We start from the raw sequence: 57671 nt of genomic DNA, 5'->3' as shown, positions 1-57671 counted from the left end.
ATTATCTAATACATTAACATTAGATTTTGGTTTTGACGGAAGAACTTACAAAGGATACCACTATACAGTTGTAAATGACTTATTAGGCGGAGGTGAATATTTTGACAATACTATTGCAGACTTAAAACCAAACGGTAGAAACCTTACTTCAACTTACCCTACAGATGTTCAATGGAATGTTTTTCAAAAGAAAAACTATGATAAAATTGCTTTCAACAGCACCGGGAATGTAAAATGGTACGGAGTATTTACTCAATTAGAGTACTCTAAAGATAATTTAACTGCTTTTGTACAAGGAGCTATCTCACAACAAGGATACAAAAGAGAAGATAATTTTGTATACAAATCAACTGATCCATTAGCCTCTACTCCTTACAAAAACATTTTAGGTGGAAACGCAAAAGGTGGTGTAAACTACAACCTTGACGAAAAAAATAATGTATACGTAAATGCTGGTTACTACTCAAAACAGCCTTTCTTTAACTCTATTTATCCTAACAACAGATCTACTGTAAACCCTAACCTTACTAATGAAAAAATTACAGGATTTGAAGCTGGTTATGCTTTCCGTTCACGTAAATTCAACGGTACAGTAAATCTTTACAACACAACGTGGAATGACAGATACTTAAAAGGTAATGCACTTCCTGCAACACCAACTATTCCAGCTGGTTCAACTTATACAGAATATGTTGGTCTAAACGAGGTTCACTCTGGAATTGAATTTGAAGGTAGCTCAAACGTTACTGACAGATTAAGAATTACAGGTATGTTCTCTTACGGAATCTGGGAATACAAAGGAAATGCTACTGTAAACGCTTACAACCAGGCAGACAACACACCAGTTGCAGGATACACTGCAGCAACTGTATACATGGACAAAGTAAAAGTAGGTGACGCAGCACAATTGACTGCTTCTTTAGGAGCTTCTTACGAAGTTCTAACTAGAGTGACAATTGATGCTAACTACAATTATAATGACCATTTATATGCTGGATTAAGCCCTGTAAACTTTACATCTCCAACAAATAAAGGAGCTTTAGAATTACCTTCTTATGGATTAATGGATGCTGGTTTCTCATACAAAATGTTAACTGGTAAGAACAAAGACAAATCAGTAAACTTTAGATTAAACGTAAATAACGTTTTGAATAAAATTTACATCGCTGAGTCTAGAACTAACATCTTCGCTGATGACAACGTAAGTTCAACAAATGCTGCTTTAGGAACTTATGCTTCTAACAACAGACTTTACAATGGAGTAGCTGATGCTAACCAAGTATTCTTCGGATTTGGAAGAACATGGAACTTTACACTACGTTACGATTTCTAAAATTTAGAATCTAAATAAATAATAAAAACGGCATTGACTTTTAGTCTGATGCCGTTTTTTTTATACCCTTTTTTGCTATATTTGTTTTAACAAAAAAATTAATTTATGTACCATTTTCTACAAAAATTCCATTCTGGCTGGGCTTATTTAGCACTTTTGCTTTTATTAGTTGCCGTTGTAAATGCTATCATTAGCTTGACTTCAAAAAAAGATTTTACCGCTAAAGATCGTAAAATTGCCTTGTTTGCCTTAATCGGAACGCATACCCAATTATTAGTTGGTTTAATTCTTTATTTTGTTTCTCCATTAGGAAAAGCAGCGTTTGGACAAATGTCTAACGCAGAACTGAGACTAACTTCATTAGAACACCCATTAATCAATCTTATAGCCATCGCCTTAATTACTATTGGATGGTCAAAACATAAAAAATTAATCAATAGCGAAGCGAAGTTTAAAACTTTTGCAATCTATTACGGAATCGGATTATTACTTATCTTAAGTAGAATTCCATGGAACCTTTGGTTCTAAAAACCAATTAAAGCCCTAAAATAATAGGGCTTTTTTTATCTCGGCATATTATTTGTACAAACTCCCCAAGTCTGAAAAAAAATAAAAAATGAGAAATAAAAAACAAATTATACTCACCACACTTACCATAACTTTTTTAAGCTGCTTTACTTATATTATAAGTCAAACAAAACCAGTAACAGAACCTAAAATTACTCAGGATACCGTAAAAACCGCAAGACCCGATATACTTGCTCTCCCAATTGATTCTGTATTTACAGACAAAGGTTTAAAATTAAAGCCTTATAAAAAAAATGCGCATGCCTCCTATTACGCTGACCGGTTTAATGGAAAAAAAACAGCCAGCGGAATTAAATTCAATAATAATAAATATACCGCAGCTCACAAAAAACTACCATTTGGCACAAGAATAAAAGTGACCAATGAAGCTAACGGAAAATTTGTCATCGTAAAAGTTACAGATCGTGGTCCGTTTGTAAAAACCAGAGAAATAGATCTATCCAAAAGAGCTTTTATGGAAATCTCAAAAAACAAAGGAAGCGGCGCTATGAAAGTGACGATTGAAACTATAGTAGAATAATAACATATTCGATAATCAAACCCGACAGATTTTTAAAACCTGTCGGGTTTACCATATCTGGAAATTCCAAACAATCAAAAACTACGGCCAAAAGTTTAAACAAACTTTCTAATGCTCATTATAATTCCGGTATGAATTCCTTCATGATAGTTATTAAAATCCAAAGCTCCTGCTATATTTTTGAGTGTAAAGCCCAAGCTCGTAGTATATTCATTGTAAGTAACAAAAATATTATTCGCAAAATCTTTTTCTGTTTGGCTTAGAGTTGACAAAAGTAATGCTCTAATTTCATCAACTTCAGCTTGTGAAACATCAGCTTCAGGCTTAGTTCCTTTTCTGTATTTGGCTATAAATGCTTCTGAAGCCATCGTTGGCAAACCTGATAATTTGTAGATTAAAACTTGTTGTGAAGAGATACAATGCCCAATATTCCAAATCAGATTATTATTAAATCCTGGTGGAATTTTATTTAATTGTTCTAAGGAATGATGGTCTAAAATCTTCAAAAGAATTTCTCTTATGGTTTTCTGTACTTCAAAAACTGAATTCATAATTTTTATTTTTTTCTAAAATTAGGCATTTTTCAGTTTTAAATGAATTTTCTTTGTAGTCTCTTAAATTTAAAAACATGAATAAAATATACTACTTAGCTTCTTGTGATACATGTCGAAAAATTATTAAAAGCTTGCCGAAAGACAATAATTTGGTTTTTCACGACATCAAACAAAATCCTATTACTGAAGCAGAATTAGAGGAAATGTACCAGCTTGCAGGTAGTTACGAAGCTTTATTTAGTAAAAAAGCACAACTATACAAATCAATGGACTTAAAGAATCAATCTTTGACTGAAGCTGATTTTAAAAAGTACATTTTAGAACATTATACTTTTTTAAGCCGTCCGGTTTTTATTATTGATGGTAAAATTTATATTGGCAACACACAACCTGTGACATTGCAAGTTGTAAAAGCTTTAGAAAAATAAAGTTCTGAAGCGCACGGGTTTGCGTTAGGGATAGAAGCGGAAATCCTTTTTTTGAGCTTTTTCTGCTCAAAAAAAGATTGGGAGCGGATAGCCCGACCGAAGGGAACGCCCTAATTAAAGTTTTGACTCTAAAAAAGTTAGCCACAAATTACACAAATTTTTACGAATTTTATTTTTTTACAATCTGAATTCTGAAAATCTACTCGAAGTAGCTTGGAAATAATTTGTATAAATTCGTGAAATTCGTGGCAAAAAAATCTTACACAAAGCTGACTTTAACAGATTAGCGATTTAAAACTCAAGACTGCAAAGTTTTATTTATCTTTGCGCCTTTATACTCAATTATATGATACAATCTATGACAGGGTTTGGCAAAGCTTCTTTGCAATTGCCTACAAAAAAAATTACCGTTGAAGTAAAATCCTTAAATAGTAAAGGTTTAGATTTAAACGTAAGAATGCCGTCGCTTTATCGTGAAATGGAATTAGGTTTAAGAACTCAGATCTCTACAAAACTTGAAAGAGGTAAAATTGATTTCGGAATTTATATCGAAAGTACTTCTGAACAAACTTCGACTAAAGTAAATGTTCCTGTTGTAAAAAACTACATCGCACAGCTTAAGGAGGTCTATCCTGATGCTGACGAAACTGAATTAATGAAAATGGCCGTTCGTATGCCTGATACGCTAAAAACAGAACGTGAGGAAATCGATGAAAACGACTGGGAACAAATTCAGGTTATCATTGAGGAAGCACTACAAAACATCCTGACTTTTAGAAAAGACGAAGGTGAATCTCTTGAAAAAGAATTCAACTTGAGAATTGGAAATATCCGTCAATATATGAATGATGCTCTGGCGCTTGATCCGGAACGTATTCAGGCTATCAAAGATCGTTTGCAAACTGCGATTTCTGAATTGAAAGTCAATGTTGATGAGAATCGTTTTGAACAGGAATTAATTTATTATCTAGAGAAACTGGATATTACAGAGGAAAAAGTGCGTTTGACAAATCATTTAGATTATTTCTTAGAAACTATAAAAGGTACTGAAGCTAATGGTCGTAAATTAGGCTTTATTACTCAGGAAATGGGTCGCGAGATCAATACAATGGGTTCAAAATCGAATCATGCTCAAATGCAGAAATTGGTCGTGATGATGAAGGATGAATTAGAAAAAATTAAAGAGCAGGTTTTGAATGTTTTGTAAAAGCCGCAGACTCTAAGCAATAAGCAGAAAACACCCCAACCAAAGCTTAAGCATATTGCTTAAAGCCAAAAGCATAAAGAATGAATAAAGGAAAGTTAATTGTTTTTTCAGCCCCTTCAGGATCAGGAAAAACAACTATAGTAAAGCATTTACTTGGGAAAGAAGATTTAAATTTAGAATTTTCGATCTCAGCGGCTTCCCGCGAACCCCGCGGAGAAGAAGAACACGGAAAAGATTATTATTTTATTTCGCTGGAAGAATTCAAAAAGCACATTAAAGCCGAAGATTTCCTGGAATGGGAAGAAGTGTATCGTGATAATTTTTACGGTACTTTAAAAGCCGAAATTGAACGTATCTGGGCTTTAGGCAAAAATGTGATTTTTGACATTGATGTTGCCGGCGGATTGCGTATCAAGCATAAATTTCCGGAACAGACTTTAGCTGTTTTTGTAAAACCACCAAGTGTAGATGAACTTAAACGACGTTTAAAAGAACGTTCTACTGAAAGTGATGACAAGATTAATATGCGAATTGCAAAGGCTTCGGTTGAATTGGCAACTGCTCCTCAATTTGATACCATCATCAAAAATTACGATTTGGATACTGCTAAAGAAGAAGCCTATCAATTGGTAAAAGATTTTGTAAACAAGTAATTATTACACAGAGCTACACAAAGAAAAAAAACACAAAGTCACACAAAGAAAATTAAATTTTTTGCGAATCTCTGTGGGCAACTTTGTGAATCTCCGTGAAACAAAACAACTATGAAAATAGGTCTCTATTTCGGAACGTATAATCCCATTCATGTTGGTCATTTAATTATTGCCAATCATATGGCGGAGTTTGCGGACCTGGATCAGATTTGGATGGTGGTTACGCCTCACAATCCGTTAAAGAAGAAATCAACTTTGTTAGACGATCATCAGCGTTTGCAAATGGTTTATCTGGCAACGGAGGATTACGCAAAAATTAAACCTTCAGATATTGAGTTCAAATTACCTCAACCTAATTATACGGTAAATACGCTGATTCATTTGCATGAAAAGTATCCCACTCATGACTTTTCATTGATTATGGGCGAAGACAATCTAAAAACATTTCATAAATGGAAAAACTATGAAGTTATTTTAGATCATTATGACATTTATGTGTATCCCAGAATTTCTGAAGAAGCCGAAAATTTTGAATTAAAATCACACCCAAAGGTTCATATTATTGATGCTCCGATTGTAGAGATTTCTTCAACTTTTATCAGAAACAGCATTAAAGAAGGCAAAAACATTCAACCGCTTTTGCCGCCTAAAGTCTGGGAATATATCGATCACAATAATTTTTATAAGAAGTAAATGTCCTTTTCTGCATCGCTTTTTTTTCCTGAAAGAGCCAAACAATTTGACTTTATGTTGTCTGAAAAGTTTAATTGGTTTTCTATACTCACAATTATATTATATCCGCTTCTATTAATTTTTATAGAGAAATCATTTGGATGCGAAATATCAAGTTATGCATATTACGTACTTATACTTCCGTTTATCACTTATATCATTGGAGGTGCCATTCGGTTAAATGAATATGAGAACTTAAATGGCATTTTATTGGATTTATTTCTTTTGGAGATAATTTTCTTGCTATTCATACAGAACAATACGATTATAGCAAAATAGAAAACCTCATTGTTTACGGCAACTCCTACTCTGGTCAAAGAAATGAAAACACACGATCCGGCCCTATGTACAGCAATGGAATAAACAACTTAATTTCTTTTATTTATGATGGTGAAAAAATTTCCAGAAATTTCAAGTTAGATTCAGAAGCACATGTTGACGAATTACAATTAGCCTTATTACATATTATTACTAGTGAAAAAATTCCGTATAAAAGAAAGTATTTAAATTTTATAAATAAAAAATACTGCTCATTCATGAAATTTGAATTATTTATTACGAAATTAATCAAAGAAAAAAGAATCGAATGTACAGAAGGATTGCTTTTAATAGGATATCATTCTGATCAGGAAGCAAAAGAATTAAGAGCAAAATATTGTTTATAGATCAATAGGAGCAGTATCAAAAAAAAAAAGCCTGAATTTAAAATTCAGACTTTTTTAGTTTTATAACGTAACGCTTATTTGATTTTTAACCCTAGATCTGATATCACTCAAAGATTGCTCTGTTAGAAGTTTTCCGTCTCTGAAAACTTCTTTCAATTCCCCTTGTTTTTCTTCTTCCCAGGAAACATTATCTGTTAAATGATATACACCATCAACTAAATCAATTTTCATCAATCCTTTGGCTGATTTTTTAGTTCCGTCATCTGTAATTGGATCTTTGAAGATCGCCCTTCCTTCTCCATCCACTTCTCCATAAGTTGCTTTCATAGCAAAACCAAAAGTATCTCTGGTATTGTATTGGTACGTGAATGAACCAATTCCTAAAACAACATTTGTAGAAGCAAACCCTTTTTCTTTTAGTCTTTCACAAATCTGAACAGATCGAGCTACAGTAATACTATCGCCGTAAATGGCTCCAATTTGAGGAATAAGTTCTTTGTATCCTTTTGCATTCGTTGTACCTCCAAAAACATCCCAAAGCAGTTCTATTACACCTTTCTTCTCTTCTTCTGTTTTTCCGTTTGGATTTCCGCAGATAATATCTACCGGATCACCGCTATCAGGACGAATGACTACTTTGCCTTCTCTGGCAACAATATCTTCTTTTAATCGTGGTAAATAATCGGTTAAAACTTTCCATAAATCCCAGGTATCAGAAACGATAGATACAATTCCTTTTGGATACACTTCAGTAACTAATCTTTTGAAAGTTTCGCATTCTCCTTCAGTAGTTCCCATACACATTACAGAATGCTCTGTTGCGGCAACTGAACCTGCAATTAACTCTTTATCAGAATTGGCATTGTAATACTCTTCGAAGAAATCAATTACCGGAATGGTATCTGAACCTGTGAAGCTTAATAAATGTCCTGCTGCAGAAGTGATAGCCGCTTCGATTCCGCCCATTCCACGCATGGAGAAATCGTGCGCCTGCCAATCTACAAATTCAGGAACAGAGGATGTTTCATCAGCATATTTGTCTAAAACTTTTCTGTATTCTCTCGCAATTGTAGCGGAGTTACATGGCAACCAAACTACTGCTGAAAGTAGGGTTTCGAAATAATTCGTCAACCAGAAAAACTCCGGAAGCGTATTGTACATCGTAAACATGGGTACTCTCAACGGAACACTTGCTCCTTCTGGCAGGGCTTTGAACACCATCGGAATATATCCTAAATCGTGTAAATCTTCGATATGTTTGGTACCTACCTGATTTTCGCCTAAATAATTATTGATTCGGCGTGCATATTTTTTCACTACCTCTTCTTTTGGCTGTTTGAAAAAAGCTGCATCAAAATCATGAATAATGTATTTTTTGATGAAATATTGTAATCCAAAAAATACGACCTCATCAAGACCTTCGATTCTTGATTTTCTTGGTGTCCAGTTCGAATATACCAAAGTGGTTTTATCCGGGTATTGTCTTCTGTGGTCAACTTTGTAACCGTCTGTTAATAATAGTGGGTTCATAATATTAATTTATACTTTTTGATAATCGTTCTGCTAAATCTTTTATATCATTGGTTCTCACCAAATTTTCAATCCATTTTACAGGAATATTTTCTATTCCGTAATAAATACCCGCCAAACCTCCGGCAATCGCTGCTGTTGTATCTGTATCTTCACCCAGATTAACGGCTTTTAAAACAGTTTCTTCATAAGTATCCGAATTCAAAAAACACCAAAAACTCGCTTCCAGACTGTGCAGCACATAACCAGATGATGCAATTTCGTTTTCAGGATATCCGGAAATATCATTTTGTAAAATTCTATCAAATAACTGAATTTCCTTTGGATTATATTCCTTGTCTTTCAAAAAATCTGACAGGAGATTTTGCATTTCTGTGTATGCCTCTTTTTTATTTTTTCCTTTCAAAATTTCAAAACAATAAATCACATAAATGAAACAAGCAAATACAGAACGGAAATGAGCATGAGTAATCGATGAAACCGCTTTGACTTTTTGATAAATTACGTCAATATCTTTTTCCTTCTGAAGATAGAAAACCAAAGGCAAAATACGCATTAACGAACCATTTCCGTTGTCTTTTTCTTCAAAACCACCGCATAATTCCGGTTCATGACCTTTTGCGATATTATGGATCGCATTTCTTGTAGCAATTCCAATATCAAAAACTTTTCCGTGTGGTGTCCATAATTCTGTACTGTACCATTTTACAAAGTTTCTGCCTATGTCAAATAAATCATAATCTTTGCATAAACTCTCAGCTAAACAAAAAACAAGTGAACTATCATCACTCCAAGTTCCTAAAGGCTGATAATGTGTTCCATAACCAATCATTTCAGAAACAGGATTTTGTTTTAAGGAATTCCTGGAATAAAATTCTACGGGAACTCCCAAAGCATCGCCAATAGCTAAGCCAAATAAACCAGATTCTATTTTATTGTTCATCATTCTAATTATTTTAAACCTACTTGAATATCTCCAAAAACTAATATTCGTTTCATCTATTCACTTGATTATTTAAACTTATTCAAGAGGTCCGAATCCAATTTAATCAAAAAATCTTTCCCGAATTTATCATTTTCTAACTCTTCATATAAAAACCAAGGCAGCGCCTTATCACAATTTTGTTTGTGACTTAAAATCGCCATGCACAAAGCGGCAACAGTATCTGTATCTCCACCATAATCGATGCTCGTTTTCAAACAATCTTTCATAGAAGTGGCTTCAGATACGATTTTTATAACTGCTTGTGTGGTTGGATAACCATGCATATCAATTGGAGACGTAATTTTATAGTTTTCGTTCTCTTTTAAAGTTTCGTTTAAAAACGAGATCAAAGTCGATCCGTCACCTAAATTGTATTTAAAATAATGAACAGCCAAAGCGATACGTTTCGCACAACTGATTCCTTCTGTTGTGTGATGAGAAGTTTTTGCCTGAATTTCACAAAACTCCATCAATTGATGAATGTTTTTTAAATAACCAATACCATACGCTCTCATGGCTGAACCATTTCCGTTACTGCCGTTATTGATTATTTTGAGAAAATCAGATCCGTTTTTACTGGCATCTAAAGCATTGTAAACCCTGTCTGAATATCCTCTTCTTTTGTCTCGGTGAAATACTTCGACAAATTTATCTGCGACTTTAATTTCGTTCCAATTGTCATCTTCTAATAACAATTCTGAAATAGCGATTGCCATTTGAGTGTCATCTGTATATCTTTTATAGATTTCGGTATAAAGTCCGTGTTTATGATATTGCGTCAGATCGTTGTTTTGAGAAATAAAATCTAAATCGCGAAATTCAAAACCTGCACCGTATGCATCGCCTATTGCTGCTTCTACTATCATAATTACCTTTTTTTGTTTAATTTATATGGCTTGTAATACTTTTTATGATTTGAACTCTATATATTTTGTCGGAACTTCATCTGTTAGCCAAACATTGTTTTCAGACAAATAAAATTTAAATCCGTCTCTATGCATGGCGCCGCTTCTAACGGTTAGAATCTGAGGAACTCCCCTTCTTCCTCCTACCTTAATCGCTGTTTCTCTGTCTTTAGAAAGATGAACATGCTGACGGCTCATTTTTTGCAAACCTTCTTTTTTAATGCTTTCCAAAAACCTTGCAACCGTTCCGTGATATAAATATTCCGAAGGTTCTGCCTCGTTCAGGTTTAATTCAACGGAAATCGAATGTCCCTGACTGGCTCTGATTTTTGTTTTATTTTCATTAAAAGCAAAACGTTTTTTATCGTTATTTTCTACTACGTAATCGAGAAGTTCAGCAGTCATTTGATTTGGACTTCCGTTCTTATTACATTTTAGAATTAATTCATCAACATCTGCCCAACCGTTTTCGTCTAATTTTAATCCGATGGTTTCTGGCGAATGTCTAAGAACCAAACTTAGAAACTTGCTTACGCTTTTGGCTGTTTTTTCATTCACTATTTCCAGAGATTTTAAGTTTCTTATTCAATCCTTCATCCTTAAAAACGAATGGCTTTTCGGCAGGAACTATTAATTTTTCTAATTCCCCATTCTGAACAAACGAATATTGCTCTTTTACAAATTCCGAAATATCTTCAATTAGGAGAATATCTTCTTTAGCAAAAGATTTTATAAAGTCGTCCCGTAAACCAATCTGAATGGCTCTTCTCTCTAACTTATTTCCGTACGGATCGTGATCAGGATCCCATTGCAATCTTACCGAAGATGTTTTTACCTGTGTTTGCCATTCTTCCCGGCTCATTCCAAGTGATACATCGTAAGAAGAATAAACGGCATTTTGCAAATATTTATTGAATGCTGCTATTTTAAGATGAATCGCCAGCACCACTTCTTGTTCTTCTTTTGTTCCCCATCCGTTTCTGTACATCATCCAGAGAAAATTGGGTTTGATCCAGGTCATTCGGTTAAGGCTAAATTCTCCTCCAAAAAACTGGTTTTTTACAGCAAATTCACCAATATCTTTTCGGTACGATTGATACACTATTATTTCTTCCTCGTCATATTGAGCCATTATATGATAGCCTGATTCTGGCCATGCTGTTACTTGCTCATCATATTTTTTTAATTCTATTTTCATTTTATTCCTGTACACAATATCTTCATTGTGTTATTTTTAATTATCTGAATTAGATTTTAGGATACAAATCCCAGAGGGATGTTATATGTATAGAAAGTCTAATTTATTTCAAAAGAACCCCATCAGGGTGACATTGTTTTGAATTCAAAATACAAGACAATATATCGCTCCGATGGAGCTTTTTTTTATAAATATGTCTATTTATCTATAAGTATTATGCTCCGCCGGAGCTTATAGCAATCTAACTCTATTTTTTATAGTTTTTTTCTAATAAACTAGTATAGATTTGAAAACTCTCATCATCAAAACAAACCAATACCACTTTTTCTATTTCTGAAATTTTATCAAAGTCATTTACTGTCTTTATCGCAATTTCTGCGGCTTTATCTTTAGGAAACTTATAAATCCCCGTGCTAATGGAAGGAATAGCAATTGTCTTAATCTTATTCTCAACAGCCAGTTCTAAACTATTTTGATAGCAAGCTTTAAGCAGATTCTTTTTTTCCTCTTTATCTCCATTCCAAACCGGTCCAACGGTATGAATTACAAATTGTGAAGGTAAATTGCCGGCAGTTGTTATAACCGCTTCTCCAACTTTACAGCCACCTTTTTTATTTCGGATTTGGATGCATTCGTCTAAAATTGCTTTCCCTCCTTTTCTATGAATAGCTCCATCAACTCCGCCGCCGCCTAATAAGGAAGTATTGGCTGCGTTGACAATTGCATCCACTTTGATTTCTGTTATGTCGGCTTTGATGATTTCTATTTTCATAATCCTTAAATTATTGTAATTCATCCCTAACTTCCATTAGAGCAAAACCCAGCAGGTTTAAACCTCTCCACTTTGCAGGATTCAGAACATCTTTATGATCACCGGCCATTCCTATTCCCCAAATCGCATCGACCGGACTGGCTTCGACTATTACCCTGTCGTTGGTGTTAAGTAAAAAAGTTTTTAACTCCGGATGCTGACTGAATTTATGATAATTCCCTTCTTTCACAATGTCAAATCTCGCAGCCAACCAAAGGATTTCATTGTAATTCTTTACTTCTCTTCCAAACTTTTTGGCTTCAGCAGGAGATTTAGCCTGAAGGATTTTTTGCAAAACTGCATCGTCTTTAAATAATTCTGCTTTTTTGGCCATCATCCAGTGTTCTGCCGTTTTATAAGTCACTTTATCGACTTCAAACGAACTTAACCACCATTGACTGAAGCAGGTTTTAGAAATGCTTCCGTCCTTATTAGGTTGATGTCCCCAGAAAAATAAAAACTTACTTTCTGTGGCTATATTTTCTATATTGTATTTCATTTTTTTTTCTTATTGAAACAAAGAAGTCAACTGTTTAAAATTTTTTGAGTCGGGTGAAAATGATCCATAAATTTGATTAAAATCAGTAGTCAGCTTTTCAAATTCATAATCCACTTCGATTTGATCCATGCAGGTTACCACCAGATTTCTTTTTGCGTTTGGACTGTAAGCAGCATCTAGTTTTAAACTATAATTTAAAAGCTCATAATCTAAATCACCAGTTCGCAATTCTTTTTGAAAGTCGTTGTAAACACAGGTTTCTTCTTCGTTATTTTTTAATTTTAATTCTCTTTCGTTATTCATCCAGCCACTTCCGTGTCGGGTAGCATAACTTCTGGTAACATAATACAATTCGATAGCTGCGATTTGTAACTTTTTACAGATTTCATACGCATTTTTAGATGTTGTATTCGCGTACGTTACATTCGGAAAAACACCGTGATCCATGTCGAGTAAAACTCCCTGACTTCCTTCGAAAATAAGATTCTGATACTTTTCTAAAAAGCTGTAATCGCTAATGTTCCACTCCATCTCATCAATCACTTCAAGGAAATGACTGACTTCTTCATCGATTTCACTTTCATTTAGAAAACCGTAGTAATAGGCAATTTTTTCCAGTTTTGCCAAAAGCATCTGGCGGGGCGCTATCAGATCTATAGCGTATAATTTGTATGGACCTTCACTACGTTTCATTGTGGCACCAACTCCTTTGCCACATGTTCCGTGATCTAAATTCTTAATATTGTTTCTGTTCTGCCAAACATCAAAAGGTGTTGTGATTTTGGCTAAAGGATGAATGTGAAGTTCAACATTCCCTCCTAATTCTTCGAGTTCTTTTCTTTCATTGTATAAAAAAACAGGATGAATCGTGCAATGTTCACTATAATAGGACGGCAAACCGCGAAGTGCACCGCTGGCAAAACTCGAATGAACGTGTTTTTTATCGCCAATCATTACCGTATGCGCTGCCTGCTGCCCTCCTGAAAACCGAATAACTATAGATTCAGGATTTTGCTTCGCCAGAAAATCTGTTGTAATTCCTTTTCCCTCATCACCAAATCCTAAACCTATAACTATTTTTGCTGTTTTCATTTTGTAAAATATTATTTAAACACATAGAAACATCGATTTTTAAAAACTTTAAAAAGGCGTTTCACTCATTTAAACCAATATACTTTCTATGTGTTCAACATTTAAAGCATTTCTATATTATCTAATCCGTCAAGCGGAATTGTTCCTAAACCTAATCCTGAACTTTTATGTTTATCGCAAATGATTTTCCTGATTACATTCGGGATTTCTTTGTGATCTTCGATAGACAAACAATTTTGTCCAAGTAATTCTTTCCAGGCTACATTTGCTCTTATGGCCTGATCAGAATGTAATACGCTGATGTGATATACTTCGTAACGTTTTTGTGCTTCTTTTAATAATTCAAGATGCGTATACGTTTGCTGCCCCTGACCCATAATTTCTTTTATGGCAGATGCCGGAAGTGTTTCTAAATTAGGTTCATCACCTACGGTAAACAGTAGTCCTTTCTGGCCTCTCTTTTCGAAAGCATCGGTTTTGGTATGAAAAGCGGCAAAATACCAGGCTAATAAGTAACTTTCACCTGCATTTCCTCCACCTCCGCCTTCGATATACGTTCTGGTCAGCCACATATCCAGTTCCTGATCACCAGATTCAAATTGACCAACCTGCAAAGGATATCTGTCGCATTCATGATCTCCGATTCCTAAGAATAAAAGTGCCGGATCCGGCACTCCACCCTGAATAATTCCTCCCATTAATTTAGGAAGACCTTCTTTTATCAATTCATGCGGAATATGTCCCATACTTCCTGTAACATCCAGTCCTAAAATAATGGGAACTGTATTTGGATGCACTTCAGAATCTCTTGCTTCTCTAAACGTAATTCCGTTTGGGTTCATCGATTCATGCGCCATTCGTAAAGAATTTTGTGTAAAAATCTCACTCGCAGATTTAGATCCGTAACCTGCTGCTGTTGCTCTGCTCAAACGAGCGCCTAAGTCATATCTTGTACCTCCCATAACTAAAATGTTTTACCAAATAAATATTCGAATCTCTTTTTTGTCACTTCAAACTGAATGTTTAAATTTCTGATGGTCAATGACAATTCCATATCTTTTTGCACAAAGGCTTCCGGTTGAAAATCAGCAAAAGTCAAACTGTTTTTGTCTAACGGACTAATATCTATAAGTCCTTCCTGTTCTCTTTCCAATCTTTTTATTTTCAGCTCAATATCTTCGACTCTGCGTCTGTAAATTAACTCAGAATCGGCACCAATTGTTTTGGCTCTGTCTTCTCTAATCTGATCATTGTTTCTTTTTAAAGACTCAATAAATCTTGGTTTTAAATCATCGCTCATAATTTTGTGGTTTTTGTTTCAGGTTTTCTTTGTTTCAGGTTTGCACGAAATGTAAAACTTGAAATCTTAAACTTGAAACGGTTAATAGCTTTCTTTTTTGTTTGAAGTTTTCTTTGTTTCAGGTTTCAAGTTCTCTACAGCAACTTGAAACCTGAAACTTGAAACTTATTTAGACCAATTGATATAACTTTATCACTTGTACGCTTTCGCCTTCAAAATCTTTTACTGAATTGGTAGTAAATATTTTGTCGAAGCAATCTAAAACTTCAAAACCTTTATTGAAAATTCCGTGGCTTACAGCTAAATATAATTTTCCGGCGTTTTTCTTTTTTAATTCTTCGGCTAAGCCAACGAAAGTTCCGCCACCATCGCAAATATCATCTACAATTAAGCAATCTATTCCGTTTAGATCATCTTCGTATACTTTAAATCCTGATAATCTTCCGGTTTTTACATCACGGCTTTTGCTGCATTCTACCACATCTACTCCGCCTAAAAATTCAGAAACTTTGTAGATTTTTTTCAGAGCGCCACCATCAGGAGAAATTAGTTTTACGTTTTCGCCAATTACTTTTAATACTTGTTGAATAAAAGTATGATTCGGAATCACTTCGCAATTGTTGACTAATGCAGGCGTAACTTCTGAATGCGCATCAAAAACAGAAACTTTATTTAACTGAAGTCCGTTGATGATATCTGCATATACTTTTACAGATAAAGATTCTCCTTTGATCATCACACGATCTTGTCTTGCAGCCGGAAAATAGGGAACAAACAAATCGATTACTTTAACATCCATTCTGCGTAAAGCATCTACGGTGATACACAACAACCCTAAATCATTGAATGAATTCAATCGGTGTGTTATCGTTACTTTTTGAGTGGTATCAAAATCAGGATCAATTTTAATATGTGGTTCTCCTCCAGAAAATGTAAAACTTTGAAATTTAATTTCTTCCTGATTAAGGATCGGAGTGAATTTTGGGTCTAAGTTAAGTATCATAGCGTTGTAGTTTGCGTTAATTATACGCAAATATAGATTTAATTATTTAATAAACAATTTATTTTGTGTAAAAATTACGCAAACTTTATTTCGAAGTGAAAGCCTTTTTCTATTAATTCATTGTATTTCAATTTATTAAACTTAAAAAGTTTTGCAGGGCGACCGCTTTTTATGGGTGAAAAATGTTCTGTCTGATCTAAAAAGCCATAACTGAGGATCTTTTTTCTGAAATTGCGTCGGTCAATTTCTTTCTCTAAAATGGTACAATAGAGATTCTCCAGGTCTGAGAACAAAAATTCCTCAGGCAGTAAATCAAAACCAATTGGTTCGTAAGTCAGTTTTGCTTTTAGCCTTGTGATTGCCTTTTTGATAATTAAATTATGATCAAAAGCCAAAGAAGGAATTTCATCTATCTTGCACCATTGTACCCTTTCGGCATCTGTGTCTGCTTTGATTTCTAAATTCGACGCTTCGACTAATGCATAATAAGCAACCGATATAACACGGTTTCTGGAATCTCTGTGAATGTCGTCCCCAAAAGTGTACAATTGTTCCATGAATGTCAACTGAACATTGGTTTCTTCATGCAGTTCACGAATTACAGCATTGCTTAAGGATTCATCGTTTTTTACTAATCCGCCCGGCAAAGCCCAATATTTATCAGCAGAACCAAACTTTTGTTCGATTAGAAGTGCATACAAGCTGTTGTTCTTATAGCCAAAAACAATGGCATCGACAGCAACTCTAATATTTTGTAAATTTTCCATAATAACAAATATAAATAATGACCCATTAGAAAGTTAACCCCGAATTGCACTAATTATCACTAATTTTTTCTCTCTCATGTTCACTAATTCGTGGCAAAAAACTGAATTTGGTTTGTGCGATAAATTACAATCTATTCCCTAAAAACAGCTTTAGCTCTTTCGTAATAGTATCAAAAAAAGAACTTAAATTATTGTTTTTAGCGGTCAATAAATATACGTATTCCTCCGGCACGTGAAAACTATTCCACAGCAATTGTAACTTATTTTCCTTAATATACTTTCTCGCATTACAATTCCAGGTTACAGCTACTCCTGAATTTTTTGAGAGTATTTCGAGCATTTCTGATTCTGACGGAATAATATAATTAGGCACCATAGATGGCCTTTTTTTATTGAAAGCATGCAGCCAAAATATTTTTATATGGGAAATTCTCGCATCATGGCAATACCATTTTTGTTCGTTTAGCCACTGTTCTGTGTCTGTAAAATTATCTGATTTTAGTTTCTGACGGAATTCTGTTGCTTCAAGATTCATAGACGCCACCATTACCAGTTTAATTTTCCCCACAATTTCCTGAATGGTATCAAAAGTGTCAAATCTTTTGGTCATGATTGCGAAATCGAGCTTTTTAGCATCTACTAATGCAAAAAGAGCATCATTATCTGCAAAGGTAAAATCGATAAAATCAAATTTGGAAATTAAAACACTTCCCAAACTATCAAATAGATCTTTTGAAACACCAACAGATATTAACCGATTAGAATCCTGTGCTTTAGCCCTAAAGCCATTTTCGACATTTTCTAAGCGATCGAGCGCATCTATGATTAAATTATTGAGTAACTTAGCGTATTCGGTTGCTTCGACACCTTTCGACTTTCGATTAAATAACTTATAACCAACATGTGCTTCCAGCATCGAAATTTGCTGGCTGACCGCTGGCTGGCTCATAAACAACTCTTTGGCGGCAACCGAAAAATTGCCGTTTTTGTAAACAGATTTAAAGGTTCTGTACCATTCCAGATTTACCATGATATAAATATATTTATAACAAACATAGTTTATTTTATTTTTACAAATATCACTTAAGCTGTAAATTTGATAAAAATTTAAAACTATGAAAAGAATAGCATTACTCGCAATTATAGCATTCGGAGCTTCTAACATTTCAGTTATGGCCCAAAAATCAAATAAAAAAAGTATGAAAAAAGTATTATTTGTTGTGACCAGTAACGATAAACTGGGCAATACAGGAGAAAAAACAGGTTTCTGGTCAGAAGAATTGGCCGCACCGTATTATGAATTATTAGATCAGGGAGTCGAAATTACGATTGCAACTCCCCTTGGAGGCCAGCCACCAATTGATCCTAAAAGTGCTGATCCGGCATCTGCAACCGAAGACACCAAACGTTTCGATGCTGACAAGACTTTACAGGAAAAATTAAAACACACACACAAACTTTCGACGATAAACCAGGCAGATTATGATGCTGTTTTTTATCCGGGAGGTCATGGACCACTTTGGGATTTAGTCGAAGATAAAAACTCAATCGCTTTAATCGAATCTTTCTATAATCATAAAAAACCAGTCGCTTTTGTTTGTCACGCTCCCGCAGTTTTGAAAAACGTGAAAGTAAATGGGGAATTTTTAGTGAAAGGTAAAAAAGTAACCGGTTTTACAAACGAAGAGGAAGAAGCAGTTGGCTTAACTAAAGTGGTTCCGTTTTTATTAGAAGATGCTTTGACTCAAAATGGAGCTCAATTTTCTAAAGGACCAAACTGGGCACCTTATGCTGTAGAAGACGGACTTTTGATTACAGGACAAAACCCGGCATCTTCTAAATTAGTCGCTGGTAAATTATTAGAAAAATTAACTAAATAAGGCACTAAGGTTCTAAGTTGCCAAGTTTTGAGCAGCATAGAAAAAACTTAGAACCTTAGCAACTCAGAATCTTAGTAGCTAAAAAAGAAAAAAAAATGTTAAACTTTGAATTATACAATCCGACGAATTTAATCTTCGGAAAAGGACAAATAGAAAAACTTTCGACGTTAGTTCCAGAAGATGCTAAAATCTTATTGGCGTATGGTGGCGGAAGTATTTTTAAAAACGGAATTCACGAACAAGTAATCAACAATCTAAAAGGTTTTGATATTGTAGAATTTGGCGGAATTGAACCCAATCCACATTTTGAGACTTTAATGAAAGCTGTTGAAGTGATCAAAGCAGAAAAAATCGATTTTATTCTGGCTGTTGGTGGCGGATCTGTTATTGATGGTGTAAAATTCATTTCAGCAGCCGTTAATTTTGATGGAAATCCAATCGATATTTTACAGAAACGTTTACTGATTAAAGAAAATGCAATGCCTTTTGGAACCGTTTTGACTTTACCGGCAACCGGAAGCGAAATGAATTCAGGAGCTGTCGTTACGATCCAGTCAACTCAGGAAAAACTGGCTTTTGGCGGAAGCGCTATGTTCCCTAAATTCTCTATTTGCGATCCTACCGTGATTGCTTCTTTACCAAAAAGACAATTGCAAAATGGTGTTGTTGATGCGTATACACACGTAATGGAACAATACCTGACGTATCCACACGAAGGTTATTTGCAAGACCGAATCGCTGAAGGAATTCTACAAACGTTGATCGAAGTGGGTCCAAAAGTGGTAGAAAATCCAACTGATTATGCTTTGGCTTCTAACTTTATGTGGAGTTGTACGATGGCATTAAACGGATTGATTCAAAAAGGTGTTCCTTCTGATTGGGCAACGCATATGATTGGTCATGAGTTAACTGCTTTATACGGAATTGATCACGCCAGAACTTTGGCCATCATTGGCCCAAGTTTGTATAACGTAATGTTTGAGACTAAAAAAGAGAAACTAGCGCAATACGGAAGAAGAATTTTCAACCTGACAGGTTCTGATGAAGAGGTGGCTAAGGAAGCAATCAACAAAACAGTTGAATTTTTCCATACTATGGGCATGGATACTAAACTTTCTCAATACACAGATGATTACAGCAAAACAGCTGATTTTATTGTGAAACGTTTTGATGAAAGAGGCTGGAAAGGTTTAGGAGAAAAACAATTGATTACTTTAGATAAGGTAAAGTCGATTGTTGAGATGAGTTACTAAAATAAATTTCAAATTTTTAAATTCTAAATTCCAATACGATCAATTACGTTATTAGAATTTTTTATTTGGATTTTAAACTTTAATGTCAAGCGCAAACATTTGGAATTTCAAAAAAAAAGGCGTTCTTAATTTATTTAGGAACGCCTTTCTACAATACTAAAATAAAACTAACTAACTCAATTTTTGTTAAACTCATTAAAATTCTAATTTATAATAAGTTACAACGTAGTAGTTGTGTTTTTATTGCATAGGAGTAAGACTATTTCTTATTTTTTTTAAAAATGCTGAAAACCATTGAATTTAAAGATGGGTTTTAAATTTCTTAAATGAGATTTTGTATTATTACTACATTATTAAGTACTTTTGTTTTAAATTATTAAAATAATGAGCGAAAATTTAAAATTTGCAGTGATTGGAGGAGGAAGCTGGGCTACGGCAATTGCAAAGATGTTATGCGTGAATCTTTCAGAAATTGCCTGGTATATGCGTAATGATGCTGCGATCGAGCACATTCAGAAATACAAACACAATCCAAATTATTTAAGTTCGGTTGAATTTGATACCAAAAAACTTAAATTGACCAACAATATTAACGAAGCAGTCGAATATGCAGATTATGTAATTTTTGCTATTCCGTCTGCTTTTCTAGATGCTGAACTCAAAAACTTAACGGTTTCATTGGCCGATAAAATTATCTTTTCAGCCATTAAAGGAATTGTTCCGGAGACGAGTTTAATCGTTGGAGAGCATTTTCATATTCAATACGATATTCCGTATTATAACATTGGTGTTATTACTGGTCCTTGTCATGCTGAGGAAGTAGCTTTAGAAAGACTTTCGTACCTGACAATTGCTTGTGGTGACCCTGACAAAGCCAGCATTGTTGCTAAATCATTGTCCGGAAATTATATCAAAGCAAAAATTTCTGATGACATTATTGGTACTGAATACGCTGCAATGCTTAAAAACATTTATGCCATTGCTGCCGGAATTGCTCACGGCTTAGGTTATGGAGATAACTTTCAATCAGTTATGATGAGTAACGGAATTCGTGAGATGAAAAAATTCATCCGAAAAGTACATAAAATGAAACGTAACATTAATGATTCTGCCTATTTGGGCGATTTATTGGTTACAGGATATTCAGTTTTCTCGAGAAACAGAATGTTCGGAAACATGATTGGAAAAGGATATACCGTAAAAAGTGCGATGATGGAGATGAGTATGGTAGCCGAAGGTTATTATGCGACCAAAAGTGCTTATAAGCTAAATCAGGGTTACGGGGCAAAAACTCCAATTATCGACGCGGTTTATGCGGTTTTATACGAAGGAAAAGACGCTAAAGCTGTATTTAAAAAACTAACAGAATCTTTGGATTAATTTTTAGTTTACTTACACAGTTATAAAAAAGAGCTGGGAAAATTAATTTTTTCCAGCTCTTTTTTTATGCCCAATTTTTACAAGTTAAAGCTGAAACAAAAAAAGGAACAAGAATTAACAAGAAATATTCTGCCCGATAATACATCAAACCTACATCTTACCAAAAAAAAGTTAATCCTTTACTCTTACAAAAACACAAAACCCACATTATACTGTTTGTCAACAATATAACAGCAAAAATAAAAAAGCTACTGAATCTTATTTTCTCACAATTTGAAGCATACTCCATTTTACAATTCGCTTATTTTTCATTGCTTCATAAAGAATTATCAATAGATTTGCGTTATTATTTTTATTGATTCTAATTAAAAACAATGCGTTTTCTTTTATTTTTCCTGCTCATTTCGAGTTCTGTTTTCTCTCAAAGAGTTATTACAGGTATAGTCATCGATAAAGAATCCTCCACTTCTTTATCGGGAGTGTTTATTCGAGATGCAAAATCTGACACCTGGAGTATTTCTGATAAAGAGGGAAAGTTTATAATTACGATTCCTTATTTTGAAGATATAGAACTAAATTTCTCTCTACTGGGAAAAATGGAGTCTAATATTACTTTAAAAAATAACGAAAATTTCATCACCGTTTCTTTAGAAGACAATACACTTCGTCTTAAAGAAGTTGTAGTTACTGCTAATAAGCAACGCCAATACTCTGAGCTCACTTTGGGAACAAATGCGATAAATAATGTTCAGGCTTTTTCATTAGATGATGTTTTACAACAGCTTCCGGGACAAATCACAACTACTTTTGACTTAAACGGGTTTAAAAATATTGCATTTCGAACTGCGACTCCTTCTTCAACTACTTACAATATAAAAGCATTTGGAACTTCTTTTGTTATGAACGATATTCCGATATCCAATAATGAAAACATGCAATCCTTCAATCCTAATGGCCTTACATTTGATACTTTTGGAACGAAAACAAAAACCTTTACAAATGCAAATGCAGGGGTTGATTTAAGAGAAATCTCAACTGACAATATTGAAGAAATAAAAGTTATTCAGGGAATTCCATCCGCTAAATATGGTGATTTAACTTCTGGATTAGTTTTAATAACAACTAAAATAGGAAGTAGTCCATATCGGGTATCTGCCTCTATAAGAGACGCAACATCAGAATTAAACTTAACAAAAGGTTTTAAATTAGACTTAGACAATTCCATAAATGTAGCCATTAATTATCTGGATTCTAAGGCCGATCCGAGAGATAATTTACTGGATTATGAAAGAATAAATGGAAATATGTCCTGGCTTTATAAAAATAAATCTTCCACTATAAAAAATACAGTTAGTACCTCTTTTAGATTAAACCTGGACGAAGCCAAAACAGATCCGGATGATATTAATGCCGCAGTAGCCAGAAATGAAAAAAAGGGATTTTCTATTTCTGATAATTTTATGTGGAAACCAAAAAGGCTATGGGTGGATGGTATAAATATAAATGGAAGTTTTAGTTATGACAGGCAATTTTCAAGAAGAGACAGATGGACAAATACGACCTCTGCAGCGGCTACAGACACTTATGAAGAGGGTATTCATGAAGCTATTATATTACCAACACAATATAATAGTGTAAATACCGTAGAAGGTATTCCTATTTCTAGTTTTATCAGTTTTGAAGCGACTAAAGTACTCACAAATCAGAAGAGATGGGTTCATAGTTTAGTTTTTGGAGTTTCAAACAGAACAAGTGGTAACAAAGGAGAAGGTAGAAAAAATGCTGTTACTGGTTTATTAAATTTTTATGCTCTTTCAAAAAATGGAGATAGTACTTTAGGTTACAGAGACTATGCTTTTAACAATACCAAAACAGAAACTCAAATGTCTGCCTATGTGGAAGACAGAATCTTTAAAAAATTTGAGAACGATCAAATTCTTAATGTTGATCTGGGATTAAGATTTGATAATCAATTAGGAAACATGTCTTTTCAGCCTCGTATAAACTCTTTTTTTTCATTTAACAAAATGTTTAAAGTACGTGGTGGATTTGGATTATCATCAAAAGCCCCTTCACTTAATCAACTTTATACCGGAGAACGATATTTGGATAAAATAATTGGAAGCGGAATTTATACCTATCCGGGAATTTATCAAAAAGCCTGGATTCAGACTATCATAACGCCAGGGGACAACTTAAATCTTAAACCATCAAAGTCATATCGATCTGAAGTAGGATTTGATGTTAACCTGCCTTTTGCGCAGATGAATTTTTCAGGGTATTATAATAAACTTTATAATGGTTTTTCAACTCAGAAAAATCCGGAATATAAAGTTATTCCAAAAGCTCAGGTTACAATAGTTGGAAGTGAAATTCCTACCTATCAAATTGTGGGAACTGAAAATTTTTATTATTTCACCAATACCATAACAAATGATAATTCGTCAGAAGACAAAGGTGTTGAGGCTACAATAAATTTTAGAAAGATTAATCCGTTAAATCTGGACATTAGCCTGAATGCCTCGTATGTACACACTAAAGATTTTTCGGATGTAAAAAGTTATGAGGCTTCTACCAGCCTTTTATCACCAGAAAGATATGGGGTTTATGATCCAAGAACGAGTTTATTTGACAATTTTACTATCAGTTCTAATTTTAATTATCATATCCCTTCTGTTGGATTATTGATTTCGATGAGAACGGAACATATTTTACTACGAAATACAAAATCACCAACAGCAAATTTCCCCAATGGATACTTAGATTCAGAAATGATATATCACGAAATTCCTGTTGAAGACAGAGCAAATTTTCAAAAGTTTGGGCATTTAATTAAAAAAAGCACCGAAACCGAAAATAAACTACAAAATGCATTACACAATTTTCACTTACGTATTTCAAAAGATTTCTTAAACGGATTCAATGTTTCCTTTTATGCAACAAACTTCCTAAATCTAAAACCATATTACTATGACGATTCTGGCTTAAAAACATTATCAAACATAGCCAATTTTTCATTTGGAACAAGACTTGAATATCAATTTTAAACTTAATATATAACACTATGAAAAAAACTATTCTCTCTATTATAATATTACTTGCATTAGTAATTCAGTCCTGTAGTAATAATGATGAAAATGAAGCCTTAAAGCCTGTAAACTTTTCTATTTTGGTTAAATATGATGAAACATTCAATAGTGTAATTACAAAAAACTCATCTGTTACTATTGTAAACAATGAAACAGGAAATAAATACACCGTAAAATCAGATGATAGTGGAAACGCCCAATTCAACCAGATATTACCGGGAGTTTATTCCGTTTCTGCCACTAAAATTATGCAATCAGCAGAATTTACAGATACTTTCGGTTACACGCCTACTGAAACCGAAATTAATTTTAACGGTTCTGAAAGCAGTGTAACAGTAAATAATAACACAACTTCAATTAACATTATAATGAAAACCTCTAAAGTAGGTGATTTTGTACTTAAGCAAATTCATTATGGTGGCTCTGATACTCAAAAAGGAGCTTCTATAAGAGATCAATTTATTGAAATTTACAATAATTCAAACACAGTTCAATATGCAGATGGACTATATATAGCTCAATTGTATGGTTCATTTGCTACTACAGTTTATCCTTATACTTTGGCTAACGGTCAATATGACTGGAGCAAATCTACAGGAATGACAATGGGAAATGCAGCAAATACGGATTATGTTTATGCTTCTAACATTTTTATCATACCTGGTAATGGAACTCAATTTCCGGTTCAGCCAGGTAAAAGTATTGTAATTGCTCAAAATGCCATTAACCATAAATCTAATTATATGGATAACAATGGGAAATCAGTCAGTATTTTAAACCCTGAACTAACACTTGATCTAAGCACTGCTGATTTCGAATCATTCCTGGGTACATATTTAGGCGATACTTACCTATATGACATTCAAAATCCAGCTGTACCAGACTTAAATATTGCATATTGGGGAAACAAGAATAAAGACATGATATTAGATACTGCAGGTCGTTATGGATATGCTATTTTTAAAATGCCAAGCACAGATTTTGCTAACCTGAAAAGTTATAAAAATCCAAAAGGAGAAACTACATTATACCTTCAGGTCCCAAATACTGTAATTATAGATGGTGTTGATACTACAAAAGATTTAGGTTCAAATTATATTCCTAAAAAACTAGCCACTCAAATAGACGGCGGAACTACTTATTTGCCATCAGGTGCGTTTTCATCTAAGTCAGTAATTAGAAAAACTAAAACAACAATTGCGGGAAGAATTATTTTACAAGACACGAATAACTCCAGCAATGATTTTGTTGAAATAACTGCAAGTCCAAGAGGATTCAACTAAAATTTTCATTAATGAAAATCAATATTTTTAAATATTTCAATATAAAAAGTAATGCTCAGGAAAACTGGGCATTACTCCTTTTATTCTTTTTTTTCTCTCCTTTTTTACAAGCACAGGATAGTATTGTTATATCCAATCATCTTATTGACTTACAAACAAAAAACCAGCTATTCAATTATCCTATTGTGTTTACGAGCAAATACATCAAAGATTTTACTTTTAGTGAGGTTTCATACAAATATCAAAAAAATGAATTTGCCCGAACACAGGTTGCAAATGAGATTAATACATACCAGTTTTTAGCGCAGGGGCATTATACAACAAAAGCTAAGTGGAAATTATTTGGTGATTTATCAATCCAAAAAACAGATGAGAAAGATATTGGCTGGGTACTCTCAGATGACAGAGCAGAAGATCAGGAAATTATAGCGCCACATTACTTTTTTGTTCCCAGAAAAGCAGATTGGACTAGTCAAAAATATTATCTAACTGGCGGCCTTTCTAAAGACATTACTAATAAAATATCAATTGCTACTAAGATAAATTACACTGCTGAAAAATTTAGCAGAAATCTTGATCCCAGACCTCAAATAATTTCAAGAAAATTAGGAGGAGAACTACAATTAGGATATCAAATAAAAGAAAATCATAAAGTTTTTACCTTAGTAAGCTATACACGTTCAGACAAAGATTTTTCATATTTATACAAAGATGATCACTCAAACGTTGAAGCTAATCCGGATACTTATTTAAGGTTCAATACCGGATATGGAAGAATTGTAAATTATTTCAAATCTAACTATTACAATAGCACCCGATTTCTTTACAAAGACATAATTGGTAAAATTGGTTTAGGATATAGCCTTAGTAATACTAACAATACATTTACTGCTTTGTATTATAATCAAAAATCCAGTGATGATTTTTACACTAATACTTTTGGAACTGAAGATTATGTAAGATTTAAATACGAAACCAAGACAAATCATGCTGAATTATTCGCACTACACAAGTGGAACAGCAAAGAATTAAAATCGACTTTTAAATATGATAATAGTAATAGTATTAACTATGATGTAAAAAGTAAAGGGCATAATTACAAAAGTTCCATAAATACAATTAACTGGTTAACTTCTATTTCAAAGAAAACAAATACTAAAATTGATTATTTATATGGTTTGGATGTGAAATATCAAAAAAACAGTTACAGCGATGTTCTGGCTACAACTAATATCGATATCAATTCCCTCAACACAGGAATTTTTGGCAGCCGTGATTTTGCTTTTGAAAAAAGTAAACTAAATACAACTGTAAGCTTTAATCTGTATTTTTCACTTCCTTCCAAGTTAGATTATTATGATACTTCGGGTGGTGGCAACAGTACTTTTTTTAATGAAGTCATTATACATGATTATGCTGTTAGTACGACAAATTATTTTGCTCCGACAGTTCGACTTGAATATAGTTATCCGGTAAAAAATAATAAAACAGTGGTCTTTTTTACCAATTTGAACGAAAAAATTGCACTTAAAAAACAAAACGATTATAATGCCATTATCAATACCAATACTACGTATTGGGTTCAGTGTGGTGTACAATTAAATTATTAAAAATGAAAACAAAGTTTATTGCCATTGGGGTAATGGTACTATCACTTATTATCGTTTCTTATACTAAGATTAACCCAACGCTTTCTATTTCCGAATTAAAAAGATTATACAGCAGCGGTGATTATCAAAAATGGCCAAAACCGGAAGTAGATTCGATTGTTTATGCACAAGGCTTTGAAGATATTGGTACTTTAGGCCAACCTGAATTTCCTGAAGACAACCAATACACCGAAGAAAAAGCAGCATTGGGTAAAGTCCTTTTTTTTGATCCGAGATTATCCAAATCAGGACAAATTTCCTGTGCCAATTGTCATGATCCTGAACTGAATTGGGGCGATGCCAGAAGGGTTTCGTATGGAGAAGGGAGGTTACAAGGTATTAGAAATTCTCCGAGTTTGATGAATATCGCTTACGCGAAAATTTTCTTTTGGGATGGCAGGGCGGCAACGCTCGAAGACCAGGCAAGCTTTCCTATAAAAGATACCAAAGAGATGAATTTTCATATCGATTTAGCGACAAAAAGGCTGAACAAGATAAAAGGCTACAAACCTTATTTTCAAAAGGCATTTGGCAAAGAAAAACTCACTCAAACCGAAATCCTAAAAGCAATCGCGACTTTTGAAAGAACTTTAATAAGTCCGAAAAGCAGATTTGACAAGTTTGTTGCAGGAGATTCTACACAATTAAGTAATAAAGAAGTTGAAGGCTTGCATTTATTCCGTACCAAAGCGCGATGCATCAATTGCCATAATACCGCTAATTTCTCGGACAATAAATTCCATAATATAGGTTTGACCTATTACGGAAGAGAATACGAAGATTTAGGCAGGTATAACGTAACAGGAAAGGCAGAAAATGTTGGCGAATTCAAAACGCAATCTTTAAGAAGCGCAGCTCAAAACGCACCTTATATGCACAATGGTTTATTCCCCAATTTACGTGGTGTATTAAACATGTATAATGCCGGAATGCCACAACCTAAAAGAAAAGAGAGTCAACAAAATGATACTTTATTCCCTACAACTTCCAGACTGATACAAAAGTTAAAACTGAATCAATCAGAACTGAATGCATTGGAAGCTTTTATAAATAGTTTATCAACAGGGGCTTATAAAATGAGACCACCGGAGTTACCGCAATAGTTTTTAAAGAGAAGAAATAGGCTAGAATAAAGAGAATAGACGTCTATACTTTGAGAACAAAAAAAGAGTCAAGACTGATTAATACTCGTCTTGACTCTTTCTTCTTTATTCTATTCTCTTTATTCTATTCTCTTTATTCTATTCTCTTTATTCTATTCTCTTTATTCTATTCTCTTTATTCTATTCTCTTTATTCTATTCTCTTTATTCTATTCTCTTTATTCTAAAATCTTACTTCACCATCACACCCTCAACAAACAAAATTGGCACTTCTTCCGTATCATTTTCGTTGATTAGGTTTGATTTGAAGATGAATTTCTTGTCGTATAGTTTATTATCAATGAAAAAAGTCACCATAAATTCGTTGTTCAAAACCAGTAAACTTTTTTCTACCATTTCGATTTTTACTACTGAGACTGCCGGAACTTCAACAAAGGCGTGACGAAGAACGGATGTTTTTTTCATTTCGCCATCTATCGTTCCAAATGCTTTTGAAACGACCATAACGCTGTCTAAATTAAAATCGCTGTCGTTCACCAAATAAGCGTACCACACTTTCTCCATAAAATCGTCGCTCCATTCCTGCACAGCTGCCAGGAATACGTTTTCTACTTCGGGGATTGTTATATCTGCTTTCATATCAGTCAAAAGTTTAAAAGTCAAAAGTCATAAAGTCGAAAATCATAAGCCATTACTGAGACTTTCGACTTTCGACTTTATGACTTTCGGCTTAAATTATATATTAGCTTTGAATTGCTCTAAGAAACGAACGTCATTTTCGTAAAACATACGAATATCACCAATTTGGTACAATAACATTGCGATACGCTCTACTCCCATTCCGAAAGCAAAACCATTGAATTCGTCCGGATTGATGTCGCAATTTTTAAGAACGTTAGGATCAACCATTCCGCAACCTCCAATTTCTAACCAACCTGTTCCTTTTGTGATACGATAATCTGTTTCGGTTTTCAGACCCCAATAGATATCAATTTCGGCACTTGGTTCTGTAAACGGAAAGTATGACGGACGTAAACGAATCTTCGATTTTCCGAACATTTCTTTAGTAAAATAAAGCAATGTTTGCTTCAAATCTGCAAATGATACGTCTTTGTCAATGTATAATCCCTCCACCTGATGAAAAATACAGTGCGAACGTGATGAAATGGCTTCGTTACGGAAAACACGTCCCGGAGAAATAGTACGAATAGGCGGTTTGTGATTTTCCATATAACGCACCTGAACAGATGAGGTATGCGTACGCAACAACACATCAGGATTGGTCTGAATGAAAAATGTATCCTGCATATCACGCGCCGGATGATATTCCGGAAGGTTTAATGCGGTAAAATTATGCCAGTCGTCTTCGATTTCCGGACCTTCGGAAACGTTGAAACCAATGTTGGCAAAAATATCTATAATTTGATTTTTAACGATCGAAATTGGGTGACGGGAACCAATAATTACCGGTTCTGCAGCACGCGTTAAATCGCCAAACATTCCTTTTACTTCCTGTTTGCTTTCCAGTTCTTCCTGAATGACACGAACTTTTTCTTCAGCAACAGCTTTCAAAGTATTGATTACTTGTCCGAAATCTTTTTTCTGATCGTTTGGAATATTTTTGAACTCTGAAAAAAGCTCTTTCAACAATCCTTTACTTCCTAAATATTTAATACGGAATTGCTCTAAGGATTCTTTATTTTTATCATTAAAGGCTTTAGCTTCCTCTATATGTTGTTTTATCTTGTCTATCATCGATCTTACTTTGAAGGTGCAAATTTAAGGATTTTGTTCTAAGTATGAAGTCTAAATTTTAAAGTTTCCTTTCAAATTCATGAATCTATCGTACCAAACTAATTTTATGTTCTATTTGTTTCACTTTTTCCAGCCAAAAAGTTATTCCTTCGTCATTTTTAATAATTTCTTTTTTATGCTTTGATGCTACTTTACCCAGTTCAGCCCAGCTTCTATTCCATTCTTTATCTTTTTCGACTTTATTCGTTGGTTCTATTCTGGAACGCCAAAAATCAATATTTTTAAGATAAGTCCTTTTTAAATCTTCAAAATATTCAATTATTTTTTCTTTAGAATTAGGAATATAACCCGGACCGCTGCAGCCACAGGAATGAAAAGCAATTCCAACAGAGTACAGACTTTTCATATGTTCCCATTTTTTTGCATCCTCTTTTTTTGGTGATTCAAAATCAAGTCCCATACTCGCCATTAAGTCTCCACATTCCGGACATTTTGCTTCCTGAACCGATTTCTCTCCTCTGTTTATGTCATTCATCAATCTTCTCTTAAATGTTTTTCGACAATTAAAACAAGCGTAATGTGGTTTATAGGAAACCATTGCATATCTGCACATCTCTCTTTTTTTAAGTTTTCAGTCGCGGTTTTCAGTTTACCAGGCACTGAAAACTGCGACTGTGAACTGATTCCTATAGCTATAGGGGCTATTCTATAAGTTCTCTTTCTAAAAAATAATTTACAATGGCTTCTTTCATCAAAACCGATTGTTCTCCTGCTTTTAGTGCCGGCAATTCTTCTTTTACTTTGTAATGTGGCCATCCTTCTGCATCAAAAAAATCGAATTCATAAAAACCGTAAGGTTCTAATAATCGGCAAATAGCGATGTGCATCAGGTTTAATTTTTCGTCTTTTTTGAATTCGCGGTGTACTTTTCCGAGTTCCTGAACTCCAATTAGGTAAATTATGGCATCTAAATCTAAGTCTTCTCCTTGCGAGAACTGATTAGATAATATATCGACGAGCTTTTCCCATCGTTCTTTTAGTTGTGTATCTCTGGACATTTTTATTGGTGTTTGTGGATTTTAGTCCCGATAGCTATCGGGAGATTCAAGACTGAAGCACGATTTAAAGATTATTTAAATCTGAATTCAACAATCTTAAGTTTAAAATTATTATTGCAAAGATAGGAAGTTCAAGTGCAAAGACCTAAAATTAAAGATTTCTCATACATTATTAACTAAATGAATATTATCAGATGCCTAAAATTAAAACTTTTGAACCTTTGCAGCTTTGAACCTTTGCACCTTCACCTTAAAAAAGCAGATAATTCTTTTATATTTGCGCCTTAATTAAACAAACAGAAAACATGAGTTTTTTTGATATTATTGTTGGCGCACTTTTGGCTTTTAGTTTATATAAAGGAATCCAGAACGGCCTTTTTGTAGAAGTGGCTTCTTTTATTTCTTTACTGTTAGGAATTTACATTGCAATTAAATTCTCTTCTTTTATGAAGGAACTGATTATGAAACATGTTTCGTGGAATCCGAATACGATACAGGTTACAGCTTTTATCCTGACTTTTATTCTCGTAGTAATAGGCGTTTATTTCTTAGCCAAAATCCTGACTGGAATTGCTGATTTTGCTTTCCTGGGATGGGCTAATAAATTGGGCGGAGGTTTTTTTAGAATTTTGAAGACGATTCTGATTTTGAGTATTTTTATCGCATTGTTTGAGAAAATGAACTTCAATGAAACGTTTGCCAAAAAAGAAACTCTCGATAAATATTTTTTTTATAATCCGATAAAAAAAGTCGCTGCTTTCGTTTATCCTTCTATCGAAAAATGGTACGATACTTTTAAAGAAGAGCATGCTAAAAATTCTGAAGAGAAATCTTCTGAAAAAGAATAAATATTATTTCAAAAAGAAAGTCCCAGCGGGACAATATATTTATAAAATATGTCGCTCCGATGGAGCTTGATTGACCTACCTACAATTATTTGCTATAAACATACTGCTCCGATGAGCTTAAAAATAATAAACCCTACAGGTTTTAAAAACCTGTAGGGTTTGACAAAGATTGCATTTAAAACTATTTTACCAGTTCACTTCTAATTTTTCTCCTTTTTTTAAAACGATATTTTGTTTTTTATCTCCGAAAATCAAAGTTGTTTTCCCTCCTACTTTAGAAGAAATCGTAACTTTCTTCAGGATTTTACTTTCCCAATTCATTTCGATTTCAAATCCTCCACGGGCACAAATTCCTTTTACTGACCCCGTTTCCCAGGCATCCGGTAAAGCGGGTAATAATCTGATTTCGTTTTGGTCTGATTGAACCAGCATTTCGGCAACGGCTGCGGCTCCGCCAAAATTGCCATCGATTTGAAATGGCGGATGCGCGTCGAATAAATTCGGGTACGTTCCTCCTCCTCTTCTTGGTTTATCGGTTTTCTTTCCGTCCGGATCTACGTAACGCAATAATTCACGGAACATTTTATAGGCACGGTTTCCATCCCAAAGTCTTGCCCAAAGATTGATGCGCCAGCCTTTTGACCAACCTGTAGTTTCATCGCCTTTTATTTCTAATGTCTTTTTAGAGGCTTCGGCTAAATCAGGCGTTTTTTCCAGGGTGATATGATTTCCGGGGAAAAGTCCGAACAATTGCGATTGATGACGGTGTTTTGGATCTTCGTCATTCCAGTCAAAATACCATTCCTGCAAATTTCCTTTTTTCCCAATTTGATAGGGATGGAATTTAGAAAGTGCCGATTCTAATTTTGCTCTGAAATCTGCATCTGTATTTAATACTTTTGAGGCTTTTATCGTTTTATCGAAACATTCTCTAATCATAGCGAGATCAGCTGTTCCGCCGTACATGGTTGCTCCGATGAAACCATCTGGTGCAATGTATTTGTTTTCAGGAGATGTTGATGGCGATGTAATTAAATTTCCGTTTTTATCGGTAATCATCCAGCCTAAAAAGAATTGTGCTGCGCCTTTCATTATAGGGTACCCTTCATTTTTCAGGTAATTTTTATCCTGAGTAAAAATATAATGTTCCCAAATATGCGTACTCAACCACGCCCCGGACAATGGCCAGCACGCCCAACTTGGATCTTCTTTCCCAAATTGTCCCACCGGATTGGTCATTGCCCAAATATCCGAGTTGTGTGCGGCAGCCCAACCTTCGCTTATGCCATAAAAAGTCTTCGCAGTGACTTTTCCCGTGACCGAAAGATTTTTAATGAAACTCAACAATGGCAAATGCATCTCAGAAAGATTGGTGTTTTCAGCCAGCCAGTAATTTTCTTCGAGATTAATGTTCATAGTGTAATTACTGCTCCAGGGCGGATTTAAATGTGGATTCCAAATTCCTTGTAGATTTGCTGGAACTCCCATTGTTCTTGAACTGCTAATTAGCAAATAACGCCCGTAATTGAAATACAGGATTTCCAGGTTTTTATCTTCTTTTCCGTCAGCATATCTTAGTAAACGCTGGTCTGTTGGTAAATCCGGAGCTGTTGTTTTTCCTAAATCTAAAGTAACGCGATTGTAGAATTTTTGATAATCAGCAATGTGAGTTTCTTTTAACTGATCGAATGGTTTTGCAACTGATTTATTCAGATTCTGCAAGGCAATTGAAACGTCATCCAGGCCTTCAGTTGCCGGATTTTTGTCAAAGCCATTAAAACTTGTTCCAACAGAAACATAGATGATGGCTTCCGTCGCCTCTTTTAAGGTTAAAGATTCTCTTGAACTTGTAATTTTCCCGTCTGTTTTTTTTATTTGAACTAAAGTGGTAAATCTTGTTCCTCTTTCTTTTACTTCTTTGTACTTTGGTGAGACAGTATATCCCGCATTTTCATGAATTGGAGCGACTCCATTCATTACCAGAATATTACTTCTGACTTCGACATTTGATTTTAGTAAACTCCTTAAATTAATATCAAAATTTAAAGCTCCTTTTACACTGCTCGTCAGTTTTATTACCATGATTTGGTCCGGTGCCGAAACAAAATATTCACGGGTAAATTTTATACCATTCATTTCATAACTCACCTTTGATACTGCATTCGAAATATCCAGTTCTCTATAGTAATTGACTGCTTTTCCTTTCTCAGAATTATTGATTTCTAATGTCCCTAAAGGTGCGTATGATTCTGAGTTTTTACCTTCGATCTTTTTGTTTAGTTCATCGGCTAATTTGTAGTTTTCATTTTTGAGTGCTTCACGAATGGCCGGAATGTTTTTATACGCTTGCGGATTCATGTTGGCGTTTACGGGTTCTCCCGACCAAAGCGTAATATCATTTAAATAAATTTTATCTGAATTTGCACCGCCAAAAACAGTTGCTCCCATTTTTCCGTTTCCTAGAACTAAACTTTCCTCAAAAAATTCCGCGGGTTGATTGTACCATAAAACATGGCTGGATTGGGCCGACATGTTTATGCAGAAAGAAGTGAATAGTAAAATGAGAAATGTTTTTGTGAGGTTTTGATTCATTTTATAATGTTTAATATGTGTCGTTTCTTCGCTACAAATATGTCTTTCGTTTATTGATCAACGGATTAAAATCCGTTGCTACAAAAATGTAGTTCTTCGGGAACTCTTTTCTAAAATTTTCATCAGGTTTAGTATCCTAACAGGTTTCCAAAACCTGTTAGGATATGTAACCACAATATGCACGCGTGAGGGATAGGAGCAAACTACCGAAGTAGTGCGGATAGCCCGACCGCCCTAATAATCATCTCGAAATAAGTTATTAATACTGAACTTTTCACCTTTTACCTCTAACTTATTTACTAACCTTATATTTCTCGTTCGCTGTAATCATTTCCCAATTATCAGTCCTGAAAGGCGATGCTGGAAATTTTTCTTTATTAAAAAGGTTGATTTCGGTATCGTCATCTGCCCAACCGTAATGAACGGCAACGGGATTTGGCACGTTTTCGCCCGAAACGATGACCTTGTTGTTTTTTATGATCGCTTTCGCGGAATGAAAAATCTTGTCGGCACCGGCGATTTCGAATCCTTTTACCTTTCCTGAATTGTCGGAAGTTGATAACCCACTTCCGGCATTATCGAAAGTAAGGATAATTTCGTTTCCTTTTATTTCCTGAGATTTAAAAATTGGTCCGCTGTAGATTTGTTTTTTGCCATAAACATTATTCAATGCAATGGCCGCCAAACGCAAACCTACATCTTGTTTGTTTGTTGGATGGATGTCTTTTGCGTTACCAATATCGGTGGTTACAACCATTCCGGTATTGGGTAATTTCAGGGTTTCAAGTTGTGCTTCACGAAGTTCTGCCCAACGGCTGCCTACTTTACTGTTTCCGTTAAATTCATTGAAAGTAGACAATTGCACGAAATAAAAAGGGAAGTTGCCTTGATTCCATTTTGTCCTCCAGTCTGTAATCATTAGCGGAAATGCTTTTTTATATTGGTTTGCCCTCCAGACATTCGCTTCGCCCTGATACCATAAAACACCCTGAAAAGCATACGGAACCAACGGATTCACCATTGCGTTGTATAATAACGACGGATAACTGTTTGGTGAAACTGCAATTTTTACCTGAACGACATTAAATTCCCAAAGTCCTTCGAGTGGTATATTGGTGTCTTTGGACTGAATTTTCAGATCGGCTGGATCACCGTAGATTCCGCCACCTCCGGAATAATCTGAAATTCTAACTGCGATTACATTTTTGCCTTCTTTAAGAACTCCGGCCGGAATTTTATAAATTCTTAGTGTTTCCCATATTTTGTTGGTTCCTACCTGAACGCCATTGACATACGTGATATCTTCGTCATCTACTTTTGATAGATGTAAAATGGCTTCGGTTTTGGCTTGTTCAGCAGAAAGTATAATGGTTTTACGCATCCAGACTATGCCATCGATATTGCCTATCTGCTGGTTTTCCCACAGTGACGGCACTTTTATTTCCGGCCAGTTTTTATCATTAAAATTGAATTCTTTGAATTGGTTTTCATTTTCCATCGAGACATCAAAACCCTGAATTTTCTTTATGTTATCTAAAAGGGACTTTTTGTAAACTTCAAAAACCGCATCCATGTCAACTTGCGGAACATCCGCAATCATCGATTTGAAATCATTACTTTTTTCGAAAGCTTCACGGCTTGTCCAGGTTTCTACATTCGTTCCGCCCCACGAAGTATTGATGATCCCGATTGGGATTTTTAGTTCTGAATACAATTTCTTAGCAAAAAAGAATCCTGCGGCTGTAAAATCACGACTATTTTCTTTGTTGGCCACTAACCATTTTCCGGCTTTTAAATCTTCTTTTGGAGTTCCGCTTAAATCCTGCGCTACACCAAAATGACGGATCATGGGATAATCAGCATCTGCCATTTCTTTTTCGGCATTCAGAGTTTTGTACATCTGAAATTCCATGTTTGATTGCCCGCTGCAAATCCAGACCTCACCAACCAAAACATCTTTGATGACGATTTTGTTTTTTCCTGTAATGAATAATTGAAAAGGTCCTCCCGCTTTTTCAGCAGAAAGTTTAACCATCCATTTTCCGTCTTTATCGGTTTGAATGGTTCTGGTTTGTTTGTTAAAATGAACTTCAACCTTTTCATTTGCATCTGCCCAACCCCAAACCGGAATTTCCTTATTGCGCTGCAACACCATTCCGTCAGAAAACAATAATGGCATTCTAACATTGGCATTTGCCAGAATACTGCACATTATAAAAAGAAAGATTATGTTTTTCTTCATCTCAATTATTTTTTAAACCACATAAGTGATATAAGAAAAGACAAGCACAAACTATACGTAAAACTTAAATTATCTTATATCACTTATATGATGAATCCATTATTTTTTACTGTAATCCTTCGATCATGGCGCTTAAAGCCTGAGTATCAAAAACAGTATTATTAGATCGGTCTATAATTCCGAAACTATTGTTCCCAAGACTTCCTTCGTCCCAATAAAAAGGCAATAAACCATTTGTTTTGGCTTGTTTGACTACTGTTTTAAGATAATAAGCTCTTGATTTTAGATGCAGGGTCAAAGCGTCTCCGGTTAGAGTCGTACGACGAATGGCACCAAACTCTCCTAACAAAACCGGAATTCCTTTGTCTACAAATTGCGTTTTCATTAATTTGAAGTTTTTCTCCAGATCCGCTTCTTCTCCCCAACTTGCATTTCGATCTGTATCTGTAGCGGAGTGATAATCTGCTCCCCAATAATAGAACATTTTTCCCCAGCTTTCATCTTTGGTCAAACCGGCAAAATTCCAAGGCGAATAATAATGAACTTCGACCATCATGCGGTTGGCTATTTTATCCGTTGGTAAAGCCAACATGAGCTTGTTTGTTTTTTCGATATCTGTTGTTGGTCCCTGAACCACTAAAGTTCTGTACGCATTTTTTCCTCCGGTTGAACGAACGGCATCGATAAAGGTTTGGTGGTAGGATGTTAAAACTGCCATTTGTGCGGCATCTTCAACAGCCGGTTCGTTGGCACTGGCAAAAAGCAAATGCTCGTCGAATCCACGTAAATGTGTTGCGATTTGTTCCCAAAATGCTTTTTGTTTGGCGTTGTTTTCTACTCTTTTGGCTTCGGTAACATTATTTTCTAACCAACCACCGTCCCAGTGAATGTTTACTACAACATACATATTGTTATCTACACAATATTGCACCACTTCTTTTACCCGGTCTAACCATTCGGTTTTGATTTGAGCGGTGGCACTATTGGCCAAATACTGATTCCATGAACATGGAATTCTGATGGCATTGAAACCATTTGCTTTAACAGCATCTATTAGTGCTTTGGTCACTTTTGGATTTCCCCAGGCAGTTTCGCTACCAGTTGCTTCTAAAGTATTGCCAATATTCCAGCCTAATTTGATTTTTGCTGCCAATTGTACTGCAGTGCTTCCCATTCCTGAAGCATCAGCTGCAAGCGGATTTGTATTGTAACTTGGATATAAGCCATCAGCTTTAGCAACTCCCACCTGAGTCACCGTAATTTTTACGGGCTGTGCTTCGTTTGAACTTAATGTGATTACTGCTGTCCTGATTTCTGTTGTCGTATTTGCTAATGCTGTTACTTTGACCACAACTGATCCTGAAGTTCCGGCAGCCTGACTTAATTTTACCCAACTTCCATCTGAGCTGTTCATTAACCACGCCGTTACATCACTCGTTACAGTAACGTTTACCGTATTTTCTTTGGCATCAAAATCAATCTTATCTGTACTTGTTGCAAGTGCTTTTACGGTTAGGTTTTGTGCAGTTTCCTTATCTGAACTGCAAGCATAAACACCTATAAAAACGACACATAAAAAGGCACTTATGATGTAATCTTTTATTGTTTTTTTCATTTTATATTATTTAAAAAATTAATATTAATGACTCCCTGATTTTCAGTTTGTGGTTAAACTTTTACTTGATTGTTACAACAATTTCTTTCCTGATATCTCTTGAAGAATTTCCTAATTTCAACGTATATTTTCCTGGTTCAACCGTCCATTTTTTAGCTGCAACATCATAGTAGGACAATTCTTTTACCGGAACCTGAATCGTTACTGTATTTGAACTTCCTGCTTTTACCAATACTTTCTGGAAACCTTTTAATTCCTGTGCGGCACGGGTAATTTTTGAATCTGATTTTGAAGTATACAATTGAACTACTTCTTTCCCATCCACTTTTCCGGTATTTTTTACGGCAACTGAAACTGAGATGGTTTCGTTTTGTGCGTATGAGGTTTTATCGGTTTTTGCACTATCAAAAGCAAAAGTAGTATAAGACAATCCGAATCCGAAAGGATATAACGGTGCAATATTTTTAGTATCAAACCAACGGTATCCTACCAAAATTCCTTCGGCATAGTTTACTGTTTTTCCTCCAGGGAAACTGTTTGTTGCGTGTGCCGGAGAATCCATAATTTGTTTTGGCATTGTCCATGGTAATTTTCCTGACGGATTTACTTTCCCTAAAATAACATCTGCCAAAGCGTTTCCACCTTCAGAACCGTTAAACCAACTCCACACTAAAGCGGAAGTTTTTTTGCTGACTACATCAATATCAAAAGGTGCTCCGGCAATCATAACCACGATAGTTCTTGGATTTACGGCTAATACTTTCTGAATTAATTCTTCTTGTCCGAATGGTAATTTTAAAGTTCTTCTATCAGATGCTTCTGTTTCGTAATCACGGTTTGAACCTGCAAAAATGATCGCAACATCTGACTTTTTAGCTGCTTCTATAGCTTCTTGCAATTTAGCCGGATCTAATTGATCTATGGTTACAGGACCGTTTGAGGTTATGTTTCCTAAATTTCCTTTGTTTTTTTCATCGTAACGTTCCAGATACCCTTCAGCATAATTGATTGCGATTGAGGATGGCAATCTGTTTTTTAAACCTTCAAGAGGTGTAATTTCTCTTTTGGTTTTGACTCCTGCACCAAATCCACCTAAAGCGTTTTTCTTCGTTGCATTGTTTCCAATTACCGCAATTGATTTTACTCCGTCCAATTTTAAAGGCAATGCATTATTTTCGTTTTTCAATAAAACAATGTCTTCTGCAGCAATTTTATAAGCGTCCTGATAATGTGCTTCAGTTGCGATGCTTCCTTTTACACGGTCTTTACTTTGGCTTCCCATTGCTTTTACCTGAAATAGGGTGCGCAAAATTCTTTTTACGTGTTTGTCCAATTCTGCTTCTGAAATTTCTTTGTTTTTAGCGGCTGCGATTAATTTATCCGCAAGGAAAAATTCATTAAAAGGTTTTGGAGTTCCCATTTCAATATCCAATCCACTTTCTAAAGATTTTACTGTAGAATGAACCGCAGCCCAATCTGAAACAACAACACCTTTGAATCCCCATTCATCACGAAGGATTTTATTCAGCATATAATCGTTTTCGCATAAATATTCGCCTCTGAATTTGTTGTAAGCTCCCATTACGGCATAAGCGTGAGCCTCTTTTATAGAAGCTTCAAAAGCCGGAAGGTAAATTTCACGAAGTGTACGTTCGTCCATTCTAACATCAACAAAATCACGGTTTGTTTCCTGATTGTTTGCTGCAAAGTGTTTTACGCAAGCCATTACATCATTATCCTGTAAACCAACAATTAATGGCACGGCAATTTTCTTATTTAAAAATGGGTCTTCAGACATATATTCATACGTTCTTCCGCCTAGTGGTGTTCTCACAATATTGATTGCCGGTGATAGCAACATGTCTTTGTCTCTGGCACGCAATTCCTGACCTACACTATTTCCAAAAGTATAAGCCATTTCAGCATTCCATGTTGCAGCTAGTCCTCCACCCGCTGGATAATAGGTTGCAAAATCATCTTTTAATCCTGCCGCAGCCCAACTATCACGCGAAATTTCTTCACGAACTCCTAGTGGTCCGTCGGCCATTTTAAGTTCTGGAATTCCCAAACGTTTTACACCGCTACTGGTAAACATACTGTTACCATGCAACATTCCGATTTTTTCTTCCAATGTCATTTGAGACACTAACTTATCAATTTCGGCATCAAATTCTGATCCTATTTCTTTTCCTTTATACTCTTTTGCTTCACCTGAATCTGGATTTGATTCACTTTTTGTATCGTTTTTACAAGAGGTTAATACTGCAAAAGCCAATGCCGCTGACAGGTATATGATTTTGTTTTTCATGCTTAATAAATTTAGTTTTAGTTTTTGATAGTTTTTTTAAGAGGTTACTGTTTTACAAAATTGACCAAAACAACATCATTTTCATTGATCTTAAAGTCTTTGCTAAAAGTTCCATTTGCATTAATTGTTACTTTTTCTGATGCAATCAAAGCACCATTATTTTTTTCTTTTATGACTTTAACTTGTTCACGACCTAGCTGACTTGGTTTTCCCATGGCCAGATAATCGGCGTAAGCATCATTGACTTTATACCCTACTTTATAAATCTCCAGATTATATTTTCCTTTCTGCAAGCCATCAACTTCAATTTTTACGATTCCCTTTGGTTTCGATGGTAAATCTTTTACATAATACGTCTGATTATTCATGGAATCTCCCGGATGTGTATTAGTAAAATCCCAAAACAATATTTGAACATCTCCTTTTGAACTTTTAGTTGCCCATGAACAAGTGTCTTTGTTTTTAAGTTCTGTTTCTCCTAATTTATTCAAAAAGGAATACGAGAAATAAGCCGGTTTTTTGATTCCCTGCGTATTCAACAATCCGAAACCTCCGTGAAATGGCGTGAATCTTGGTCCGGCTTCTTCAAAAATATCGGTAAAAACCCAATACGACATGGAGTTTGCCGCATTGCCCACTTGTTTTAGCTTTTGCAAAATATAAGCTGCTGAATGATAACTATCGTGAATAGGATCTGCCGGAGTATACGATGCACTCCATTCTGTGTAATGCAATTCAAGTTTTAGCTTAGCCGAATTTGAAATTTGATTGCGTGAATTGATAACATCACCACTTATACTGGATTCGTCTTTACTCAGAATTGTTCCCGTAGTCCCAAATTCATCCAGAAATCCTTGTTTTACGCCGTAAGTATGTGTCGAAATAAAATCTAACGGAATATTATTCTTTGCACAAAAATCTATTGTTTCCGGAACCCAGGCTGCTCCCGCTGTTGCCGGACCTCCTACTTTATAAGCAGGGTTTACGCTTTTTATACCTCGTGCTGCGTATTCATATAATTTGAAATAGTCGGCTTGTGTTCCTGTCCAGAAACCTGGTGACAAATTTGGTTCATTCCAAACTTCAAAATACCATGTTTTTACTTCTTCGGCGCCGTAGCGTTCTGTGAAATGTTGGGTTAGGTTTCGAATTAAATCTTCCCATTTTTTATAATCTTTTGGAGGCGTAACATTTCCTTTCCACCAGAAAATAGTCTGACTTCCGCTTGCCAATGCAGATGGCATAAAACCCAATTCTACAAAAGGTTTCATTTTAATGCTTATTAGAAAATCATACAAAGCATCGATATATTGGTAATTGTATTCGGGATTTCCTTTTGAATCTTCGCGATAAACCGCCATATCATCAGATAATAATCCGTGCATTCTGATGTATTTAAAATCGCATTCTTTTTTGGTCATCGCCAATTGCTGTTGCCAGTCGGCGCGTAAACCTTCGTTGGCTCTTCCGGCTCCAATGCATTCTTTGAACATGGTATTTAATGCGCCCGAAGTTTTGTTGTAATCTACTTTTATGATTCTGTTTTCAGCGTTATTTTGTCCAAACAATTGAATATTAATTAGAGAAAGCAAAGTACATACTATTATTAAATTTCTTTTCATTAGAATTATTTAACCGTTATTTTTTTAGTTTGAAGAATAATATCTGAAGCACTTCCTATCTGAATTTCAACTGCATTATTTTCTAGTTCGAATTGTTGTTTGGCTGTATTCCAATATTCTAAATCTTTTGCTTTTAATGTCAAGGAAACATTTTTGGTTTCTCCGGCTTTAAAGAAAACTCTCTGAAATACTTTTAGTTCTTTTTCAGGACGTTCTACTTTTGAATTTAATTGTTTTACATACAACTGAATTACTTCTTCTCCATCTTTGTTTCCTGTATTGGTAACTGAAACATTGACCTTTAGTTCGCCATTTTTAGCAATAGTTTCTGAATTGGTTTCAATTGAATTGTATTTGAAAATCGTATAACTCAATCCGTGGCCAAAAGCATATAAAGGCTTTCCTTTGAAATACATATAGGTTCTTCCGTTTCGGATATTGTAATCTAATAATTCCGGTAAATCGGTAATATCCTTTACCCAGGTTTGCGTTAAACGTCCCGCAGGATTATAATCTCCAAATAAAACATCCGCCAAAGCGGTTCCGGTTTCCTGACTGTTTTGTGTCATGTGTACAATTGCCGGCACATGTTCCTGTGTCCAGTTTATGGCATACGGAAAACTGCTAATCAAGGCGACAACTGTTTTAGGATTGGCTTGATACACAACTTTGATTAAATCTTCCTGCTCCAATGTCAGCGATTGACGATCGACAGCTTCTTTTCCTTCACTCGGAACGGGACAATCTGCCCAACCTGCGTTACATACCGGATGATTCCCTGCGATTAAAATAACAACATCTGCTTTTTTAGCAATCGAAACTGCTTTGCCATCAATGTTATTTTTAGCGTAAAGAATTTCGACGTTGTTGCCCAATTTATTTTTAATTCCCTGTAAAGGTGAAATGGTATAAGGAGGTGTTCCGCTGTACCAATCCAGCAATACTTCATCTGCGTGAAGTCCGATTACGGCAATTGTTTTTAATTTGTCTTTTTGTAAAGGCAATAATCCTATATCATTTTTAAGTAAAACGATCGATTTCTGAGTTACTTCTAAAGCTAATTTTTTATGCGCTTCGGTTTTCCAGGGATCAATTGTGTCTTTTTCTGTTCCGATTTTTGCGTATGGATTTTCATCTGAAACGTCTAACATTCCCAGTTGAATCATGACTCTGTAATCGCCGCGAATAACGGCATCGATGTCTTTTTCTTTTAAATATCCGTGTGAAATCGCTCCGTAAACGCCTTCGGTAAATTCATCCAGAAACTGATTGATTCCCGCTTTTATGGCTGCTGCAGCTCCCAAATATTTATCGGCGTAATATTTATGATCAGAAAGCAATAATTTGAATGCACCTCCATCGGTACAAATGATTCCGTTTTGTCCCCATTCTTTCTGGGTAATGTTTTTCAACATCGGATGTACCATTGCCGGAATTCCGTTTACTTTATTGTATGCCGCCATATAAGCACGGGAACCTCCTTCGACAACGCCCATCTGAAAAGGCAATGCATAATATTCACGCCAAAGTCTTTCATCAAAATCAGATGACGTATAGGTTCTGCCATCTTCGTTGCTATTGGCCAAAAAGTGTTTCATTAACGAAGCTGTTTGCCAATATTTTGGATTGTTTCCCTGCAATCCTTTTACAAAAGCGACGGTCATGGTTCCGTTAAAAAAAGCGTCTTCGCCGTAACTTTCTTCGGTACGGCCCCAACGCGGATCTCTTGCGATATCAGCATTTGGAGCGCGAACTACTAGTCCACCACGATGGTATCTCTGAAATGCATAACGGGTTTCGTAACCTTCAATCTGAGCAACTTTTTGAAGTAAATCAACATCCCAGGTTTCTCCTAAACCATAGGCCTGAGGAAAAGTGGTGGTTGTAACGGGTTGTTTGTTTTTTCCGCCCCATGCTCCCGGTCCGCCAAGTGCTAAACCGTGCAATCCTTCTACATGTCCTGTACCTACAACACCTAATCTTTTTATCGACGGATTCGTGCTTAAAGCCTGAACTTTTTCATCAAGTGTCATCAGCGATAACAAATTATCAATACGCTTTTCAGTATCTAATTTCGGATCCTGAAAAGGATATTGCTTTTGCTGTGACAACATCAAATTGACCGACAAAAGAAAAACGATATGTAGTGTGAGGTTTTTCATTTAAAAAAATTGTGGTTATTAAACCCGACGGGTTTGAAATTTTTATAAATTATATCTTGAAATTTAATCGTTACGTTAAATATATACCTAACAGGTTTTAAAAACCTGTTAGGATAATTGAATTCTAATCTTTACGTCAAGTAAACCCGACAGGTTTTAATCCCGATGCATCGGGAGACAATCTATATCTATATTATAATTTTTTAAATCTAATGGCTGTTCCTCCTGCTCCGCCTAAATGTAATTTTAGTGAATCTGAAGCTTTAACGGTTTTCTTAGAAATCGCTACTGCCGATGGATTGTGAGTTTCATCAGTTCCTTCTGCGTCAGCATAAATCTGAGCTTCGTAAGTTGCATTTGGATCTAAGAATGATAGCGAAACATTTACGTCTCTTGCATTTTCGTTTGTGATCGTTCCTAAATACCAATCAGCACTATTTCTGTCTTTACGAACGGTTGTGATGTATTGTCCAATTGATCCTTCTAACACTTTAGTGTCTTCCCAATCTGTTGGAACATCTTTTAAGAATTGTAAAGCTGGTTTTCCTTCGTAATTTTCAGGAAGATCGGCCATCATTTGGATTGGCGCGTAAATCGTTACATACAATGCCAATTGCTGTGCTGTTGTTCCGTGTACTCTTTTTCCAGGATAACCTTGTTTTACCTCAACATCAAAAATTCCCGGAGTAAAATCCATTGGTCCTGAAAGCAATCGGGTAAACGGAATAATTGTTAAGTGATTTGGCGGATTTCCTTCGCTCCATGCGTTGTATTCCTGTCCACGCGCTGCTTCTCTTGAAACCATGTTTGGAAAAGTTCTGCGTTCTCCTGTATCTTTTATGGATTCGTGGTACAATACCGCTAAATCATATTCGGCTGCTTTTTCTAGAACAAATCTGAAATAATTCACTCCAAATTGTCCAAAATGCCATTCTTTCATGTTTAATTTTGAACCAACGTGTCCAATTTTAACCGAATGCATTCCAAGTTTCTTGTACAATGCAAAAGCGTCGTCAATTTCTTTTAAGTAATTAATTAAGTTCGAACCTGTTTCATGGTACCCAATTAGTGCTACGTCATTTTTCTTTCCGTATGCCACTACTTTTTCTAAATCGAAATTGTCTGCACTTTTTGTAAAACTAAACATGTGCATTTTGTTTTCGTACCAAGCTGGCGTCCAGCCTTTGTTCCAGCCTTCAATCAATAAATGATGAAATCCTTCTTTTGCCGTAAAATCGATATATTCTTCGGCATGTTTGGTTGTGGCGCCTTGTTTGTCGCTTTCCCAAAATGTATATTTCCCGATATGCATTCCCCACCAAATTCCGAAGTATTTGTATGGTTTGAAATAACTTGTGTTTTTTAATTTGTTGGGATCATTCAGATTTAAAATCAAATAAGAAGTAATTAAATCTGCTGGTTTTTCACCAATTTGGAGTGTTCTCCAGGAAGAAGTAAAAGTGTCTTTTACACGAACTTTCACACCATCAGCCCACGGCACTAAATCAGATTTTAGTTGCGTTCCGGTTGTGTTTACCAAAGTCATACTCGCGAAATCTACCAAATTTGCTTCGTGAAAACTCAAGGCTAATCCGCTTTTGCTTTCGATAGTTAATGGAGTCAAAACCGTATCAAGTGTACTTACTGGAGCATCTTTAAAAAGATATTCGTCACGGTTTTCTCTGTTTGCAGGAATCCACCATGCTTTTCCATCTTCTTTTAGGTTAAAAGTCGTTTTTTCATCCATAATGAAAATACTGTCTTTTACATTTTGTTTTGGATACACATATCGAAACGCGATTCCGTCATCGAAAGCACGAAACTGAATTTCTAATTTACGTTTGTTTCCTGCTTTTTGCTGTAATTGAACCGATAACTGATTGTAGTGATTTCTGATGTTTTTCTTTTCTCCCCAAACTTGTTCCCAGGTTTCATCGAAAGTGGAATTCTTTACGCTTTTGATTTCGAAATCAGTACTTAAGTTTTCATTTCCTTTTAGTAAAAACCCCATATCTGATGGTGTAATCACTTCGGTTTTTCCGTGTGATACCGCATATTTTGGAGCGTTTTTTACTAACTCAAATTTGATTTTGTTTTGCCCGTTTGGCGATGCCAATTCGTAAGCATTTTTATTTTTCTGACTGTATCCAATCGCAACTGAAAGGATTAAAGTGGGAAGAACCAGGTAATTTTTCATGATATTTTTTTCTTAATTCATATTTAATAAATCGGGTGTTGCTTGTGCTTTCACCCGATTTAGAAACTCAACAAAAACTTATTTTTTATCCTGTTGGGATTATTTTTTTTGCCACGAATGACACAAATTTTCTCGAATTGTTTTTTTGCCACAGATTAAAAGGATTTTGAAATGATTTCCTCTTTTGCTATGCGTTTATTTTTTCACGCAGATCTGGCAGATTTTTAATTCTCAATTTTTAATCATTTTACAATTTTATACTTTTTTATCCCGTAGGGATTTAATGTCGGTAGAAAAAACAGAAAACCGGTTTCAATGTCCCGTCAGGGACTACACGTTTCTTATTTTGTGTATTCCCTAACGGGAAAAATGACTACAATGGTTGATATTGCTACCGACATTAAATCCCTGCGGGATAAAAGCAACAGATTTATTTTATCCACTCTGTTTTCAAGGTGGTTTTTCCTTTTAATGGATTTGCCGTTACGTCAAAATTGTTTCCGTTTTTGGTTACTTTTATTTCTTGTACTGCATCGCCGTCCGGTAAAAATATTTTGGCTGTAGCCGAAGTTGTTTTGTCACTCGCATATACTTTTAGTGTTAATTTGCTCCAATCCATGTCTTTTGTAGATTGTGCTAAAGCGATGTGGGGTAATGCGGTTCCGTCTTTTACTAAAACTACAATTGGCACTTCCCCAGCTTTGATTTTATGCCAGCCTGACTGGTATACTTTTTTGGTTTGGTAATCAATCCATGTTCCTTCCGGAAGGTAAACGTCTCTTTCTGTCACTTCTTCAAAAAGTGGTGCCACTAATATACTTGATCCAAATAAATATTCATTGTCAACTAACCATGCTCCCGGATCGTTTGGATATTCTACAAATAGAGCACGCATCATTGGTAATCCTTTTTGAGAACTTTCTTTGGCCTGAGCGTAGATATATGGCATTAATTCGTAACGCATATTATCTGCTTTTCTAAATCCTTCCAAGAAATCTTTGCTATACAACCAAGGTTCGCGCGGAGGCTCTCCGTGGCTTCTTACATGTGAGGTAAACATTCCGAAAGGTGCCCATCTTCTGTATAAATTCTCTGGTGATTTTGTTGCAAATCCTCCTACGTCATGACTCCAGAAACTGAATCCGCTTAGCCCTAGTGAAAGTCCGCCACGTAATTCTGCCGACATTGCGCCGTTTGTCGTTTCGGCATCTCCACCCCAATGCAATGGGTAACGCTGCGATCCTGCCCAGGTACTTCTTGCCCAGATTAAAGTATATCCTTTTTCTTTTTGGGTAATTTCGGCTACAGCCTTATTGTATCTTAATGGGTATAAGTTGTGTTCGTAAAAACCTGTTCTTCCTGAATGGTAAATTCCGTCTGGTGGCGCTGCTTCTCCAAAATCTACTTTAAAAACAGAAACGCCCTGATCGAATAAATGTTTCAGTTTTGCCTGATACCAGGTTACGGTTTCCGGATTTGAAAAATCCAATACGGCATCTTCATACGGAAGATTTCCTTTGCGATCTCTTACGGCTAAATTCTTGTCCATGATTTCGTTGAACAAGGTATTCTTTGGCGAGAAATACGGCAATTGCCATAAACACACATGGAAACCATCGTCTTTAAGATCCGACATCATTTTTTGAGCATCCGGAAAACGGTCTTTAGAAAACTCGTAATTGTTTCTCCAATCTACATCAAACCAACCGGTATCGAAGTGGATAACATCTGTTGGAATTTTATATTTACGTAAATCTTTTGCTACCTGACGTCCTTCTTTTTCAGAGAAATACGTGATTCTGCTCATCCAGAAACCAAACGACCAAAGTGGCGGCATGGCTGCTTTTCCGGTTAAATCTGTGTATTGGTCTAAAACGTCTTTTGGTTCTCCGATAAAGAAAAACAAATCGGCTTCATCATCGCCAATATACATTTCGTTTGCACTTGAATAATATTTACCAAAGTCAACTGTAATAGGTGTTGAATGGTGCATGAAAACGCCATAACCTCGACTGCTCATATAAAACGGAACAGGTTTGTACATCGTTTCATTCTGAATTCCGTTGGCGTCATCTGTCCATAAAACCACTTTTTGTCCACGTTTGTTGAATTGTGTGAATGATTCTCCACAACCAAATATTTTTTCGTCCGGTTCTAAGCTAAAAGCTGCGCCCATACTTCTGGAATAATCGCTGTTTCTGCGCACATACGAGAACGGAAGTGTTGGCGTATAGGTATTTTGCAGATCCGAATCATGAAGTGTACTCGTCAATAATTTTCCGGTTTCATCATAAATTTTTACGTGCCAAGGCTTGGTTAAAATTTCAACTGAACCATGTTGGCTCGTGTATTTATGTCCGCCTTCGATTTTAGAATATTTCCATAATTCCGGATGATTGGGTGCAACGCCATTAATCAACATTAACGATGTTGCCTCCGGATGAAATTGTGGTCCTGAAGTGGTTTTGATTCTAATAGTTCTATCCGATACAAACTGAATCTGGAACGGCAATTCTGGTGAAGCCTGATATTCTGTCGTTGGAAACTCGTTTGCAGGAACTGCATCCGGTTTCATCATCATGTTGTTGAAAGCCTGACGTGTTTTGTAGTTGTATCTCAGATATTTAATCGTTCCTTTTCCTGTTGCAGGATCAAAAGCGGTCAATTCATCGGCAAAATACAAGGTGTTCAGGTAATTCTGAAAATCTTTACTAATGTCTATTGGAGCATTAAGTACGTCTGCGTTCTGGATTTGCGCCGATGCTTTTGGCATTACCAAAAATCCAAAAATGAAGATCGAAAACAATGTGGTTAATTGTGAGTTTTTCATTGGTTACTAATTCTAGATGTTAGTTATCCTAACAGTCCCGAAGCTTCGGGACTGTTAGGTATTTTATTTAATATTTTAATAAAAATCTATCCATACCTAACAGGTTTTGGAAACCTGTTAGGAACGTAACTTATTATTCCGCTGTAATTACAATTGTGGCCGGTTTTAATCCATTCGCTTTAGCGGTTAATTCTAATCTTCCGGTTTTAGTGTCAGATTGAACAATGACTAAACATTTTCCGTTAAGAGCGGTGTGTTTCGAACCTTTATAGGATTCATGGCTAACGGGATCTCCGCTGCAAACGCCTACAATTTTTCCTTTTCCTTTTAAGGAGAAGTTAATTTCGTTATTGGCATTTGGAGCCAAAGTTCCTTTTGCATCCAGAATATCAACTGTTACAAATGACAAATCGTTTCCATCGGCTTTTATCGTACTTCTGTCTGCGGTTACTTTTAATTGTGATGGATCTCCAGCGGTTTTAATTTCGGTTTCCAGGACTGTTTTTCCGTTTTTACGGGAAATTGCTTTTAGTGATCCGGGTTGAAAAGGAATTCTCCACATGACGTGCAAATCGTCCCCTTTTTTACTGCGAACGCCAACTGATTTTCCGTTAAGGAATAATTCAACTTCATCAGCCTTATTATAATAGGCCCAAACATCTACGGTTTGTCCGGATTTCCAGTTCCAATGCGGGAAAATATGCAACACCGTTTTGTCTGTCCATTCGCTTTGGTACATATAATAGACATCTTTTGGGAAACCGGCTAAATCTACAATTCCGAAATACGAACTAACAGATGGCCATTCATAAGGAGTTGGTTCTCCGATATAATCGAAACCTGTCCAGATGTACATTCCGGAAAGAAAATCATATTTTTTAATCACTTTCCAGCTTGCTTCATGCGTAGAGCCCCAAGGTGTTTGTACCTGATCGTAAGCAGAAACGGTGTTGCCCGGATTTCCTTCTGTAAATTTAAGATCCCATCGTACAGGCCATTTTTTAATACTATCCGAAACGGCATCATAATAGCCGCGGGTTTGTAAACCAGAAGTGGTTTCAGTTGCTATGAAAGGAACTCCCGGGAAATTCTTTTGATGATATTTGTAGGTTTGATGCGCATAATTATAACCGATAAGATCTAAAACACCAGATTTTGCGATCGCATTAAACTGAACATTCTTTTTTTCGAATTGTAAAGTTACTTCATCAATATTCATGTTTACTGGTGGATTCATCGCTGCTGTAAGTGGTCGCGTTTTATCGTACTGACGTACAATTCCAGCCAATTCCTTTGCAATTTCAACACCCGTTTCATTCCATTGTTCCGGGATTTCGTTCCCAATACTCCAGATAAAAATACTGGGATGATTACGATCACGAAGCAATTGATCGATTAAATCTTTCTTGTGCCATTTGTCCCAGTCATTTCCGTAATCATATTTGGTTTTGGATTGTTTCCACATATCAAAAGCTTCATCCATGACAATGAACCCCATTTTATCGCAAAGATCCAAAAGTTCCGGAGCGGGAGGATTATGAGACGTTCTGATTCCGTTTACACCCATTTCTTTCAGGATTTCTAACTGACGTTCGATGGCGCGCGTGTTGATTGCAGAACCCAAAGCGCCTAAATCATGGTGCATGCAAACTCCTTTTATTTTAACCTGTTTTCCGTTAAGGAGAAATCCTTTGTTGACATCAAACTTAAAATCTCTGATTCCGAAACTGGTTTTGTACTGATCTGTAATTTTATCATCAACAGTAATTTCCGTTACGGCTGTGTATAATTCCGGTTTTTCAACTGACCATAAAATTGGGCTTTCGACCTGAGTTTCTTGTTTGATCGTTTGATTGGTATTCGCACCAATGGTTATATTTTGAGTAACTGATGTTACTTTGGTTTCTTCTTTAAAAATAGTAGTGGTTACTGTTGCTTTTTTTGAAGCTGCATTTTGGTTTTGAATAGTAGCTTCAAAATGAACCGAAGCTTTTTCTGCAGTAACTTTTGGCGTTGTCACATAAGTTCCCCATTGTGCAACGTGTAATTTATCTGTGGTTTCGATCCAGACATTTCTAAAAATTCCTGATCCTGAATACCAACGTGAATTGGGTTGTTTTGAATTGTCAACCTTTACAATAATTTCATTGTTTTTGTCTCCGTAATTTAAATAGGAAGAGATTTCATATTGAAAACCGATATATCCGTTCGGACGTTTTCCTAAATAATGCCCGTTTACCCAAACTTCACTGTTTTTATAAACACCGTCAAAAATTACTGAAGTTACTTTATTGCTATCTACGGCGGCAACTTTAAAGTTTTTTTTGTACCAGCCTAAACCTCCGTTAAGTGACCCGCCTCCGTATCCGGCAGGGCTTTTTTCGTCAAACTTTCCTTCGATACTCCAATCATGCGGTACATTTAAAGTACGCCATTGTGTTGAAGTTCCAATAGTATCTTTGTCTACTATACTATCATTTAAATGAAAACTCCAATCTGAATTGAAAGAAACCTTTCGATTTACAAAAGCATCTTCTTTTTTGCCGCAAGAGCCCAATAGGAGAATTCCAACTAACATTAATAAAAAAAGCGAATTACTTACGTTCTTTCTTTTGTGCATGGTTATAATTTTTATTTTTGGAAATTGAATATAGAAATAAAAAACGGGTGCTTTTATTTCTATTGAAAATAATTTAAATCTCAGTCTTAAAGAACATTAGAAATGCTTTTAAAACTGAGATTTTAGAATTAATAATTATTTTGGTTTAACAATTAAATGATAAATCAAATAATCACCATCAGCTCTAATAGCTATAAAAGCCAACGTTGTCTCTGTAAGCTCAACAATTTGAATATTGGTAAAACTAAATGACGACTTAAAATAACTTGCTTCACTTGGATGTAACATTTCTACACCTCCATTGAATACGATTCTGTCATTTTTTGAACCTGTTGTCAGATTCAAATTGAAGGTTCCTTTTTTAGTGGTTTGTTGCGTACTTCCTGCTGTTGGGTTTGTTTGTGTTACAGAAACATTAAAACCTCCGTTAAGTCTAAAAGTAACTTCTCCCCAGTTTTTGTTTTCTAAACCAGCCCATGAAATATCTGAAAGATTTGGCCACCAGCCATGACCATTCGTTGCAATGTTTTCATAAGTTGCAGGTTGTCCGATAAATTCCAAAGGTTTTTCCATATCCAAAACCCATGTTTTACCGGCTTCTCCATTAGTAAGTAAATTCCATCTCGGATCACCAAATTGACTTTCATCATTTTGAGCGATATCCAATGTTACAGGAGCAGCTTCAACTGAACCTCCTCTAGCATAAGCGGTGAAGTACACTGTATATTTTCCTGCGAAAGGAAAAGTAATCTGGTCTTCGTTTTTATTAGAATGTCCTATTTCATTTCCGGCCCCATCTACATATTTCCAATATGGAATTACAGAAGGATCTTCATTCTTTAAAGCGACAACGTTTGGATTTTCCGCTGTTGGTTTTATAGAAAATTTAAGTGTCGAAGGCGTCAAAGTTACAGCCGGCAAACTATCGCGATCTTCCAGAGGCTCGCAAGAAAATAATACTGAGCCGATGGTTATTGCAGCTATTATTATAGATAATATACGTTTCATAATCATTTATTTTTAGTTAATTACCAACCTGGATTTTGTGTGATTGTACCATTCGAAAGAATTATTTGAGATTGTGGTAATGGTAACCAACCCAAAGTTTCCGTTCTAAAGGTCACTGCAAATTCTGATCCTCCGGCAGTATTATCAATTGCGGATTTAGTCACATCCATTCCCTGTCTGATTAAGTCAAAATAACGCTGTCCTTCAAGGGCTAACTCCAAACGACGCTCGTCCATAATAGCCGTTTTTGAAACGGTTACTCTATGAGTGGTACTTTTAAAAGCACGGTCACGAACTCTATCTAAATCAGCCTGGGCCAATGCACCGTTTGTACCTAAATTCAATTCGGCTGCCATTAATAATACATCGGCATAACGAATAATAGCATAATCCTGGTAGTTATCAATCTGGAAATTTCCTCCGTTTACTTCAACAATAGCTGTTCCTGCTGCATTGGTAATTGGGCAATATTTTTTCCATGAATATCCGGTATATTGACGTTGCTCTCTGGCTTCGGCATTAAAATTTAAACCTTCACCTGCATAATTAATAATTGTAGCATCCCTGCGTGTATCTCCTGCTTCATATGCATTGTATAATTTTGGGTTTACAGTTGCTCCACCCCAACCTGTTGCATATCTTCCTATTGATCCGCCACGAGGCGCAATATTTACCTGAAAACGGTTTCCTTCGTTTAAATTCCAGTCTCCTTTTCCTGAACCATTAAATCGAACAGCCCAAACCATTTCTGTATTGTCTTCTCCTGCAAAATTCTCAAAAGAAGCAGCCAGCCAAAGATTAGCAAAATCAGCCACTAAACCGTGTCCGCTATTGCTAACAACATCATTAATATAAGTTGTCGCTTGCGCTCTTGTCACTACACCGGCCAAATCGGCTTTTTTGTAATAATCCGTGTAGAACAAAAAGGTTCTGGCCAAATAAGCTTCAGCAGCCCATTTTGTAATACGTCCGTAATTGGCATTCCCTTTTTGGGAGTAATTATCATTATTTAAATTATCCGCAGCAAATTTTAAATCGTTAGCGATCAAGGCATACGTAACCTCAGCAGATTGTCTTGGCAACTGAAACTCGCTGGATGTAATCGTATGGTCTAACGGAATTATATCTCCAAAAAACTTTGCAGCCTGAAAATGAAAATGTGCTCTTAAAAAACGGGCTTCTGCTTCGTATCTTGTTTTCAAAGCGGTATCAGCTCCCCAGTTTACTTTATTAAGGTTTTCTAATAAAATGTTGGCTCTGTAAATCCCTAAATAAGAGTTTTTCCAAACATCCGCATTCATATCTTTATTGGTCACGTATAAAAAACGATCCCATTCGATATCTGCCTGTGCATCAGCAACACCATATCCTCCAAAACAATCATCAGATGCTTGTTCACTAATCAACAAAGGTCCTCCGTAAGCTTCGCGTTGCAATATATCGTAAATCGCAATTAATCCCTGATAAGCATCCGTTGGTGTCTTGTAAAAATTTTCTTCAACCTTTGTTGTAGAAGGTTCTGTGTCTAAGAAATCATTTGAACAAGCTCCTAAAACGAATAAGCTTGAAACAGCCAGTAATTTTATATATGTTTTCATCGTTTTCATCATTTAAAAGTTAACATTAAGCCCCATCATGTATGTTCTTGGCTGAGGATAATACCCTACGTCGATACCTTTTGCCCAGGTTTGATTGGTATTTCCAAATCCAATTTCCGGATCCATTCCCTGATATTTTGTAAAAGTGAACAGGTTGTTCGCCGCCACATACAATCTGAATTTGCTGAAGAATTTTAGCTTTTCAGTCAATTTTGTTAAATCACATCCAATAGTAGCACTTTTAATTCTGTAGAAATCTGCATTTTGAACATACAAATCAGAGAACTTCGTGTAATTTCCGTTTGCATCTGCTCCGTAAGTAACTCTCGGGATTCTGTCAGAGCTTCCTTCTGTAGTCCATCTGTTTAAAATATCCGTAGTATAATTAGTGTAAGCACGAGTAGGATCATGAATTCCAAAAACATTCTGACTTCCGGCAACTCCATACGTATAGACAGAGATATCGAATGCTTTGTAGGAAAGGTCGAAATTTAATCCATAAGTAAAATCAGGATTTGGATCTCCTATTTTAGTTTTATCATTGGCATCAATTTTTCCGTCACCGTTTAAATCTACAAAACGTACATCTCCCGGTTGCGCACCTGGTTGTACACCTGCAGCAACTTCGGCAGCATTCTGGAAAACTCCTGCTGTTTTTAATCCGTAGAAATACCCTATTGGTTGTCCCACTTCAACACGGTTCATCTCGTCTGATCCCTGAAACAATAAGTTGGTATCTCCGTGAATAATTCCTTCACTGTTGGCAACTTTAAGCACTTTATTTTCGTTATGCGAAATGTTTCCGTTTACAGAAAAATTCCAGTCTTTTCCAAACTTAGTGTGGTACGCAAGTGCAACTTCAAATCCTTTGTTTTGAATATCTCCACCATTAATATAAGGAGCAGTTGCTCCGGCATAAGCGGGTATAGAAGCCAAAACCAACCAGTCTTTTGTTTTTTTATCGTAATAATCAAACGTTAAAGTTAAATTATTAAACAAAGTAGCATCAAAACCAAAATCTAATTGTTCTGACGTTTCCCATTTCAGGTTTTTGTTTGAAAGCTGATCCGGGCTTGCACCTGTTTGCAAGGTTTCATCAGTTGTACCAAAATGGTAGTTTTTATTGTAGGTACTAATGGTTGACATATACGAGAAAGCAGGAATCTGGTCGTTACCATTTTGTCCCCAGCTTGCTCTTAATTTCAGATTATTTACTACTTTATTTTCCGGGAAGAAACTTTCTTTATCTACATTCCAACCTGCAGAAACTGATGGAAAATTTCCATATCGGTGTGAATCTGCAAAGTTTGATGAACCGTCTCTTCTGATGGTAGCTGTAAATAAGTATTTGTTATTGTAATCGTACAATAAACGTCCAAAATACGATTGAATCGCATAATCTGCACGGTTTCCTTTTACTGTATTTGATGTTTGATCTGTAGCATTGCTTAAGTAAGCGTGTGCAAAATCATCAAATGTTAAGTTTTTACCTGTAGCTTCCATAAAATCTGACGTATTTTTTTTAGCAGAAGTACCTGCTAATACATCAAAATTATGAGCCCCTGCAACGGTAGCTTTATATTGAATGGTGTTTTCAAAAATCCATCCTAAATATTTAGTCGAGTTTTGTGTAACACTTGAAACCGTATTATTGTCGTTTGATGAAAGAGAATAAACGGGTCTGAAAGAACGGTAATTGCTATCGTTCATATCAACACCAAAACTGGTCCTGTAGGTAAAGTTTTTTAAGAATTTTAGTTCTGCAAAAATGTTCCCTACATAACGGTTTGATTTTGTTTCGTTAAAGTTATTGTAGTACAATGACCCCAATGGATTACTAATATCTGCAGAAATAACAGAATGTGCAAAACCTCCGTTTGCGTCATAAGCCGCATCAATTGGCGCTGCATTTAAAAAGCTTCTGATTCCGTTGCTGTAAATTCCCTGATCGGCAACTCCTGAACTTTTAATGTTGGCAAACGAGAAATTTTCTCCAATTTTTAAATGATCTTCTATCACTTCTGACGTTGAATTTACATTGAACGTAACACGATTGTAGTCTGATTGATTCGTTACTCCTCCAATTAAACCTTCTTGTCCGTAATAAGATAATCCGGTAGAAATAGTTGATTTTTTATCACCACCACTAATCGTTAGCGAGTGATTTTGTTTCATTGCACCATTATTGAATAAATCTTTTTGCCAGTCGTGGTTGGGAAACGCAGCAATTTGCGCTTGTGTGTATAACGGCGTTAAACCAGAATTTACACGAGCTTCATTCATAATAGTAGTGTATTCCTGAGTGTTTAATAAATCCAGTTTTTTAGCTACTTGCTGAAAACCAGTGTAAGTATTAAACGCTACATTCATTTTACCGTCTTTTCCTTTTTTGGTGGTGACCAAAATAACTCCGTTTGCGGCTCTTGCACCATAAATAGATCCTGCAGAAGCATCTTTAAGAACGTCGATTCTTTCTATTGCAGAAGGATCCAGATAACCAATCCCGTTATCGACCACCACACCATCTACTACATAAAGTGGCGTACTGTTTCCTGCCGTACCAACTCCACGAATGTTTACTACCATTCCTGCACCAGGTTGCCCTGAAGCCGAGGTAACATTTACTCCCGAAGCCTGACCCTGCAAAGCATTTACCACATCAAGACTGGCAACATTCTGAATATCTTTTCCTGATACCAATGAAGTTGCCGCTGTGTTTACCTTTTTCTTTTGAGTACCATAACCGATTACTACAATTTCTTTAAGTTCAGCCGTTTCAGCCTGAAGCGTAACATTAATTTTTCTTTGAG

Annotated in this window: 47 protein-coding genes (2 of these 47 running past the window's edge); 17 read left to right on the top strand and 30 right to left on the bottom strand. The window is 35.6% G+C overall.

Annotation, left to right across the window (positions count from 1 at the left end; all coding sequences use genetic code 11):
• The 3 genes from ACQY44_RS14290 to ACQY44_RS14280 form a co-directional block, all read left to right on the top strand.
• Window positions 1-1333: the 3' end of a TonB-dependent receptor gene (locus tag ACQY44_RS14290; protein WP_428230999.1), read on the top strand. 1499 nt of this gene lie to the left of the window's left edge; only the last 1333 of its 2832 coding nucleotides appear in the window; its start codon lies off the left edge, out of view; its stop codon occupies window positions 1331-1333.
• Between the two features lie 105 nt (window positions 1334-1438).
• Complete coding sequence (locus ACQY44_RS14285) at window positions 1439-1861, top strand: hypothetical protein (RefSeq protein WP_428230998.1); 423 nt, start codon at window positions 1439-1441, stop codon at window positions 1859-1861.
• A gap of 88 nt (window positions 1862-1949) precedes the next feature.
• Window positions 1950-2441, top strand: coding sequence for a septal ring lytic transglycosylase RlpA family protein (locus ACQY44_RS14280; RefSeq protein WP_428230997.1), 492 nt, complete (start codon window positions 1950-1952; stop codon window positions 2439-2441).
• A gap of 95 nt (window positions 2442-2536) precedes the next feature.
• On the opposite strand, the gene ACQY44_RS14275 is transcribed toward ACQY44_RS14280, so the two are convergent.
• Window positions 2537-2992 carry a DinB family protein gene (locus ACQY44_RS14275; RefSeq protein WP_428230996.1) on the bottom strand — a complete coding sequence of 152 codons (456 nt, stop codon included), beginning with the start codon at window positions 2990-2992 and terminating at the stop codon, window positions 2537-2539.
• Between the two features lie 77 nt (window positions 2993-3069).
• Here ACQY44_RS14275 and ACQY44_RS14270 point away from each other — a divergent pair, with 77 nt between their 5' ends.
• The 6 genes from ACQY44_RS14270 (at window position 3070) to ACQY44_RS14245 (ending at window position 6680) form a co-directional block, all read left to right on the top strand.
• Window positions 3070-3423, top strand: a complete 354-nt coding sequence (locus tag ACQY44_RS14270; protein WP_428230995.1) for an arsenate reductase family protein — start codon at window positions 3070-3072, stop codon at window positions 3421-3423.
• A gap of 346 nt (window positions 3424-3769) precedes the next feature.
• Window positions 3770-4630, top strand: a complete 861-nt coding sequence (locus ACQY44_RS14265) for a YicC/YloC family endoribonuclease (protein WP_428230994.1) — start codon at window positions 3770-3772, stop codon at window positions 4628-4630.
• Window positions 4631-4710: 80 nt separating this feature from the next.
• Complete coding sequence (gene gmk, locus ACQY44_RS14260) at window positions 4711-5283, top strand: guanylate kinase (protein WP_428230993.1); 573 nt, start codon at window positions 4711-4713, stop codon at window positions 5281-5283.
• 111 nt (window positions 5284-5394) lie between these two features.
• The gene (nadD, locus tag ACQY44_RS14255; RefSeq protein WP_428230992.1) at window positions 5395-5976 is read left to right on the top strand and encodes a nicotinate (nicotinamide) nucleotide adenylyltransferase; all 582 of its coding nucleotides are present in this window, start codon (window positions 5395-5397) and stop codon (window positions 5974-5976) included.
• Window positions 5977-6294, top strand: coding sequence for a hypothetical protein (locus tag ACQY44_RS14250; RefSeq protein ID WP_428230991.1), 318 nt, complete (start codon window positions 5977-5979; stop codon window positions 6292-6294).
• 257 nt (window positions 6295-6551) lie between these two features.
• Complete coding sequence (locus ACQY44_RS14245) at window positions 6552-6680, top strand: hypothetical protein (RefSeq protein WP_428230990.1); 129 nt, start codon at window positions 6552-6554, stop codon at window positions 6678-6680.
• 60 nt (window positions 6681-6740) lie between these two features.
• Here ACQY44_RS14245 and ACQY44_RS14240 read toward each other — a convergent pair whose 3' ends face one another.
• The 13 genes from ACQY44_RS14240 to ACQY44_RS14180 form a co-directional block, all read right to left on the bottom strand.
• Window positions 6741-8210 carry a nicotinate phosphoribosyltransferase gene (locus ACQY44_RS14240; protein WP_428230989.1) on the bottom strand — a complete coding sequence of 490 codons (1470 nt, stop codon included), beginning with the start codon at window positions 8208-8210 and terminating at the stop codon, window positions 6741-6743.
• Window positions 8211-8214: 4 nt separating this feature from the next.
• Complete coding sequence (locus ACQY44_RS14235) at window positions 8215-9156, bottom strand: ADP-ribosylglycohydrolase family protein (protein ID WP_428230988.1); 942 nt, start codon at window positions 9154-9156, stop codon at window positions 8215-8217.
• Between the two features lie 65 nt (window positions 9157-9221).
• Window positions 9222-10061: an ADP-ribosylglycohydrolase family protein gene (locus ACQY44_RS14230; protein WP_428230987.1), complete on the bottom strand. Its 840-nt coding sequence runs from the start codon at window positions 10059-10061 to the stop codon at window positions 9222-9224.
• A gap of 42 nt (window positions 10062-10103) precedes the next feature.
• Complete coding sequence (locus tag ACQY44_RS14225) at window positions 10104-10658, bottom strand: RNA 2'-phosphotransferase (protein ID WP_428230986.1); 555 nt, start codon at window positions 10656-10658, stop codon at window positions 10104-10106.
• Window positions 10651-11298 carry a DUF4291 domain-containing protein gene (locus ACQY44_RS14220; protein ID WP_428230985.1) on the bottom strand — a complete coding sequence of 216 codons (648 nt, stop codon included), beginning with the start codon at window positions 11296-11298 and terminating at the stop codon, window positions 10651-10653. The genes ACQY44_RS14225 and ACQY44_RS14220 overlap by 8 nt, the downstream gene beginning before the upstream one ends.
• Before the next feature lie 247 nt (window positions 11299-11545).
• On the bottom strand, window positions 11546-12070 hold the full coding sequence (locus ACQY44_RS14215) for an O-acetyl-ADP-ribose deacetylase (RefSeq protein WP_428230984.1): 525 nt from the start codon (window positions 12068-12070) through the stop codon (window positions 11546-11548).
• 10 nt (window positions 12071-12080) lie between these two features.
• The gene (locus tag ACQY44_RS14210) at window positions 12081-12608 is read right to left on the bottom strand and encodes an NADAR family protein (protein ID WP_428230983.1); all 528 of its coding nucleotides are present in this window, start codon (window positions 12606-12608) and stop codon (window positions 12081-12083) included.
• Window positions 12609-12617: 9 nt separating this feature from the next.
• Window positions 12618-13700 (bottom strand): adenylosuccinate synthetase, encoded by a 1083-nt coding sequence (locus tag ACQY44_RS14205; protein ID WP_428230982.1) that lies wholly within the window; start codon window positions 13698-13700, stop codon window positions 12618-12620.
• A gap of 101 nt (window positions 13701-13801) precedes the next feature.
• Entirely contained in the window at window positions 13802-14662 is an 861-nt protein-coding gene (locus ACQY44_RS14200) for a hypothetical protein (protein ID WP_428230981.1), read from the bottom strand.
• Between the two features lie 2 nt (window positions 14663-14664).
• A complete protein-coding gene (locus ACQY44_RS14195; protein WP_428230980.1) occupies window positions 14665-15000 on the bottom strand; it encodes a hypothetical protein in 336 nt (111 codons plus the stop codon).
• A gap of 169 nt (window positions 15001-15169) precedes the next feature.
• Window positions 15170-16003 carry a ribose-phosphate diphosphokinase gene (prs, locus tag ACQY44_RS14190; protein ID WP_428230979.1) on the bottom strand — a complete coding sequence of 278 codons (834 nt, stop codon included), beginning with the start codon at window positions 16001-16003 and terminating at the stop codon, window positions 15170-15172.
• Window positions 16004-16077: 74 nt separating this feature from the next.
• Window positions 16078-16770 carry an NUDIX hydrolase gene (locus ACQY44_RS14185; RefSeq protein WP_428230978.1) on the bottom strand — a complete coding sequence of 231 codons (693 nt, stop codon included), beginning with the start codon at window positions 16768-16770 and terminating at the stop codon, window positions 16078-16080.
• Window positions 16771-16894: 124 nt separating this feature from the next.
• Window positions 16895-17800, bottom strand: a complete 906-nt coding sequence (locus ACQY44_RS14180) for a LysR family transcriptional regulator (RefSeq protein WP_428230977.1) — start codon at window positions 17798-17800, stop codon at window positions 16895-16897.
• Window positions 17801-17885: 85 nt separating this feature from the next.
• Between ACQY44_RS14180 and ACQY44_RS14175 the strand changes: the two genes are divergently transcribed.
• From ACQY44_RS14175 to ACQY44_RS14145, 7 genes are all read left to right on the top strand, one after another.
• Entirely contained in the window at window positions 17886-18650 is a 765-nt protein-coding gene (locus tag ACQY44_RS14175) for a type 1 glutamine amidotransferase domain-containing protein (RefSeq protein ID WP_428230976.1), read from the top strand.
• Window positions 18651-18745: 95 nt separating this feature from the next.
• Window positions 18746-19903, top strand: a complete 1158-nt coding sequence (locus tag ACQY44_RS14170) for an iron-containing alcohol dehydrogenase (protein ID WP_428230975.1) — start codon at window positions 18746-18748, stop codon at window positions 19901-19903.
• Between the two features lie 384 nt (window positions 19904-20287).
• A complete protein-coding gene (locus tag ACQY44_RS14165) occupies window positions 20288-21283 on the top strand; it encodes an NAD(P)H-dependent glycerol-3-phosphate dehydrogenase (protein ID WP_428230974.1) in 996 nt (331 codons plus the stop codon).
• Between the two features lie 374 nt (window positions 21284-21657).
• On the top strand, window positions 21658-24330 hold the full coding sequence (locus tag ACQY44_RS14160) for a TonB-dependent receptor (protein ID WP_428230973.1): 2673 nt from the start codon (window positions 21658-21660) through the stop codon (window positions 24328-24330).
• 17 nt (window positions 24331-24347) lie between these two features.
• Window positions 24348-25655, top strand: a complete 1308-nt coding sequence (locus ACQY44_RS14155) for a DUF4876 domain-containing protein (protein ID WP_428230972.1) — start codon at window positions 24348-24350, stop codon at window positions 25653-25655.
• Window positions 25656-25666: 11 nt separating this feature from the next.
• Complete coding sequence (locus ACQY44_RS14150; protein WP_428230971.1) at window positions 25667-27265, top strand: DUF6850 family outer membrane beta-barrel protein; 1599 nt, start codon at window positions 25667-25669, stop codon at window positions 27263-27265.
• A 2-nt stretch (window positions 27266-27267) separates the two neighbouring features.
• On the top strand, window positions 27268-28407 hold the full coding sequence (locus ACQY44_RS14145) for a cytochrome-c peroxidase (protein ID WP_428230970.1): 1140 nt from the start codon (window positions 27268-27270) through the stop codon (window positions 28405-28407).
• 230 nt (window positions 28408-28637) lie between these two features.
• Here the strand turns inward: ACQY44_RS14145 and ACQY44_RS14140 are convergent, their stop codons facing one another.
• The 4 genes from ACQY44_RS14140 to ACQY44_RS14125 form a co-directional block, all read right to left on the bottom strand.
• On the bottom strand, window positions 28638-29045 hold the full coding sequence (locus tag ACQY44_RS14140) for a hypothetical protein (RefSeq protein WP_121328436.1): 408 nt from the start codon (window positions 29043-29045) through the stop codon (window positions 28638-28640).
• 96 nt (window positions 29046-29141) lie between these two features.
• On the bottom strand, window positions 29142-30161 hold the full coding sequence (pheS, locus tag ACQY44_RS14135) for a phenylalanine--tRNA ligase subunit alpha (RefSeq protein ID WP_194617281.1): 1020 nt from the start codon (window positions 30159-30161) through the stop codon (window positions 29142-29144).
• A gap of 85 nt (window positions 30162-30246) precedes the next feature.
• Window positions 30247-30696: a hypothetical protein gene (locus ACQY44_RS14130; protein WP_428230969.1), complete on the bottom strand. Its 450-nt coding sequence runs from the start codon at window positions 30694-30696 to the stop codon at window positions 30247-30249.
• A 166-nt stretch (window positions 30697-30862) separates the two neighbouring features.
• Window positions 30863-31219: a hypothetical protein gene (locus tag ACQY44_RS14125; RefSeq protein ID WP_078006785.1), complete on the bottom strand. Its 357-nt coding sequence runs from the start codon at window positions 31217-31219 to the stop codon at window positions 30863-30865.
• Window positions 31220-31524: 305 nt separating this feature from the next.
• On the opposite strand from ACQY44_RS14125, the gene ACQY44_RS14120 reads away from it, so the two are divergent.
• Entirely contained in the window at window positions 31525-32067 is a 543-nt protein-coding gene (locus ACQY44_RS14120; protein WP_428230968.1) for a CvpA family protein, read from the top strand.
• Window positions 32068-32253: 186 nt separating this feature from the next.
• On the opposite strand, the gene ACQY44_RS14115 is transcribed toward ACQY44_RS14120, so the two are convergent.
• The 12 genes from ACQY44_RS14115 to ACQY44_RS14060 all read right to left on the bottom strand — a co-directional run.
• Complete coding sequence (locus ACQY44_RS14115; protein ID WP_428230967.1) at window positions 32254-34659, bottom strand: glycoside hydrolase family 95 protein; 2406 nt, start codon at window positions 34657-34659, stop codon at window positions 32254-32256.
• A 292-nt stretch (window positions 34660-34951) separates the two neighbouring features.
• A complete protein-coding gene (locus ACQY44_RS14110) occupies window positions 34952-36901 on the bottom strand; it encodes a sialate O-acetylesterase (protein ID WP_428230966.1) in 1950 nt (649 codons plus the stop codon).
• A gap of 106 nt (window positions 36902-37007) precedes the next feature.
• Window positions 37008-38516, bottom strand: coding sequence for a cellulase family glycosylhydrolase (locus tag ACQY44_RS14105; RefSeq protein ID WP_428230965.1), 1509 nt, complete (start codon window positions 38514-38516; stop codon window positions 37008-37010).
• A 61-nt stretch (window positions 38517-38577) separates the two neighbouring features.
• Window positions 38578-40824: a glycoside hydrolase family 3 C-terminal domain-containing protein gene (locus ACQY44_RS14100; RefSeq protein WP_428230964.1), complete on the bottom strand. Its 2247-nt coding sequence runs from the start codon at window positions 40822-40824 to the stop codon at window positions 38578-38580.
• Window positions 40825-40868: 44 nt separating this feature from the next.
• On the bottom strand, window positions 40869-42446 hold the full coding sequence (locus ACQY44_RS14095; protein WP_428230963.1) for a GH39 family glycosyl hydrolase: 1578 nt from the start codon (window positions 42444-42446) through the stop codon (window positions 40869-40871).
• Window positions 42447-42451: 5 nt separating this feature from the next.
• Window positions 42452-44608, bottom strand: a complete 2157-nt coding sequence (locus ACQY44_RS14090; RefSeq protein ID WP_428230962.1) for a glycoside hydrolase family 3 C-terminal domain-containing protein — start codon at window positions 44606-44608, stop codon at window positions 42452-42454.
• 193 nt (window positions 44609-44801) lie between these two features.
• Window positions 44802-46805, bottom strand: coding sequence for a glycoside hydrolase family 97 protein (locus tag ACQY44_RS14085; protein WP_428230961.1), 2004 nt, complete (start codon window positions 46803-46805; stop codon window positions 44802-44804).
• Between the two features lie 430 nt (window positions 46806-47235).
• A complete protein-coding gene (locus ACQY44_RS14080; RefSeq protein ID WP_428230960.1) occupies window positions 47236-49635 on the bottom strand; it encodes an alpha-xylosidase in 2400 nt (799 codons plus the stop codon).
• A gap of 133 nt (window positions 49636-49768) precedes the next feature.
• Window positions 49769-52255, bottom strand: coding sequence for a glycoside hydrolase family 2 TIM barrel-domain containing protein (locus ACQY44_RS14075; RefSeq protein ID WP_428230959.1), 2487 nt, complete (start codon window positions 52253-52255; stop codon window positions 49769-49771).
• Between the two features lie 135 nt (window positions 52256-52390).
• Window positions 52391-53263: a hypothetical protein gene (locus tag ACQY44_RS14070; RefSeq protein WP_428230958.1), complete on the bottom strand. Its 873-nt coding sequence runs from the start codon at window positions 53261-53263 to the stop codon at window positions 52391-52393.
• Between the two features lie 20 nt (window positions 53264-53283).
• Window positions 53284-54861 (bottom strand): RagB/SusD family nutrient uptake outer membrane protein, encoded by a 1578-nt coding sequence (locus ACQY44_RS14065; RefSeq protein WP_428230957.1) that lies wholly within the window; start codon window positions 54859-54861, stop codon window positions 53284-53286.
• Window positions 54862-54873: 12 nt separating this feature from the next.
• Window positions 54874-57671, bottom strand: partial view of a SusC/RagA family TonB-linked outer membrane protein gene (locus tag ACQY44_RS14060; protein WP_428230956.1) — the 3' portion only. 292 nt of this gene lie beyond the right edge of the window; 2798 of the gene's 3090 nt are visible here — the last part of the coding sequence; its start codon lies off the right edge, out of view — the gene reads right to left on this strand; the stop codon is at window positions 54874-54876.

This window comes from Flavobacterium sp. (genome assembly GCF_965277525.1).
Lineage (GTDB): Bacteria > Bacteroidota > Bacteroidia > Flavobacteriales > Flavobacteriaceae > Flavobacterium.
The sequence above is the reverse complement of the archived record's forward strand: the minus strand, read 5'-3'. Positions and strand labels throughout refer to the sequence as shown.

Excerpts from the sequence above, each read along its gene's own strand:
- ACQY44_RS14075 (WP_428230959.1), bottom strand. The coding sequence starts at position 52,255 with ATGCACAAAAGAAAGAACGTAAGTAATTCGCTTTTTTTATTAATGTTA.
- ACQY44_RS14155 (WP_428230972.1), top strand. The coding sequence starts at position 24,348 with ATGAAAAAAACTATTCTCTCTATTATAATATTACTTGCATTAGTAATT.
- ACQY44_RS14185 (WP_428230978.1), bottom strand. The coding sequence starts at position 16,770 with ATGGAAAATTTACAAAATATTAGAGTTGCTGTCGATGCCATTGTTTTT.
- ACQY44_RS14210 (WP_428230983.1), bottom strand. The coding sequence starts at position 12,608 with ATGAAATACAATATAGAAAATATAGCCACAGAAAGTAAGTTTTTATTT.
- ACQY44_RS14265 (WP_428230994.1), top strand. The coding sequence starts at position 3,770 with ATGATACAATCTATGACAGGGTTTGGCAAAGCTTCTTTGCAATTGCCT.
- ACQY44_RS14090 (WP_428230962.1), bottom strand. The coding sequence starts at position 44,608 with ATGAAAAACCTCACACTACATATCGTTTTTCTTTTGTCGGTCAATTTG.
- ACQY44_RS14130 (WP_428230969.1), bottom strand. The coding sequence starts at position 30,696 with ATGAATGACATAAACAGAGGAGAGAAATCGGTTCAGGAAGCAAAATGT.
- ACQY44_RS14200 (WP_428230981.1), bottom strand. The coding sequence starts at position 14,662 with ATGGGAGGTACAAGATATGACTTAGGCGCTCGTTTGAGCAGAGCAACA.
- ACQY44_RS14195 (WP_428230980.1), bottom strand. The coding sequence starts at position 15,000 with ATGAGCGATGATTTAAAACCAAGATTTATTGAGTCTTTAAAAAGAAAC.
- ACQY44_RS14250 (WP_428230991.1), top strand. The coding sequence starts at position 5,977 with ATGTCCTTTTCTGCATCGCTTTTTTTTCCTGAAAGAGCCAAACAATTT.
- ACQY44_RS14175 (WP_428230976.1), top strand. The coding sequence starts at position 17,886 with ATGAAAAGAATAGCATTACTCGCAATTATAGCATTCGGAGCTTCTAAC.
- ACQY44_RS14270 (WP_428230995.1), top strand. The coding sequence starts at position 3,070 with ATGAATAAAATATACTACTTAGCTTCTTGTGATACATGTCGAAAAATT.
- ACQY44_RS14140 (WP_121328436.1), bottom strand. The coding sequence starts at position 29,045 with ATGAAAGCAGATATAACAATCCCCGAAGTAGAAAACGTATTCCTGGCA.
- ACQY44_RS14120 (WP_428230968.1), top strand. The coding sequence starts at position 31,525 with ATGAGTTTTTTTGATATTATTGTTGGCGCACTTTTGGCTTTTAGTTTA.
- ACQY44_RS14070 (WP_428230958.1), bottom strand. The coding sequence starts at position 53,263 with ATGAAACGTATATTATCTATAATAATAGCTGCAATAACCATCGGCTCA.
- pheS (WP_194617281.1), bottom strand. The coding sequence starts at position 30,161 with ATGATAGACAAGATAAAACAACATATAGAGGAAGCTAAAGCCTTTAAT.
- ACQY44_RS14240 (WP_428230989.1), bottom strand. The coding sequence starts at position 8,210 with ATGAACCCACTATTATTAACAGACGGTTACAAAGTTGACCACAGAAGA.
- ACQY44_RS14125 (WP_078006785.1), bottom strand. The coding sequence starts at position 31,219 with ATGTCCAGAGATACACAACTAAAAGAACGATGGGAAAAGCTCGTCGAT.
- ACQY44_RS14085 (WP_428230961.1), bottom strand. The coding sequence starts at position 46,805 with ATGAAAAATTACCTGGTTCTTCCCACTTTAATCCTTTCAGTTGCGATT.
- ACQY44_RS14180 (WP_428230977.1), bottom strand. The coding sequence starts at position 17,800 with ATGGTAAATCTGGAATGGTACAGAACCTTTAAATCTGTTTACAAAAAC.
- ACQY44_RS14150 (WP_428230971.1), top strand. The coding sequence starts at position 25,667 with ATGAAAATCAATATTTTTAAATATTTCAATATAAAAAGTAATGCTCAG.
- gmk (WP_428230993.1), top strand. The coding sequence starts at position 4,711 with ATGAATAAAGGAAAGTTAATTGTTTTTTCAGCCCCTTCAGGATCAGGA.
- ACQY44_RS14205 (WP_428230982.1), bottom strand. The coding sequence starts at position 13,700 with ATGAAAACAGCAAAAATAGTTATAGGTTTAGGATTTGGTGATGAGGGA.
- prs (WP_428230979.1), bottom strand. The coding sequence starts at position 16,003 with ATGATACTTAACTTAGACCCAAAATTCACTCCGATCCTTAATCAGGAA.
- ACQY44_RS14235 (WP_428230988.1), bottom strand. The coding sequence starts at position 9,156 with ATGATGAACAATAAAATAGAATCTGGTTTATTTGGCTTAGCTATTGGC.
- nadD (WP_428230992.1), top strand. The coding sequence starts at position 5,395 with ATGAAAATAGGTCTCTATTTCGGAACGTATAATCCCATTCATGTTGGT.
- ACQY44_RS14285 (WP_428230998.1), top strand. The coding sequence starts at position 1,439 with ATGTACCATTTTCTACAAAAATTCCATTCTGGCTGGGCTTATTTAGCA.
- ACQY44_RS14230 (WP_428230987.1), bottom strand. The coding sequence starts at position 10,061 with ATGATAGTAGAAGCAGCAATAGGCGATGCATACGGTGCAGGTTTTGAA.
- ACQY44_RS14170 (WP_428230975.1), top strand. The coding sequence starts at position 18,746 with ATGTTAAACTTTGAATTATACAATCCGACGAATTTAATCTTCGGAAAA.
- ACQY44_RS14100 (WP_428230964.1), bottom strand. The coding sequence starts at position 40,824 with ATGAAAAACAAAATCATATACCTGTCAGCGGCATTGGCTTTTGCAGTA.
- ACQY44_RS14145 (WP_428230970.1), top strand. The coding sequence starts at position 27,268 with ATGAAAACAAAGTTTATTGCCATTGGGGTAATGGTACTATCACTTATT.
- ACQY44_RS14215 (WP_428230984.1), bottom strand. The coding sequence starts at position 12,070 with ATGAAAATAGAAATCATCAAAGCCGACATAACAGAAATCAAAGTGGAT.
- ACQY44_RS14080 (WP_428230960.1), bottom strand. The coding sequence starts at position 49,635 with ATGAAAAACTCACAATTAACCACATTGTTTTCGATCTTCATTTTTGGA.
- ACQY44_RS14065 (WP_428230957.1), bottom strand. The coding sequence starts at position 54,861 with ATGAAAACATATATAAAATTACTGGCTGTTTCAAGCTTATTCGTTTTA.
- ACQY44_RS14165 (WP_428230974.1), top strand. The coding sequence starts at position 20,288 with ATGAGCGAAAATTTAAAATTTGCAGTGATTGGAGGAGGAAGCTGGGCT.
- ACQY44_RS14220 (WP_428230985.1), bottom strand. The coding sequence starts at position 11,298 with ATGAAAATAGAATTAAAAAAATATGATGAGCAAGTAACAGCATGGCCA.
- ACQY44_RS14110 (WP_428230966.1), bottom strand. The coding sequence starts at position 36,901 with ATGAAGAAAAACATAATCTTTCTTTTTATAATGTGCAGTATTCTGGCA.
- ACQY44_RS14245 (WP_428230990.1), top strand. The coding sequence starts at position 6,552 with ATGAAATTTGAATTATTTATTACGAAATTAATCAAAGAAAAAAGAATC.
- ACQY44_RS14275 (WP_428230996.1), bottom strand. The coding sequence starts at position 2,992 with ATGAATTCAGTTTTTGAAGTACAGAAAACCATAAGAGAAATTCTTTTG.
- ACQY44_RS14160 (WP_428230973.1), top strand. The coding sequence starts at position 21,658 with ATGCGTTTTCTTTTATTTTTCCTGCTCATTTCGAGTTCTGTTTTCTCT.
- ACQY44_RS14105 (WP_428230965.1), bottom strand. The coding sequence starts at position 38,516 with ATGAAAAAAACAATAAAAGATTACATCATAAGTGCCTTTTTATGTGTC.
- ACQY44_RS14280 (WP_428230997.1), top strand. The coding sequence starts at position 1,950 with ATGAGAAATAAAAAACAAATTATACTCACCACACTTACCATAACTTTT.
- ACQY44_RS14115 (WP_428230967.1), bottom strand. The coding sequence starts at position 34,659 with ATGAATCAAAACCTCACAAAAACATTTCTCATTTTACTATTCACTTCT.
- ACQY44_RS14095 (WP_428230963.1), bottom strand. The coding sequence starts at position 42,446 with ATGAAAAGAAATTTAATAATAGTATGTACTTTGCTTTCTCTAATTAAT.